Source organism: Pseudoxanthomonas sp. SGT-18 (genome assembly GCF_003931645.1).
Classification (GTDB): Bacteria; Pseudomonadota; Gammaproteobacteria; order Xanthomonadales; family Xanthomonadaceae; genus Pseudoxanthomonas.
On sequence record NZ_RRYJ01000001.1, the window covers coordinates 277130 to 334638 of the forward strand.

General features: G+C 71.9%; 43 protein-coding genes, 1 pseudogene and 1 riboswitch (2 of these 45 running past the window's edge). Of the genes and pseudogenes, 21 read left to right on the top strand and 23 right to left on the bottom strand.

What is annotated here, in order from left to right; translation table 11 throughout:
- A protein-coding gene (locus EIM47_RS01330) for an O-antigen ligase family protein (protein WP_125075854.1) crosses the window boundary here: on the top strand, positions 1 to 1113 show its 3' portion. It extends 213 nt beyond the left edge of the window; 1113 of the gene's 1326 nt are visible here — the last part of the coding sequence; its start codon lies beyond the left edge, outside the window; the stop codon is at positions 1111 to 1113.
- A 14-nt stretch (positions 1114 to 1127) separates the two neighbouring features.
- On the opposite strand, the gene EIM47_RS01335 is transcribed toward EIM47_RS01330, so the two are convergent.
- Positions 1128 to 2081: an LpxL/LpxP family Kdo(2)-lipid IV(A) lauroyl/palmitoleoyl acyltransferase gene (locus EIM47_RS01335; RefSeq protein ID WP_125075855.1), complete on the bottom strand. Its 954-nt coding sequence runs from the start codon at positions 2079 to 2081 to the stop codon at positions 1128 to 1130.
- Positions 2082 to 2140: 59 nt separating this feature from the next.
- Between EIM47_RS01335 and waaA the strand changes: the two genes are divergently transcribed.
- Positions 2141 to 3466 carry a lipid IV(A) 3-deoxy-D-manno-octulosonic acid transferase gene (gene waaA, locus EIM47_RS01340; protein ID WP_028914553.1) on the top strand — a complete coding sequence of 442 codons (1326 nt, stop codon included), beginning with the start codon at positions 2141 to 2143 and terminating at the stop codon, positions 3464 to 3466.
- Positions 3467 to 3534: 68 nt separating this feature from the next.
- Here waaA and EIM47_RS01345 read toward each other — a convergent pair whose 3' ends face one another.
- The 3 genes from EIM47_RS01345 to EIM47_RS01355 form a co-directional block, all read right to left on the bottom strand.
- Complete coding sequence (locus EIM47_RS01345; protein ID WP_026010734.1) at positions 3535 to 4902, bottom strand: TolC family outer membrane protein; 1368 nt, start codon at positions 4900 to 4902, stop codon at positions 3535 to 3537.
- A 94-nt stretch (positions 4903 to 4996) separates the two neighbouring features.
- Positions 4997 to 5659: a protein-L-isoaspartate O-methyltransferase gene (locus EIM47_RS01350; protein WP_019399653.1), complete on the bottom strand. Its 663-nt coding sequence runs from the start codon at positions 5657 to 5659 to the stop codon at positions 4997 to 4999.
- Between the two features lie 138 nt (positions 5660 to 5797).
- Positions 5798 to 6454 carry a TetR/AcrR family transcriptional regulator gene (locus EIM47_RS01355; protein ID WP_019399654.1) on the bottom strand — a complete coding sequence of 219 codons (657 nt, stop codon included), beginning with the start codon at positions 6452 to 6454 and terminating at the stop codon, positions 5798 to 5800.
- A gap of 85 nt (positions 6455 to 6539) precedes the next feature.
- Here EIM47_RS01355 and EIM47_RS01360 point away from each other — a divergent pair, with 85 nt between their 5' ends.
- Positions 6540 to 7658, top strand: a complete 1119-nt coding sequence (locus tag EIM47_RS01360; RefSeq protein ID WP_125076097.1) for an efflux RND transporter periplasmic adaptor subunit — start codon at positions 6540 to 6542, stop codon at positions 7656 to 7658.
- A 3-nt stretch (positions 7659 to 7661) separates the two neighbouring features.
- The gene (locus tag EIM47_RS01365) at positions 7662 to 10826 is read left to right on the top strand and encodes an efflux RND transporter permease subunit (protein ID WP_125075856.1); all 3165 of its coding nucleotides are present in this window, start codon (positions 7662 to 7664) and stop codon (positions 10824 to 10826) included.
- Between the two features lie 182 nt (positions 10827 to 11008).
- On the opposite strand, the gene EIM47_RS01370 is transcribed toward EIM47_RS01365, so the two are convergent.
- On the bottom strand, positions 11009 to 11875 hold the full coding sequence (locus EIM47_RS01370) for a LysR family transcriptional regulator (RefSeq protein ID WP_019399657.1): 867 nt from the start codon (positions 11873 to 11875) through the stop codon (positions 11009 to 11011).
- 133 nt (positions 11876 to 12008) lie between these two features.
- On the opposite strand from EIM47_RS01370, the gene leuC reads away from it, so the two are divergent.
- Positions 12009 to 13436 (top strand): 3-isopropylmalate dehydratase large subunit, encoded by a 1428-nt coding sequence (leuC, locus tag EIM47_RS01375; protein ID WP_019399658.1) that lies wholly within the window; start codon positions 12009 to 12011, stop codon positions 13434 to 13436.
- A gap of 11 nt (positions 13437 to 13447) precedes the next feature.
- Positions 13448 to 14092, top strand: a complete 645-nt coding sequence (gene leuD, locus EIM47_RS01380; protein WP_125075857.1) for a 3-isopropylmalate dehydratase small subunit — start codon at positions 13448 to 13450, stop codon at positions 14090 to 14092.
- Positions 14093 to 14143: 51 nt separating this feature from the next.
- Here leuD and EIM47_RS01385 read toward each other — a convergent pair whose 3' ends face one another.
- The 9 genes from EIM47_RS01385 to ilvC all read right to left on the bottom strand — a co-directional run bounded on the left by EIM47_RS01385 (position 14144) and on the right by ilvC (position 24047).
- The gene (locus EIM47_RS01385) at positions 14144 to 15229 is read right to left on the bottom strand and encodes a serine hydrolase (RefSeq protein ID WP_125075858.1); all 1086 of its coding nucleotides are present in this window, start codon (positions 15227 to 15229) and stop codon (positions 14144 to 14146) included.
- Between the two features lie 208 nt (positions 15230 to 15437).
- Positions 15438 to 16778: an NADP-specific glutamate dehydrogenase gene (gene gdhA, locus EIM47_RS01390; protein ID WP_028914560.1), complete on the bottom strand. Its 1341-nt coding sequence runs from the start codon at positions 16776 to 16778 to the stop codon at positions 15438 to 15440.
- A 29-nt stretch (positions 16779 to 16807) separates the two neighbouring features.
- Positions 16808 to 17866, bottom strand: a complete 1059-nt coding sequence (leuB, locus tag EIM47_RS01395) for a 3-isopropylmalate dehydrogenase (RefSeq protein WP_125075859.1) — start codon at positions 17864 to 17866, stop codon at positions 16808 to 16810.
- Positions 17867 to 17915: 49 nt separating this feature from the next.
- On the bottom strand, positions 17916 to 18128 hold the full coding sequence (locus EIM47_RS01400; RefSeq protein ID WP_125075860.1) for a hypothetical protein: 213 nt from the start codon (positions 18126 to 18128) through the stop codon (positions 17916 to 17918).
- A 103-nt stretch (positions 18129 to 18231) separates the two neighbouring features.
- Positions 18232 to 19806, bottom strand: a complete 1575-nt coding sequence (locus EIM47_RS01405) for a 2-isopropylmalate synthase (protein ID WP_125075861.1) — start codon at positions 19804 to 19806, stop codon at positions 18232 to 18234.
- Entirely contained in the window at positions 19803 to 20954 is a 1152-nt protein-coding gene (locus EIM47_RS01410) for a threonine dehydratase (protein ID WP_028914562.1), read from the bottom strand. Before EIM47_RS01410 ends, EIM47_RS01405 begins: the two co-directional genes overlap by 4 nt.
- 90 nt (positions 20955 to 21044) lie before the next feature.
- Positions 21045 to 21329: an ACT domain-containing protein gene (locus EIM47_RS01415; protein WP_028914563.1), complete on the bottom strand. Its 285-nt coding sequence runs from the start codon at positions 21327 to 21329 to the stop codon at positions 21045 to 21047.
- Entirely contained in the window at positions 21313 to 23043 is a 1731-nt protein-coding gene (ilvG, locus tag EIM47_RS01420) for an acetolactate synthase 2 catalytic subunit (RefSeq protein ID WP_125075862.1), read from the bottom strand. The genes EIM47_RS01415 and ilvG overlap by 17 nt, the downstream gene beginning before the upstream one ends.
- Positions 23040 to 24047 carry a ketol-acid reductoisomerase gene (ilvC, locus tag EIM47_RS01425; RefSeq protein WP_125075863.1) on the bottom strand — a complete coding sequence of 336 codons (1008 nt, stop codon included), beginning with the start codon at positions 24045 to 24047 and terminating at the stop codon, positions 23040 to 23042. The genes ilvG and ilvC overlap by 4 nt, the downstream gene beginning before the upstream one ends.
- A gap of 463 nt (positions 24048 to 24510) precedes the next feature.
- On the opposite strand from ilvC, the gene ilvD reads away from it, so the two are divergent.
- From ilvD to EIM47_RS01440, 3 genes are all read left to right on the top strand, one after another.
- The gene (ilvD, locus tag EIM47_RS01430; RefSeq protein ID WP_125075864.1) at positions 24511 to 26349 is read left to right on the top strand and encodes a dihydroxy-acid dehydratase; all 1839 of its coding nucleotides are present in this window, start codon (positions 24511 to 24513) and stop codon (positions 26347 to 26349) included.
- Positions 26350 to 26464: 115 nt separating this feature from the next.
- Positions 26465 to 27802, top strand: a complete 1338-nt coding sequence (locus EIM47_RS01435) for a cellulase family glycosylhydrolase (RefSeq protein ID WP_028914567.1) — start codon at positions 26465 to 26467, stop codon at positions 27800 to 27802.
- A gap of 92 nt (positions 27803 to 27894) precedes the next feature.
- Positions 27895 to 29727, top strand: a complete 1833-nt coding sequence (locus tag EIM47_RS01440; protein WP_125075865.1) for a methyl-accepting chemotaxis protein — start codon at positions 27895 to 27897, stop codon at positions 29725 to 29727.
- On the opposite strand, the gene EIM47_RS01445 is transcribed toward EIM47_RS01440, so the two are convergent.
- Positions 29712 to 31274: a BCCT family transporter gene (locus tag EIM47_RS01445; RefSeq protein WP_125075866.1), complete on the bottom strand. Its 1563-nt coding sequence runs from the start codon at positions 31272 to 31274 to the stop codon at positions 29712 to 29714. The two genes, EIM47_RS01440 and EIM47_RS01445, sit on opposite strands and share 16 nt — an antisense overlap.
- 100 nt (positions 31275 to 31374) lie before the next feature.
- A riboswitch (TPP riboswitch) is annotated at positions 31375 to 31482 on the top strand.
- 109 nt (positions 31483 to 31591) lie between these two features.
- Here EIM47_RS01445 and thiC point away from each other — a divergent pair.
- The 5 genes from thiC (at position 31592) to EIM47_RS01470 (ending at position 40567) form a co-directional block, all read left to right on the top strand.
- Positions 31592 to 33469, top strand: a complete 1878-nt coding sequence (gene thiC / locus EIM47_RS01450; protein WP_019398180.1) for a phosphomethylpyrimidine synthase ThiC — start codon at positions 31592 to 31594, stop codon at positions 33467 to 33469.
- A gap of 384 nt (positions 33470 to 33853) precedes the next feature.
- The gene (locus tag EIM47_RS01455) at positions 33854 to 36142 is read left to right on the top strand and encodes a winged helix-turn-helix domain-containing protein (protein ID WP_051403621.1); all 2289 of its coding nucleotides are present in this window, start codon (positions 33854 to 33856) and stop codon (positions 36140 to 36142) included.
- 118 nt (positions 36143 to 36260) lie between these two features.
- Positions 36261 to 37163 carry an AraC family transcriptional regulator gene (locus EIM47_RS01460; protein ID WP_164514521.1) on the top strand — a complete coding sequence of 301 codons (903 nt, stop codon included), beginning with the start codon at positions 36261 to 36263 and terminating at the stop codon, positions 37161 to 37163.
- A gap of 62 nt (positions 37164 to 37225) precedes the next feature.
- Positions 37226 to 39841, top strand: a complete 2616-nt coding sequence (locus EIM47_RS01465; RefSeq protein WP_164514522.1) for a TonB-dependent receptor — start codon at positions 37226 to 37228, stop codon at positions 39839 to 39841.
- Between the two features lie 135 nt (positions 39842 to 39976).
- Positions 39977 to 40567 (top strand): DUF4136 domain-containing protein, encoded by a 591-nt coding sequence (locus EIM47_RS01470; RefSeq protein ID WP_037034283.1) that lies wholly within the window; start codon positions 39977 to 39979, stop codon positions 40565 to 40567.
- 55 nt (positions 40568 to 40622) lie between these two features.
- On the opposite strand, the gene EIM47_RS01475 is transcribed toward EIM47_RS01470, so the two are convergent.
- On the bottom strand, positions 40623 to 41732 hold the full coding sequence (locus EIM47_RS01475) for an HDOD domain-containing protein (protein WP_026010381.1): 1110 nt from the start codon (positions 41730 to 41732) through the stop codon (positions 40623 to 40625).
- Between the two features lie 199 nt (positions 41733 to 41931).
- A complete protein-coding gene (gene ppa, locus EIM47_RS01480) occupies positions 41932 to 42471 on the bottom strand; it encodes an inorganic diphosphatase (protein WP_125075870.1) in 540 nt (179 codons plus the stop codon).
- A gap of 311 nt (positions 42472 to 42782) precedes the next feature.
- Here ppa and EIM47_RS01485 point away from each other — a divergent pair, with 311 nt between their 5' ends.
- Complete coding sequence (locus tag EIM47_RS01485; protein WP_026010380.1) at positions 42783 to 44294, top strand: acetyl-CoA hydrolase/transferase family protein; 1512 nt, start codon at positions 42783 to 42785, stop codon at positions 44292 to 44294.
- A 72-nt stretch (positions 44295 to 44366) separates the two neighbouring features.
- Here the strand turns inward: EIM47_RS01485 and cysK are convergent, their stop codons facing one another.
- Positions 44367 to 45326 (bottom strand): cysteine synthase A, encoded by a 960-nt coding sequence (gene cysK, locus EIM47_RS01490; RefSeq protein ID WP_019397955.1) that lies wholly within the window; start codon positions 45324 to 45326, stop codon positions 44367 to 44369.
- A gap of 31 nt (positions 45327 to 45357) precedes the next feature.
- Positions 45358 to 46140: pseudogene (gene cobA, locus EIM47_RS01495) on the bottom strand (uroporphyrinogen-III C-methyltransferase); the annotation flags it as partial.
- Positions 46141 to 46346: 206 nt separating this feature from the next.
- Here cobA and EIM47_RS01500 point away from each other — a divergent pair.
- On the top strand, positions 46347 to 47330 hold the full coding sequence (locus EIM47_RS01500; RefSeq protein ID WP_019397953.1) for a LysR family transcriptional regulator: 984 nt from the start codon (positions 46347 to 46349) through the stop codon (positions 47328 to 47330).
- Between the two features lie 59 nt (positions 47331 to 47389).
- Here the strand turns inward: EIM47_RS01500 and EIM47_RS01505 are convergent, their stop codons facing one another.
- On the bottom strand, positions 47390 to 47611 hold the full coding sequence (locus EIM47_RS01505) for a hypothetical protein (protein ID WP_125075871.1): 222 nt from the start codon (positions 47609 to 47611) through the stop codon (positions 47390 to 47392).
- A 162-nt stretch (positions 47612 to 47773) separates the two neighbouring features.
- Here EIM47_RS01505 and EIM47_RS01510 point away from each other — a divergent pair, with 162 nt between their 5' ends.
- The gene (locus EIM47_RS01510) at positions 47774 to 48157 is read left to right on the top strand and encodes a DUF6165 family protein (RefSeq protein WP_019397951.1); all 384 of its coding nucleotides are present in this window, start codon (positions 47774 to 47776) and stop codon (positions 48155 to 48157) included.
- A 25-nt stretch (positions 48158 to 48182) separates the two neighbouring features.
- Here the strand turns inward: EIM47_RS01510 and EIM47_RS01515 are convergent, their stop codons facing one another.
- From EIM47_RS01515 to EIM47_RS01525, 3 genes are all read right to left on the bottom strand, one after another.
- Positions 48183 to 48923, bottom strand: a complete 741-nt coding sequence (locus EIM47_RS01515; protein ID WP_125075872.1) for a phosphoadenylyl-sulfate reductase — start codon at positions 48921 to 48923, stop codon at positions 48183 to 48185.
- A gap of 34 nt (positions 48924 to 48957) precedes the next feature.
- Positions 48958 to 50679: an assimilatory sulfite reductase (NADPH) hemoprotein subunit gene (cysI, locus tag EIM47_RS01520; RefSeq protein WP_125075873.1), complete on the bottom strand. Its 1722-nt coding sequence runs from the start codon at positions 50677 to 50679 to the stop codon at positions 48958 to 48960.
- 63 nt (positions 50680 to 50742) lie between these two features.
- Positions 50743 to 52599, bottom strand: a complete 1857-nt coding sequence (locus EIM47_RS01525) for an assimilatory sulfite reductase (NADPH) flavoprotein subunit (RefSeq protein WP_125075874.1) — start codon at positions 52597 to 52599, stop codon at positions 50743 to 50745.
- Positions 52600 to 52829: 230 nt separating this feature from the next.
- On the opposite strand from EIM47_RS01525, the gene cysD reads away from it, so the two are divergent.
- The 4 genes from cysD to EIM47_RS01545 form a co-directional block, all read left to right on the top strand.
- A complete protein-coding gene (gene cysD / locus EIM47_RS01530; RefSeq protein WP_028914575.1) occupies positions 52830 to 53741 on the top strand; it encodes a sulfate adenylyltransferase subunit CysD in 912 nt (303 codons plus the stop codon).
- Positions 53741 to 55711, top strand: a complete 1971-nt coding sequence (gene cysN / locus EIM47_RS01535; RefSeq protein ID WP_050992141.1) for a sulfate adenylyltransferase subunit CysN — start codon at positions 53741 to 53743, stop codon at positions 55709 to 55711. The genes cysD and cysN overlap by 1 nt, the downstream gene beginning before the upstream one ends.
- A 100-nt stretch (positions 55712 to 55811) precedes the next feature.
- On the top strand, positions 55812 to 56912 hold the full coding sequence (locus EIM47_RS01540) for an efflux RND transporter periplasmic adaptor subunit (RefSeq protein ID WP_125075875.1): 1101 nt from the start codon (positions 55812 to 55814) through the stop codon (positions 56910 to 56912).
- Positions 56913 to 56916: 4 nt separating this feature from the next.
- Positions 56917 to 57509, top strand: the 5' portion of a protein-coding gene (locus tag EIM47_RS01545; protein WP_125075876.1) for an efflux RND transporter permease subunit. 2542 nt of this gene lie beyond the right edge of the window; the window shows 593 of its 3135 coding nt (coding positions 1-593); its start codon is at positions 56917 to 56919; its stop codon lies off the right edge, out of view.

Consider the following 57509-nt stretch of genomic DNA (forward strand, 5'->3'; position numbering starts at 1 on the left):
GGCCTGCTGTTCGGCGCCTACTGGCTGCCGGAGCTGCTGTCGGCCGCGGACGCGCTGGACCGGGCCCGGGCCTGGAAGGAAACCCTGGCCGACCTGCGCTACCTGCCGCTGCTGTGGGGCGTCGCCATTGCCGTGCGCGAACCGCGCGAGCGCGGGGTGGTGCTGGGTGGGCTGGCGCTGCTGGCGCTGGCCTGGAGCGTCGATGCGCTGCTGCAGGCGCTGGCCGGGGCCAGTCCGCTGTTCCTCGCCCTGGACGCGCTGAAGGCGCTGGCCGGCGGCGGGCCGCTGTGTCCGGTTGCCGAGGTGCAGGCCTGGGACCGGGTCAACGGCGTGTTTGGTGACTGCAATCCCAAGCTGGGCCTGGTGCTGGCCAGCCTGGCGCCATTCGTCCTCGCCCCGGCGGCGGCGCGCGGGCGGGCGTGGGGCTGGTGCCTGGCCGCGGCGGTGCTGGGCCTGGCCGTCGTCCTCGGCGGCGCGCGTGCGGCCTGGCTGACGTTGGCGCTGGTATTGCTGGCCACGGGCTGGCGGGTGCTGGGGCCGGCGCGGCTGGCCGGCTTCGGAGCTGCCGCGCTGCTGGCGCTGGTGGCGCTGTACCTGGCCTCGCCGCCGCTGCAGCAGCGGGTGGCGCGCACCGCGCTGGCGCTGCAGGCCGATGCCGGCGGGATCGACGGCGCCTTGTCCGGACGTGGGCGGATCTGGCGGGGCGCGCTATGCATGGCACGCGAGCATCCGCTGAACGGCGTGGGCGTGCGCGGCTTCCGCCGGGCCTGGGCAGGCTGCGATCCGGCGCCGGCGCAGGAGACCCTGTGGGGCGGCGGCGAGGCGCTGCACGCGCACCAGCTGGTGCTGGAACTGCTGAGCGAGACCGGCGTGCTGGGCCTGCTGGCCTGGCTGGGCGGGGCCTGGGCGGCGTGGCGCGGCTGGCGCCGCGCCGGGCCCGCGGCGCGCCGGCGCGCGGCCCCGGCATTGCTGGCGCTGGCGGCGACCGTGTTCCCGCTCAACACCCACCTGGCGTTCTATTCCACCTTCTGGGGCGGGGTGCTGATGCTGCTGGCCGGGCTCTACGCCGGGCTGCTGCATGCCCGCGGCGACGCGCCGGCGGCGCGCGCCTGAGCTCCGGGCCGGCCTCAGGCGGCCGGTGGCGGCGCGGGCAGGCCGCGGCCGCGCTCGTAGTAGTTGCTGCGGCCCTGCGGCTGGCGCTTGAAGCGGCGGTGGATCCACAGGTACTGCGCCGGCGCCTCGCGCACCATGGCCTCGATCGCGGCGTTGACCCGGGCGGTGTCGGCGACCGCGTCCTCGCTGGGGAAGTCCGCCAGCGGCGGGGCCACGCGCAGGATGTAGCGGCCGCCCTCGCGGCGGTGGAAGAACGGCGCCACCGCGCAGCCGGTGACCCGCGCCAGCTGGTGGGTGGCGGTGATGGTCGAGGCCGGCATGCCGAAGAACGGCGCGAACACCGAGTCCTTGCCGCGCATGTCCTGGTCCGGCGCGTACCACAGCATCCCGCCGCGCTTGAGGTGGCGCACCGCGCCGCGCAGGTCGCTGTTGGCGAACATCGCCACCGCATAGCGCAGGCGGCCGCGCTTGACCGCCCACTCCATCACCGGGTTGCGGTGGCGGCGGTACATGCCGGCCAGCGGCACCTGCCCGCACAGCAGCCGCCCGCACATCTCCAGGGTCATGAAGTGGCCGGAAACCAGCAGCACGCCGCGGCCCTGGGCCTGCAGTTCGCGCAGGTGCTCCAGACCCTCGATCCGGACGTCGCGCTCGATCGGCGCCAGCGAACCCCACCAGGCGCGCGCGAACTCGAACAGGCCAACGCCCAGCGCGTCGAAGCTGTCGCGCGCCAGGCGCGCGCGCCATTGCGGCGTCTGCTGCGGGAAGCACAGGGCGAGGTTGACCTCGGCGGCGCGGCGGCGCTCGCGGGCCAGGTGCCAGGCCAGCCAGCCCACCCCGCGGCCGATCGCGCGCTGCCACAGCCAGGGCAGGCGCGCGGCGGCGACCATGATCCCCAGGGCCAGCCACATCGGCCAGTTGCGCGGGGCGAAGGAAGGGCGGGGAGGGGGCGTGTCTGCGGCGCTCATGCGCAGATTCTAAGCCTTGGCCGGCAACCGGCCGTCGCCGGCTCGGCTATCCTGCGCCGATGCCGACTCCGTTTCCGCCCAAGGAACCGGGCGAACGCCTGGTGCGCTGGCTCTACTCGCTGGCGCTGTACCTGCTGTCGCCCTTCACCCTGTACCACCTGATCTCGCGCGGCTTCCGCGTGCGCGAGTACTTCCGCCGCTGGGACGAGCGCTACGGCGCCTACAGCACCGAGCAGGGCCGCCCGTGCGTGTGGCTGCACGCGGTGTCGGTGGGCGAGGTCAACGCCGCCGCGCCGCTGGTCAACGCCCTGCTGCGCCAGGGCAAGGGCACCCGCTGGGTGGTCACCACGATCACGCCCACCGGCTCGCAGCGGGTGCGCGCGCTGTGGGGCGGGCGGGTGGACCACGTGTACCTGCCCTACGACCTGCCCGGCAGCGTGGACCGCTTCCTGCAGCACTTCCGCCCGACCCTGGCACTGATCATGGAAACCGAGCTGTGGCCGAACATGCTGTTCGGCTGCCGCGACCACGGCATCCCGGTGTACGTGCTCAACGCGCGCCTGTCGGCCCGTTCCCTGCGCGGCTACCGCCTGCTGCGGCCGCTGCTGGGCCGCGCCCTGCGCACGGTGCGCTGCGTGGCCGCGCAGTCCGACGCCGATGCGCGCCGCTTCCAGGTGCTGGGCGCGCGTCCCGACCAGGTGCGGGTGCTGGGCAACCTCAAGTACGACGTGGAGGTGCCCGACGGCCTGGAGGCGTTGCGCGCGGCGTTCGAGGACGCGCTCGGCCGCAAGCGCCCGGTGTGGATCGCGGCCAGCACCCACGAGGGCGAGGAGGAGGACGTGCTGGCCCTGCACCGGCGCCTGCGCGCGCGCTGGCCGGACCTGCTGCTGCTGTGGGCGCCGCGCCACCCGGAGCGCTTCGGGCGGGTACGCGCCGCGGCCGAGGCGGCGGGCTGGCAGGTGGGCACGCGCAGCGCCGGCGGCTGGCCGGCGGCCGGGGACGACGTGTTCGTGGTCGATACCCTGGGCGAGCTGATGGCGTTCTACGCCTGCGCCGACGTGGCCTTCGTCGGCGGCAGCCTGCAGCCGGTCGGCGGGCACAACCTGCTGGAGCCGGCGGCGGTGGGCACGGCGGTGGTCACCGGCCCGCACCTGCACAATTTCGCCGAGATCTCGCGGCGCCTGGACGAGGCCGGGGCGCTGCGCGTGGGCCGCGACCTGCAGGAGGTCGGCGACGCGCTGGAGGCGCTGCTGGGCGACGCCCCGCTGCGCCAGGCCATGGTCGAGGCCGGCCGCGCCCTGGTCGACCAGGGCCGCGGGGCGCTGCGCAACACCCTGGAGCTGATCGCGCCGGACCTGCCGGCGCCGGATCCGGTCGAGGACTGAGCGGAAGCCGGAAACGAAGAAGGCCGCCCCGTGGGCGGCCTTCTCCATTCCGGTGCCGGTGCCGCGGCTTACTGGCGCAGGACCGACGGATCCTGCAGCTGGGCCTCGGCGTCGACGGTCAGCAGGGCATTGACCTGGCGCAGCGCGTCCACGTCCAGCTCGCCGGTGGCCTGCGACAGCAGCAGGCGGTTGAGCAGGAAGTTGTACTTGGCGCGGGCGTACTCGACCTGGGCCTGGAACAGGGTGCGCTGGTTCTGGACCACGTCCAGCACGGTGCGGGTGCCGACTTCCAGGCCGACCTGCGAGGCCTCGTAGGCACTCTGCGCCGAGACCACGGCCAGGCGGCGGGCCTCGACCTCGCTCACGCCGGCGACCAGGGCCTGGTACAGGTTGCGGGTGTTGCGGTCCAGGGCGCGGCGCTGCTGCTCGTACTGGTCCTGGGCGATGTCGCGCTGGGCGATCGCCTGGCGCACGCGCGACTGGGTCGCGCCGCCGGAGAAGATCGGCACGGTCAGGGTGATGCCGATGCTGCTGCCGGTGCTTTCGCCGTTGCCAGCGCCGGTGAGGTTGTCGATGTCGCCCCAGGCCGCGTCCTTGCCCCAGTCGGCGTTGAGCGCCAGGGTGGGGTAGTGGCCGGCACGGGCGGTTTCCACGCTCTGGTCCGCGGCCTGGGCACGCAGCTCGGCCGAGCGCAGGCTGGGATTGCGCTCGATTGCGGCGGCCACCCAGGCGTCGGCGTCGCTGCGCAGGCTCGGCAGCTCCGGACGGAAGTCGGCCGGCAGGGCGCGCAGGTCGCGCACCGGCTGCCCGGTCAGCTCGGCCAGCGCCTGGTAGGCGTCCTGCAGGGCGTTGCGGGCGAGGATGGTGTTGGCGCGGGCCTCGTCGTACTGGGCGCGGGCCTCGTGCACGTCGGTGATCGGGGCCAGGCCCACTTCCAGGCGCTTGTCGGCGTAGTCGAACTGGCGCTTGGCGGCGGCCTCGTTGGTCTCGGCCGCGGCCAGCGACTCGATCGCCACCAGCACGTCGAAGTAGGCGGCGGCGGTGCGCACCATCAGGTCGTCGCCGGCGGCGGCCAGGTCCTGGTCGGCGGCGGCGCTGAGCGTGCGCTCGGCGCGCAGGGTGGAGAAGTCGCCCCAGTTGAACAGCGTCTGCGACGCGCGCAGGCCGTAGCTGCGGGAGGTCCTTTCGATGGTGCCGGGACGGCCATCGCGCTCGGTACGCGAGCGGGTGAGGCTGGCGGAGCCGTTGACCTGCGGCAGCAGCGCCGCGCGCGCCTGGACCCGGCCTTCCTTGGTGATGAGGGTGTTCGATTCGGCGATCGCCAGCGTCGGGTCGCCGTTGCGGGCCATTTCGTAGGTCTGCAGCAGGTCGGCGGCGCTGGCGGTGACGGGGGCCAGTGCGGCCGCCAGGGCCAGGGCGAGGGAACGGCGGATCATCAGCGGCTTCCTTATCTTCATGTTGGGCCCGGGTCCATGCCCGGGCCGTCGTGGGGATATCGGGATCCGACCGCTGCCCCGCGGGGCATTGCGGTCAGAAACTGAACTGCGGGGCCGGCTCGGCGCCGCGCAGGTACTCGAGCTCGGTCTCGAACAACGATTCAACGGCCGGCGCGTTGACATCGCCGGTGTGGCGCAGCAGCACGGCTTCCATCACCGGCGCGCGGCCACGGACCACGAACAGGCGGCCGCCCGGGCGCAGCCACTCCAGGAACCGGGTCGGGACCGTGTCCACCGCGGCGGTCACGCAGACCGCGTCGAACTGGCGGGTCGGCGCGTACTGCAGGGCGTCGGCGGTCTCGATGCGGACGTTGGTGCCCAGGCGGGCAGCGTCCAGGTGCCTGCGCGCGGCGGCGGCCAGTTCCGGCTGGATCTCGATGCTCACCACCTCGCGCGCCAGCTCGCCCAGGCAGGCGGTGACGTAGCCGCTGCCGGTGCCCACTTCCAGCACGCTGTCGCCCGGCTGCAGGGCCAGGGCCTGGAGCATGCGGCCCTCGACCACCGGCTTCATCATGCGCACGCCGTGGCCCAGCGGCAGCTCGATGTCGGCGTAGGCCAGCGCGCGCTGCGCCTCCGGCACGAACGCCTCGCGCGGCAGGCGGCCGATCACCTCGAGCACGGCGGCGTCCAGGACCTCCCAGGGGCGGACCTGCTGTTCCACCATCAGTTCGCGGGCAAGGGCGTAATCGATCGTCATGGCTGCTATCACAAGGCGCGGGAGGCCGGGCATTCTACTACCGCGGCGGCCCGTGCCGGCGCTGGAAGGATCGCCGCGCCCGGGCGGCGGCGTTCAGTGCCGGAAGTCACCGCGACCACCGGCCCTGCGGGACGCGGTTCAGGCCGCATAGGCGCGCAGGAAGAAATCCACCGTGGCCCGCAGGTGCCGCTGCAGGTCGGCCGGCGCGGGCGTGCCGCACAGGCCGCAGGCCATCTTCGAGTACAGCTCGCCCTTGAGCAGGCAGAAGAACTGCGAGGCGGCCAGGGGCACGTCCCCGATCCGCAGCAGGCCCTCGTCCACCCGGGCCTGCAGGAACTGGGCGAAGGCATCCTGCACCCGCCGCGGGCCGGCGTTCCAGAACAGGTGGCGCAGGGCGTCCTCGCCGGCTCCGGCGGTCATCATGCGGTGGATGCGGAGCGCCTCCTCACTGCTGATCAGGGCGAAGAAGGCGTGGCCGATGGCCAGCAGCTGCTCGCGCAGCGGGCCCTCGGGCGGGTTCACGAACAGCTCGTCCGGCAGCACCTCGCGGCACTTGGCGGCGATCGCCTCGGAGAACAGGGTCTCCTTGTCGCCGAAGTGGCTGTAGACGGTCAGCTTGGACACGCCGGCGGCGGCGGCGATCTGGTCCATGCTCACGCCCTGGTAGCCCTGTTCGAGGAACATGCGCTTGGCCGCTTCCAGGATCGCGGCGCGCTTGGCCAGGTCCTTGGGGCGGCCGGGGCCCGGATTGCGGGCGGGCGCGGCGGCGCTGGCGGGCGTGGTCGGGCGGGTCATGCAGGCAATACTAGACTAGTTGGTTTTCTATTTATACCATACCGGCCGGTTCACTATTTTCCACCTACAGGACGGAGTCGTGGCGATGCAGGGACGGGTCAGGCGTGGCGTAGCGGCAGCCCTCGTGGTGGTCGCCCTCGCGGGGTGCGGCAATGGCGCGGAGGCGCCGGAGAAGGCGCGCCCGGTCTGGGTGGTGCAGCCACAGGCGGCCGGCGAAGCCGCGGGGCTGGCCTTCCCCGGCGAGGTGCGGGCGCGCGAGGAAAGCCCGCTGGCGTTCCGCATCGGTGGCGAGCTGGTGGCGCGGCGGGTGGACGCCGGTGCGCGGGTGGCCGAAGGCCAGGTGCTGGCCGAGCTGGATCCGGGCGACCAGGCGCTGCAGGCGCAGGCCGCGCGGGCGCAGCTGGCGGCGGCCGAGGCCGAGCTGGCGCGGGCGAAGGGCGACCTGGACCGCTACGCGAAGCTGGTCGAGCAGCAGCTGGTGAGCCGCTCGGCGTACGAGGCCCAGGAGGCGGCGTACAAGGCCGCGGCCGGGCAGGTCGATGCCGCCCGCGCGCAGTGGGAGGTGACCCGCAACCAGGCCGCCTATGCCACCCTGCGCGCGCCGCACGCCGGGGTGATCGCCAGCCGCCAGGCCGAGGTCGGCCAGGTGGTGGCGGCCGGGCAGACCGTGTTCACCCTGGCCGCCGACGGTGGCCGCGAGGTGGCGATCGACCTGCCGGAGGACCGCATGGGCCAGTTCAAGGTCGGCGATCCGGCCGAGGTCGAGCTGTGGAGCCGCCCCGGCCAGCGCCTGCCGGCGCGGATCCGCGAACTGGCCCCGGCGGCCGATCCGCTGACCCGCAGTTACGCCGTGCGCGTGGCCCTGGACGATGCGGTGGCCGGCGACGTGGTGCTGGGCCAGAGCGCGCGCGTGTTCCTCGGCCACGGCGCGGCCGGCGCCGGCCTGCGGGTGCCGCCGGCGGCGCTGCAGCAGGGCGCCGACGGCAAGCCGGCGGTGTGGGTGGTGCGCGAGGGCAAGGTCGCCAGCGTGCCGGTCGAGCACGGGCCGCTGGGCACCGAGACGGTGGAGGTCCGCGGCGAGCTGCGCGCCGACGACTGGGTGGTCGCCGCCGGCGGCCACCTGCTGCGCGAGGGCGAGGCGGTGCTCGCGGTGGACCGCGGCAACCGGCCGGTGGCCGCCGCCGTGCGGCCGAAGGCGGACTGAGCCATGCGCCGCTTCAACCTTTCCGAGTGGGCGCTGCACAACCGCGGCCTGGTGCTGTACGCGATGATCGCCCTGGCGGTGATCGGCACCTGGTCCTACCTGCGCCTGGGCCAGAGCGAGGACCCACCGTTCACCTTCAAGGCCATGGTGGTGCGCACGCTGTGGCCGGGCGCCACCGCCGAGGAGGTCTCGCTGCAGGTCACCGAGCGGATCGAGAAGGCGGTGATGAACACCGGCAAGTACGAGTTCGTGCGCTCGTACTCGCGCCCGGGCGAGTCGCAGGTGATCTTCATGGCCCGCGACTCGATGCGCTCGAAGGACATCCCCGAGCTGTTCTACCAGGTACGCAAGAAGGTCGGCGACATCCGCGCCACGCTCCCGGACGGGGTGGTCGGGCCGTTCTTCAACGACGAGTTCGGCGACACCTTCGGCAACATCTACGCCCTCACCGGCGAGGGCTTCGACTACGCCATCCTCAAGGACTACGCCGACCGCATCCAGCTGGAACTGCAGCGGGTGGCGGACGTGGGCAAGGTCGAGCTGATCGGCCTGCAGGACGAGAAGGTCTGGATCGAGATCGACAACGCGCGCCTGGCCACCCTGGGCATCCCGCTGCAGGCGGTGCAGCAGGCGCTGGAAGGACAGAACGCGGTGGTGCCGGCCGGGTTCTACGAGACCGCCTCCGAGCGCGTGCAGCTGCGGGTGGACGGCCCGTTCCGCACCCTGGAGGAGATCCGCGCGTTCCCGATCCGCGCCAACGGCCGCACCATCCGCCTGCAGGACGTGGCCACGGTGACCCGCGGTTTCGCCGATCCGGCCGCGCCGCGCATGCGCTTCATGGGCCAGGACGCGATCGGCATCGCCGTGGCCATGCGCGACGGCGGCCACATCCTGCGCCTGGGCGAGGCGCTGGAGGCCGAGTTCGCGCGGCTGCAGGAGCAGCTGCCGGCGGGCATGCAGCTGCGCAAGGTCTCCGACCAGCCGGAGGCGGTGCGCGACTCGGTGGGCGAGTTCGTGCGCGTGCTGGCCGAGGCGGTGACCATCGTGCTGCTGGTCAGCTTCTTCTCGCTGGGATTCCGCACCGGCCTGGTGGTGGCGGTCTCGATCCCGCTGGTGCTGGCGATGACCTTCGCGGTGATGAACTACTTCGGCATCGGCCTGCACAAGATCTCGCTGGGCGCGCTGGTGCTGGCGCTGGGCCTGCTGGTGGACGACGCGATCATCGCGGTGGAGATGATGGCCATCAAGATGGAGCAGGGCTTCGACCGCCTGCGCGCGGCCAGCTTCGCCTGGGAATCGACCGCGTTCCCGATGCTCACCGGCACCCTGATCACCGCGGCCGGCTTCCTGCCGATCGCCACCGCCGCCTCCAGCACCGGCGAGTACACCCGCTCGCTGTTCCAGGTGGTGACCATCGCCCTGCTGGTGTCGTGGATCGCCGCGGTGCTGTTCATCCCCTACCTGGGCGACAAGATGCTGCCGGACCTGGCGCATCCCCGGCCGCCGAAGCCGGGCAGCCTGGCCGCGCGCCGGCGTGCCTTCCGCGAGCGGCTGGCCGACCGCTGGCCGCAGTACGCCGCGCTGCTGGCCCCGGCGCCGCTCGACGGCCACCACCACGACCCGTACCAGCGCCCGTTCTACCAGCGCTTCCGCCGCCTGCTCGATGCCTGCCTGCGCCGGCGCTGGTGGGTGATCGGCGCCACCGTCGGCCTGTTCGTGCTGTCGCTGGCGATGTTCCGCTTCGTGCCGCAGCAGTTCTTCCCGGATTCGACCCGGCCGGAGCTGATGGTGGACCTGGAACTGGCCGAGGGCGCGTCGCTGCGCGCCACCGAGGCGCAGGCGAAGAAACTGGAGGCGCTGCTGCAGCAGCGCGAGGACGTGCGCAACTATGTGGCCTACGTCGGCACCGGCTCGCCGCGCTTCTACCTGCCGCTGGATCAGCAGCTGCCGGCGACCAACTTCAGCCAGTTCGTGGTCCTGGCACGCGACATCCAGGCGCGCGAGGAACTGCGCAACTGGCTGCTGCGCGAGGTGGCGCCGCAGTTCCCGGAGCTGCAGATGCGCGTGACCCGGCTGGAGAACGGCCCGCCGGTGGGCTACCCGGTGCAGTTCCGCGTTTCCGGCGAGCACATCGACCAGGTGCGCGCGATCGCGCGCAAGGTCGCGGAGAAGGTGCGCGCCAACCCGCACACCACCAACGTCAACCTGGACTGGGACGAGCCGAGCAAGGTGGTGCGCCTGGAAATCGAACAGGACCGCGCCCGCGCGCTGGGCGTCAACAGCGCCCAGCTGGCGCAGTTCCTCAGCGCGCAGCTGTCCGGCTACACCGCCAGCACCTTCCGCGAGGGCAACGAGCTGGTCGGGATCATGCTGCGCGGCGGCGCCGGCGACCGCGAGCAGCTGGAACTGCTGGGCAGCCTGGCCATCCCCACCGGCGACGGCGGCAGCGTGGCGCTGTCGCAGGTGGCGCGCATCCGGCAGACCTTCGAGGAAGGGATCATCTGGCACCGCGACCGGCTGCCGACCATCACCGTGCGCGCCGACATCGGCGACGAACTGCTGCCGGCGGCGGTCACCGCGCAGATCGACCCGACCCTGGACGGGATCCGCGAGGCGATGCCGCCGGGCTACCTGCTGCAGGTCGGCGGCTCGGTGGAGGATTCGGCGCGCGGGCAGAACTCGATCAAGGCCGGCATGCCGCTGTTCCTGTTCGTGGTCACGACCCTGCTGATGGTCCAGCTGCGCAGCTTCTCCCGCACATTGATGGTGCTGGTGACCGCGCCGCTGGGCCTGATCGGCGCGAGCTGGTTCCTGCTGGTCTTCCGCATGCCGTTCGGCTTCGTGGCACTGCTGGGCACGATCGCGCTGGCCGGCATGGTGATGCGCAACTCGGTGATCCTGGTCGACCAGATCGAGCAGGACATCGCCGCCGGCCACGACCGCTGGCACGCCATCGTCGACGCCACCGTGCGCCGCTTCCGCCCGATCGTGCTGACCGCGCTGACCGCGGTGCTGGCGATGATCCCGCTGTCGCGCAGCGCGTTCTACGGCTCGATGGCGGTGGCGATCATGGGCGGCCTGATCGTGGCCACCGCCCTGACCCTGCTGTTCCTGCCGGCGCTGTACGCGGCCTGGTTCCGGGTCAGGCCGGAAGAGGCAACAGCCTGACGGCGGGACGGTGTAGCCGGAGCAATGCCGCTGCTTCGGCTACGCCCCGGGCACACCCGCACGAAGCCCCACTCCCCTCGGAAGAGGGGAACCCGGGTGCGCTTCGCTTACCCCTCGGCCAGCGCCATCGTCCCGGCCAATCACCAATCACCAATCACCAATCACGAATCACGAATCACGAATCACGAATCCCCACGCAGCAGCGCGATGAACGCCTGCGCCGCCCGCGACAGCGTGCGGCCGCCATGCACGACATACCCGAGTTGCCGCGACAGCTGCACGCCCTGGACCGGCAGCACCTGCACCTGGGCGTCGAGCATGGTCAGCGGCAGCGCGCCCCAGGCCAGGCCCACCGAGACCAGCATCTTGATGGTCTCCATGTAATTGGTGGTCAGGCGCAGCTGCAGCGACAGGCCGCGGCGGGCAAAGGCCTGGGCGACGATGCGGTGGGTGAAGGTGCCCGGATCCGGCAGGACCGCCGGATGCGCGGCGATGTCGGCCAGGCCCACCTTCGCCATCCGCGCCAGCGGATGGTCCGGCGCCACCACGAAGCGCAGCGGATCGTCCCATACCGGCGTGGCCAGCAGCGGTGCCTCGGTCGGCCCCAGCGTGGTCACCGCCAGCTCCACGTCGCCGCCCAGCACCTGGGCATAGGCCTGCTCCGAATCCATGAAGCGGATGTCCAGCGCCACCCGCGGGTGCAGCGCGGTAAAGCGGCGCAGCAGGGCCGGCAGCCGGTGCAGGCCGACGTGGTGGCTGGTGGCCAGGCTCAGGCGGCCGCCGATGTCCTGCCCCAGGTCCTGCAACGCGCGCCGCGCCGCATCGGCCTCGGCCAGCATCTGCCGCGCCCGCGGCAGCAGCAGGCGCCCGGCCTCGGTCAGCACCACCTGGCGGCCGAGGCGGTCGAACAGGCGCACCTCCAGGTCCTGCTCCAGCTGGGCGATGCGCTTGCTCACCGCCGGCTGGGTCAGGTGCAGCTGCTCGGCGGCGGCGGAAAAGCCGCCGCGCTCGGCGACGGCGACGAATGCCGACAGGCTGCCCCAGTCCATCGCGGCTCCGAATTGATTCCTGGCAGGAATCTACCGGATGAAAAATATGCATTTGAGTTATCGATGGCAAGGCGGCAGGATTTCCCCAAGCCCGGCGGGCCGCGCGCCCGCCACCGCCAGAGGAACAGAGGGAATGGCCGGCAAGACCCTTTACGACAAGCTGTGGGAAATGCACGAGGTAAGCCGCCGCGACGACGGCTCCTCGCTGATCTACATCGACCGCCACATCCTGCACGAGGTGACCTCGCCGCAGGCGTTCGAGGGGCTCCGCCTCGCCGGCCGCAAGCCGTGGCGGGTGGACGCCAACATCGCCACGCCCGACCACAACGTGCCCACCACCCGCGCCGAGCGCGCCGGCGGCCTGCAGGCCATCGCCGACCCGGTGTCGCGGCTGCAGGTGCAGACCCTGGACGAGAACTGCGCCGATTTCGGCATCCTCGAGTTCCGCATGGACGATGCCCGCCAGGGCATCGTCCACGTGGTCGGCCCGGAGCAGGGCGCGACCCTGCCGGGCATGACCGTGGTCTGCGGCGACTCGCACACCTCCACGCATGGTGCTTTTGGAGCGCTGGCGCACGGCATCGGCACCTCCGAGGTCGAGCACGTGCTGGCCACCCAGTGCCTGGTGGCCAAGAAGATGAAGAACATGCAGGTCCGGGTCGAAGGCAAGCTGGGCCCGGGCGTGACCGCCAAGGACATCGTGCTGGCGGTGATCGGCCGGATCGGCACCGCCGGCGGCAACGGCCACGCCCTGGAGTTCGCCGGCAGCGCGATCCGCGAACTGTCGATGGAAGGCCGCATGACCATCTGCAACATGGCCATCGAGGCTGGCGCGCGGGTGGGCATGGTCGCGGTGGACGAGAAGACCATCGAATACGTGAAGGGCCGCCCGTTCGCGCCCAGGGGCGGGCAGTGGGACGCGGCGGTGGCGTTGTGGCGTACCCTGGTCTCCGATCCGGACGCGCACTTCGACACCGTGGTCGAGCTGCGCGCCGAGGACATCAAGCCGCAGGTCAGCTGGGGCACCTCGCCGGAGATGGTGGTGCCGGTGGACGCGACGGTGCCGGATCCGGAACGCGAACCCGATCCGGTGAAGCGCGATTCGATCGTGCGCGCCCTGAAGTACATGGGCCTGCAACCCAACCAGCCGATCACCTCGATCCGGCTGGACCGCGTGTTCATCGGTTCGTGCACCAACTCGCGGATCGAGGACCTGCGCGCGGCCGCCGCGGTGGCGCGCGGGCGCAAGGTGGCGCCGACGATCAAGCAGGCGCTGGTGGTGCCGGGCTCGGGCCTGGTCAAGGCCCAGGCCGAGGCCGAGGGCCTGGACAAGGTGTTCATCGAGGCCGGCTTCGAGTGGCGCGAGCCGGGCTGCTCGATGTGCCTGGCGATGAATCCCGACAGGCTGGGCGCCGGCGAGCACTGCGCCTCCACCTCCAACCGCAACTTCGAGGGCCGCCAGGGCGCCGGTGGCCGCACCCACCTGGTGAGCCCGGCGATGGCCGCCGCCGCCGCGGTGGCCGGCCACTTCGTCGATGTGCGCGAACTGGTCCAGGCCTGAGGAAACCGCCAATGAAAGCCTTCACCACCCACACCGGCCTGGTCGCCCCGCTGGACCGCGCCAACGTCGACACCGACCAGATCATCCCCAAGCAGTTCCTCAAGTCGATCAAGCGCACCGGCTTCGGCCCGAACCTGTTCGACGAGTGGCGCTACCTGGACGTGGGCCAGCCGGGGCAGGACTGCAGCACGCGGCCGATCAACCCGGACTTCGTGCTCAACTTCCCGCGCTACCAGGGCGCCAGCGTGCTGCTGGCGCGCGAGAACTTCGGCTGCGGCTCCTCGCGCGAGCACGCGCCGTGGGCGCTGGACGAGTATGGCTTCCGCGCGATCATCGCGCCCAGCTTCGCCGACATCTTCTACAACAACAGCTTCAAGAACGGCCTGCTGCCGATCGTGCTGTCCGACGCCGAGGTCGACGAGCTGTTCCGCCAGTGCGAAGCCAGCGAGGGCTACACCCTGACCGTGGACCTGGCGGCGCAGACGGTCACCCGCCCCGATGGCGTGCAGCACCGCTTCGAGGTGGACGCCTTCCGCAAGCACTGCCTGCTCAACGGCCTGGACGACATCGGCCTGACCCTGCAGGAGAAGGACGCGATCGCCGCCTTCGAGGCCCGCCACCGCGCCGCCCAGCCCTGGCTGTTCGGCGCCGCCTGATCCAGGATGCGGCGCGGCTTGCCCGCGCCGCGCTCCCGCGGCCGTGGGCGGTCACCTGACCGCCGGCAGCAGCTTGCCGGTCAGCAGGCGGAAGGTCAGTCGCGGCGCGTCGGGCTTGCCGTAGTTGGTCGTGGTGACGACCACGACCAGGCGCTGCGCGGGGAACACCCGCACCGTGTTGCCGCCGGTGCCGTTCATCGCGAACGAATCGAACGTGCGGCCCTCGCTGGTGTCGTGGTGCAGCCACCACAGGTAGCCGTAGTCGATGCCGTCCTCGATGCGCGCATGCGGCCGGGTGGATTCGGCCACCCATGCCGCCGGCACCAGCTGGCGGCCGTTCCATTCGCCGCCGCGGCGGTACAGCTCGCCCAGCGCGAGCAGGTCGCGGCTGCGCAGGGCAAGGCCGCCGCCGGCCTGGGCCAGGCCCAGCGGCGAGAACTGCCAGGCCGGCGCCTCGATGCCCAGCGGGTCGAACAGCCTGGCGCGGGCATAGTCCTGCAGGGGGCGGCCGACGGCGGCCTGGATCGCGGCGCCGAGCGTGGTCACGCCGGCGGTGCAGTAGCGGAAGCTGCGTCCGTATGGCGAGTCTTCCGGCCGCTCCATCCACGCCGGGAAGCCCTGGATCGGCAGGTCCAGGTAGAACCCGACCCAGTCCTCGACCAGGTACATGCGTTCCTCGTTGCCGCGCGACCACTGGTTCCAGTCGTCGCACTCCAGCAGCGAGGACATGGTCATCAGGTCGACCGCGGTGATCGCGTCCTTGCGTGGATCCGGATTGGCCGGAGGCGGGCGCCGCAGCAGCGGCAGCACCGGCGCGTCGGCCCGCATCCGGCCCTCGGCCTGGGCGATGCCGGCCAACATGCCGGCGACGGTCTTGGTCGCCGAGCGCGTGTCGCGGCGCGCCTCCGCGCCACCCTCGTCGAAATAGCGCTCGTAGACCAGCACGCCGTCGCGGGCGACCAGCACGCTGGTGACCTGGCCGAACTCGCCGGCCGCGATGGCACGTTCCATCCCGGCCAGCGCGGCCGGATCGATGCCGTGGTCCGCGGCGGGTTCCAGCCGCCAGGCCGGCGGCTTCGCCGGCACGGTGGCGGGAAGCAGGAGGAGCAGGAGCGTGACGAGCAAGGGCAGGCGCATGGCAGGTCTCCGGCGGCAAGGGTGCCGGGAGCCTGGCACGCGCCCCGCGCGCGCAGCAGGGGCGATGCGACGAAGCGGCGGAAACGCCGACGGAAGCCGGCAAGGGCGGCGCCAGGCATGGGCCCTGGTGGCCGCCACGCCGCGCCGCGCTGGCGCGATGCGGCGTGCAGACCTTCCGCGGCGGGGCGGCGCCCGCGCCGCGGGCGCCTCAGTACACGCCCTGCGCCAGCATCGCGTCGGCCACCTTCACGAAGCCGCTGATGTTGGCGCCGTCCACGTAGTTGACCGTGCCGTCCTTGCGCTTGCCGTGGCGCACGCAGTTGCCGTGGATGTCCTTCATGATCGCGTGCAGGCGCTCGTCCACCTCGGCGTGGTGCCAGGACAGGCGCAGCGCGTTCTGGCTCATCTCCAGGCCCGAGGTGGCCACGCCGCCGGCGTTTGAGGCCTTGCCCGGCGCGTACAGGGTGCCGGACTCCAGGAACACGTCCACCGCCTCCAGGGTCGAGGGCATGTTCGCGCCCTCGGCCACGCAGATGACGCCGTTCTTCACCAGGGTGCGCGCGTCCTCGCCGTCCAGCTCGTTCTGGGTGGCGCAGGGCAGGGCGATCTCGGCCGGGATGTGCCAGGGGCGCTTGCCGGGCAGGTATTCGAAGCGCCGGTCCCCGTCCAGTTCCGCCAGGCGGCCACGGCGCACGTTCTTCAGTTCCATCACCGCCTCGATCGCCTCCATGTCGAAGCCGTCGCGCGCGTAGAGCGTGCCGCCGGAATCGCTGAAGGTCAGCACCTTGCCGCCCAGGTCGGTGGCCTTCACCGCCGCGTACTGGGCGACGTTGCCCGAGCCGGAGACCAGCACCCGCGCGCCCTGGGTCTCGCGGTGGGCGTGGTGCAGCATCTGCTCGACGAAGTAGACGGTGCCGTAGCCGGTGGCCTCCGGGCGCATCAGGCTGCCGCCGTAGGCCAGGCCCTTGCCGGTGAACACGCAGCCGGCCTGGTTGGACAGCTTCTTCATCATGCCGGCCATGTAGCCGACCTCGCGCGCGCCAACGCCGATGTCGCCGGCCGGCACGTCGGTGTCCGGGCCCAGGTGCCGGTAGAGCTCCAGCATCAGCGCCTGGCAGAAGCGCATCACCTCGCCGTCGCTCTTGCCCTTGGGGTCGAAGTCCGAGCCGCCCTTGCCGCCGCCCATGGGCAGGGTGGTGAGCGCGTTCTTGAAGGTCTGCTCGAAGGCCAGGAACTTCAGGATCGACAGGTTCACCGTGGGATGGAAGCGCATGCCGCCCTTGTACGGGCCGATCGCCGAACTGTGCTGCACGCGCCAGGCACGGTTGACCTGCACCTGGCCCCGGTCGTCGACCCAGGACACGCGGAACTGGATCACCCGCTCCGGCTCGACCAGCCGTTCCAGCAGGCCGTCGCGCGCGTACTGCGGGTTGCGCTCGAGGAACGGCCACAGGCTGGCGGTGACTTCCTTGACCGCCTGCAGGAATTCCGGCTGGCCCGGATCGCGGCGCTGTACCCGCTCGAGGAACTCTTCCCTGGAACCTGGCATGGCTTGTCTCCTTTGCCTGGGGCGGCTGCTCAGCGCAGGCGCTCGATCACGGCCTGCGCGGCCCGGGTGGTGTCGACGGCCTGGCCCGCCGGCGCGAGGTCCGCGGTGAACACGCGGTCGTCCAGCGCGGACGACACCGCCGCCTCCACCGCGGCGGCCTCGGCCTCCAGGCCCAGCGAGTGGCGCAGCAGCATGGCCGCGCTGAGGATGGTGGCGTAGGGATTGGCGATGCCCTTGCCCGCGATGTCCGGCGCCGAGCCGTGGATCGGTTCATAGATCCCGGCCTTCCCGTCGCCCAGCGACGCCGAAGCCAGCAGGCCCAGCGAGCCGGCCAGCATCGAGGCCTCGTCGGTGAGGATGTCGCCGAACATGTTCTCGGTGACGATCACGTCGTAGGCGCGCGGCCGCGACAGCAGGTGCATGGCCATGGAGTCGACCAGCTGGTGCTCCAGGGTCACGTCCGGGAACTCCTCCCGCACCACGCGCGCGGCCACGTCGCGCCACAGGCGCGAGGTCTCCAGCACGTTGGCCTTGTCCACCGAGGTGAGGTGGCCGCGGCGGCTGCGCGCCAGCGCCGCTGCGCTGCGCACCACGCGCTCGATCTCGGCCACGGTGTAGCGGCACAGGTCGCTGGCGTCGGTGGCGCTGCGGGTCTTGTCGCCGAAGTAGATGCCGCCGGTCAGCTCGCGCACCACCACGATGTCCACGCCTTCCAGCAGTTCGGACTTGATCGGCGAGGCGCCCAGCGCCGCCGCGTGCGGGCGCACCGGGCGCAGGTTGGCGAACAGGCCCAGGCCCTTGCGGATCGCCAGCAGGCCCTGCTCCGGCCGCACCTTGGCGTTGGGATCGGACCACTTCGGGCCGCCGACCGCGCCGAGCAGGACCGCGTCGGCGTTCTTCGCCGCCTCCAGGGTGGATGCCGGCAGCGGTTCGCCGTGGCGGTCGATGGCGATGCCGCCGATGTCGTGCTCCTGGAAGGAGAAGCTGTGGCCATGGCGGGCGGCGACCGCCTCCAGCACCGGCAGGGTGGCGGAGACGATCTCCGGGCCGATGCCGTCGCCGGGCAGTACGACGATGTTCGCGTGCATGGGGGTGCCTCGTAACGGGGAAGGTGGGATGCGCGTGGCCGGGCGCGGCTCAGCCGGCGGCTTCGGTTTCGGCTTCGGCCGGCGCGGGCGCCGGATCGCGGGCGGGCCCGGCCGCGGCTGCCTGCGGGCGCACCGGGCCGTCCCACTCGGACGCGTCGGGGCGCGGCGGCAGCGGGATGTCGGCGCGGCGGCGCGCCAGGGCACGGTTCACGGCAGCGTCGAAGCTCAGCGCGGCGGCCGGGTTGCTTTCGGGGATGGGCATGGAACGTTCCTCGGCGACCGGCACGGGGAGCGCCGGTCGGCGGTCTGTGGAATGGAGGCCGGCCGCCGGCTCCCCACCGGCGGCCGGCCGGGTCTGCATCGGATCAGGCGGTGGCCAGCTGCTCGCTGTTCCCCGCGGCACGGCGCTGGCGCAGCAGGCGGTTGGCCACGTCCAGCCAGGCCAGCGCGCTGGCCTCGATGATGTCGCGGCTGGTGCCGGTGCCTTCGTATTCGTCCTCGCCGTGGCGCACGCTGAGGCTGGCTTCGCCGCGGGCATCGGTGCCCAGGCCGACGCTGTGCACCTGGTAGCTCTCCAGGCTCAGCTGCACGCCGGTGGCGGCCGACAGCGCGGCGAACAGCGCGTCCACCGGGCCGTCGCCCTCGGCGGTCTCGGCCACGCGGCGGCCATCCGGGTCGGACAGCTCGACGGTGGCGCTGGCGCGCTGGCCGGCGTCGCTGACCGTCATCGAGGCCAGGCGGTAGCCCTCGCCGTCGCCGGTGTCCTGCATCAGCGCCTGCAGGTCGGCGTCGGTGACCACGCGCTGCTGCTCGCACAGCGCCTTGAAGTCGGCGAACACCAGGTCCAGCTCCGTCTCCTCCAGGTAGTAGCCCAGCGCGCGCAGGCGCTGCTCGACCGCGGCGCGGCCGCTGTGGCGGCCCAGCACCATCTGGGTGTCCGGCCAGCCCACGTCCTGCGGGCGCATGATCTCGTAGGTGCCGCGGTGGCGCAGCATGCCGTGCTGGTGGATGCCCGACTCGTGGGCGAAGGCATTGCTGCCGACCACCGCCTTGTTGCGCTGGACCGGCATGCCGATCAGGCGCTGCAGCAGCTGCGAGGTCGGCACCAGGCGGCGGGTGTCGATGCCGGTGTCGGCCTCGAAGAACGCGTTGCGCACCTTCAGCGCCATCACGATCTCCTCCAGCGCGCAATTGCCGGCGCGCTCGCCGATGCCATTGACGGTGCACTCGACCTGGCGCGCGCCGCCCTCGATCGCGGCCAGGGTGTTGGCCACGGCCAGGCCCAGGTCGTTGTGGCAGTGCGCGCTGAAGATGACCTTGTCAGCGCCCGGCACCTGCGCGATCAGGCGCTGGAAGATGCCGCGGATCTCCTCCGGGGTGGTGAAGCCGACCGTGTCGGGGATGTTGATGGTGGTGGCGCCGGCCTCGATCGCCGCGGCCACGACCTCGTGCAGGAAGTCCTCCTCGGTGCGGGTGCCGTCCTCGGTGGAGAACTCGATGTCGTCGATGTGGCCCTTGGCGTAGCGGATGCTCTCGACCACCCGGTCCAGCACCTGCTGGCGGCTCATGCGCAGCTTGTGCTCGCGGTGCAGCGGGCTGGTGGACAGGAACACGTGCAGGCGCGGGCGCGCGGCGGCCTCCAGCGCGCGCAGGGAGGTGTCGATGTCCGCCTGCAGGCAGCGCGAGAGCACGGCCAGCACCGGCTCGCGGATCTCGCGGCCGATCAGGGCCATGGCCTCGCGGTCGGACTGCGAGCTGGCCGGGAAGCCGGTCTCGATCACGTCCGCACCCAGTTCGGCCAGTGCGCGGGCCATGACCAGCTTCTGCGGCGGGGTCATGCTGCAGCCGGGGGACTGCTCGCCGTCGCGCAGGGTGGTATCGAACACCCGGATGCGGGCCTGGGAGACCTGGGTTTGGGCTTGGGACTGTTGCGCGTTCACCAGGTGAACTCCTCTTCGACGGGCTGCGGCGCGATGGGCGCCATTGGGACGGAAACGGTGGTGGTGGGGGACAGGTTAGCGGCTGGGCGGCGCTTTGCCACGGGGATCGGTTTGCGCGCCGCACCATCCCCCGCGGCGGCGGCCGGTTCCGGGCCGCGGCTGCGCCGGCGCGGCTTGCGCGGCGGCCGCGGGCGGACCTCGGACAGCAGCTGGGCGAGGGTGGCCGCGTCGATGTTGCCGCCGGAGACCACGGCGCACTTGCGACGCCCGGCCACGCGGCGGCCGGCGGCCAGGGCCAGGGCACCGGCGCCCTCGGCGATCAGGTTCTCTTCCAGCGCCAGCCGGACCAGGGTCTCGCGCAGTTCGGCCTCGCGCACGATCACCACGTCGTCCAGCAGCCGCGCGCACAGGCGCCGGGTCAGGAACCCGGGCACCTTCACCCGGACGCCGTCGGCCAGCGACCTGGCGGGGTCGATCTCGCGCAGGTCGCCGCGGATCGCGCGGGCCATGGAATCCACGCCCTCGACCTGGGCGCCGACCACGCGCACGCCCTGCGACTTCAGCGCCAGGGCCACGCCGGAGGCCAGCCCGCCGCCGCCGATCGGCACGATCACCACGTCCGGGGCGTGCGGCGCGATCTCGATCCCGATCGTGCCCTGGCCGGCGATCACGTCCGGGTCGTCGAACGCGGACAGGAAGCGGTAGCCGTACTGCTCGGCCAGCTGCCGGGCGAAGGCGTAGGCCTCGTCGTAGCTGTCGCCGTGCTGGCGCACGGTGGCACCCCAGTGGGTGACGCCGGCGATCTTGGTCTGCGGCGCGCCGTGCGGCATCACCGTGATCGCCTGCACGCCAAGGCGGTAGGCGGCCCAGGCCACGCCCTGGGCGTGGTTGCCGGCGGAGGCGCAGATCACCGGGCGGTCGTCGCCGCGCTCGCGCGCGGCCAGCATCGCGTTGAGCGCGCCGCGCACCTTGTAGGAGCCGGTGCGCTGCAGGTTCTCCAGCTTGAGCATCACCCCGAAGCGCTCGGCGTGGTGCATCGGCGTCACCGGCAGGAACCGGCGCAGGCGCGACTGCGCGGCCAGTACGTCGGCCACGCCGACGTCGCCGACGTCCGCTTCTCCTGCGCTGGTGCGGCCGGTATCAGGCATCGCCGCGGCGCTCCGTGCGATTTCCGAGAAGGCACCTCCGCACCGTCGCCTCCACGGGGGCGACGGCGGAACGGGCGGCTGCGCGCGCGTTCATGGCGCGCCTCCGTGGCCGGCGCCGGCTTCGCCGGGCAGCGGGCCGTCGACCGGCGAGATCTGCACCGATTCGCAGTCGTACACCTTCTGCAGCTGGCGGCGCAGGGTCTCGGCCGTGCGCCCGCCGCTGTTGACCACCATCTGCAGGCGCCAGCGCCCGTCGGCGGCGTCGGGGAAGCCCTGGATCGCGCGCGGCGCGAAGCCGCGGCGCTCGGTCATGCCGATCACGCGCACCAGCGCGCCCTCCACGGGCTTCAGCACCAGGTCAAGCCGGTAGTGCATGAGCGGACTCTGCCTTCTGTTCGTTGGGGTTGGCGTCCAGCATGTGGCTGTTGGCCGTGTTCGGCGGCACCAGCGGCCAGACGTTGGCCTTGGCGTCGATCTTCACGTGCAGCAGGCCCGGGCCGGGCGCCGACAGCAGCGCCGCCAGTGCGTCCTCGATCTGCGAGCGCTGCTCGATGCGCGAGGCCGGGATGCCGCACACCTGGGCCAGGGCGGCGAAGTCCGGGTTGTCGGACAGGTCGATCTCGCTGTAGCGCTTGTCGAAGAACAGTTCCTGCCACTGCCGGACCATGCCCAGGGCGCTGTTGTCCAGCAGGATGATCTTCACCGGCAGCTTGCAGCGGGCGATGGTGACCAGCTCCTGCACGTTCATCATGAAGCCGCCGTCGCCGTTGACCAGGACCACCGGGCGGTCGGGGAAGGCGAACTGCGCGCCCATCGCCGCCGGCAGGCCGAAGCCCATGGTGCCCAGCGCGCCGGAGGTCAGGTGGTTGCGCGGATGGCTGAAGCGGCAGTGCTGCGCCACCCACATCTGGTGCTGGCCCACGTCGGCGGTGATGATCGCGTCCGGGCACAGTTCGCTGACCCGCTTCAGCAGCGCCGGGGCGTAGATGTCGGTGCCGGGTGCGTCGTAGCGCGGGGCATGTTTCTCGCGCAGGGCGGTGCAGCGCTGGCGCCATTCGCCGGCGGTGCTGCGCGCCGCGGCCAGGGCGCGCAGGCCCGCGGCCAGGTCGCCGGGCAGGGCGATGTCGGCGGTGCGCAGCTTGGAGATCTCGTAGGCATCCGCGTCCAGGTGGACCACCCGCGCGAACGGCGCGAACTCGGACAGCTTGCCGGTGGCGCGGTCGTCGAAGCGGGCGCCAACCACCACCAGCAGGTCGCACTCCTGCACCGCGATGTTGGCGGCGCGGGTGCCGTGCATGCCCAGCATGCCCAGGAACTGCGGGTGGTTGCCGGGCAGGGCGCCCAGGCCGCGCAGGGTCAGCACGGTCGGGATGCCGGTGGCCTCGACGAACTGGCGGAACTCGTCCACCGCATCGCAGATGCCGATGCCGCCGCCGCCGTAGATCACCGGCTTTTCGGCTGCGGCGATCGCAGCGATGGCCTCGGCCAGGGTCGCATCCGGCGGCGGGGGCGGCGCCTGCACCGGGGCCGGCACGTGCGCCGGCAGGTGGGTGGCGGCGCCGACCTGGACGTCCTTGGGCAGGTCGACCAGGACCGGGCCCGGGCGGCCTTCGCGGGCGATGCGGAAGGCCTCGGCCATCACGTGCGGCAGCTCGTCCACGCTGCGCACCAGGAAGCTGTGCTTGACGATCGGCATGGTCATGCCGAACACGTCCAGCTCCTGGAACGCGTCGGTCCCCAGCAGCGACGTCGGCACCTGGCCGGTCAGGCACACCATCGGCACCGAATCCAGCATCGCGTCGGCGATGCCGGTGACCAGGTTCGAGGCGCCGGGCCCGGAGGTGGCCACGCATACGCCGACCTTGCCGGAGGCGCGGGCGTAACCGTTGGCCGCCAGGGCCGCTCCCTGCTCGTGGCGGACCAGGATGTGGCGCAGCCCCGAATCCACCAGGGCGTCGTAGAACGGCATGATGGCGCCGCCCGGATAGCCGAAGATGGTGTCGACCCCCTCGGCCTCCAGCGCGTGCGCGACCCAGGCTGCGCCATTGCGCAGCCCGGCCGCCGTCGCTGTGGGGGTGTTGGCGTTCATGCGGCGGCGGTCTTCTTGGCGGTTTGTTCTTCGGCGGGCTGGGCGCTGCCCTGCAGCCACACCATCTTGGTGCGCAGTTCACGGCCGACCTTCTCGATCGGATGGTCCTTGTCGGCCTGCTGGAACTTCCTGTAGTTCGGCAGGCCGGCGTCGTACTCGGCCTGCCAGTTGCGCACGAAGGTGCCGTCCTGGATGTCCTTCAGCACTTCCTTCATGCGCGCCTTGACCGAGGCGTCGATCACCCGCGGGCCGGAGACGAAGTCGCCGTACTGGGCGGTCTCGGAGATGAACTCGAGCATGCGGGTGATGCCGCCTTCGTAGAACAGGTCGACGATCAGCTTCAGCTCGTGCAGGACTTCGTAGTAGGCGATCTCCGGCTGGTAGCCGGCCTCGACCAGGGTCTCGAAGCCGGCCTGCACCAGGGACGAGGCGCCGCCGCACAGCACGGCCTGCTCGCCGAACAGGTCGGTCTCGGTCTCTTCCTTGAAGGTGGTCTTGATCAGGTTGGCGCGGGCGCCGCCCAGGCCGCCGGCGTAGGCCAGGGCGTATTCCTCGGCCTTGCCCGACTTGTCCTGGTACACCGCATAGATGCACGGCACGCCGCGGCCGATCTCGTACTCGCGGCGGACCAGGGCGCCCGGGCCCTTGGGCGCGACCAGGACCACGTCCAGGTCCTCGCGCGGGGTGATCATGCCGAAGTGCACGTTCAGGCCGTGGGCGAACAGCAGCACCGCGCCCTGCTTGAGGTTGTCGCGCAGGACTTCCTCGTAGAGCTTCTTCTGGACCATGTCCGGGACCAGCACGGCGACCAGGTCGGCGTCCTTCACCGCCTCGGCCGGGCTCTTGACCACGAAACCGTCCGCCTGGGCCTTGGCCTCGGTCGGACCGCCCGGGCGCAGGCCCACGGTCACGTCGAAGCCGGAATCGCGCAGGTTCAGCGCGTGCGCGCGGCCCTGGCTGCCGTAGCCGACGATCGCGATCTTGGTGGAGGTGCTGCTGGTCATGGCGTGGTCCTGTGCGGTTGCGTGGATGGGAAGGCGAAGCCTGGGAATTTGCCGGAACGAGATCGTTTCTGCTGAGAACTTTCCGGACGGAACCTTGTGCAAGGTGGAAACAAAAAACCCCGCGCCTTCCGGTGCGGGGTTTTGAGGGTCTGGCGTCTTTCTGTTGCCTACACGCCGGCTCGTCCCGCACCTGTTGGCGAGCTAATAAGGACGAGGACGAGGACCGACACCGCGGCGTTCGCGGCTGCGTGCAGGTCGGCGTCGGTGGTCGTGTGGCGATGCAGCATGGGTCGCAGGAAAGCACGCCGATTCCAGGCTTGTCAAGCGCCTTCCGTGGCCGTTTTACTGTTGCAGATGCAACCGTGGAAACGCATCACAATCGGTTGCACCTCCCGCGCGCTCCGTCCGCATCCGGCAACCCCGCCGCGCATGCGCGCCCGCCTTCGCCAGCACTCGTACAGCCATGCCCGAATACCGCTCCCGCACCTCCACCCACGGCCGCAACATGGCCGGTGCCCGCGCCCTGTGGCGCGCCACCGGGATGAAGGATGGCGACTTCCACAAGCCGATCGTCGCCATCGCCAACTCGTTCACCCAGTTCGTGCCCGGCCACGTCCACCTCAAGGACCTCGGCCAGCTGGTGGCGCGCGAGATCGAGCGCGTGGGTGGCGTGGCCAAGGAGTTCAACACGATCGCCGTCGACGACGGCATCGCCATGGGCCACGACGGCATGCTCTATTCGCTGCCCAGCCGCGAACTGATCGCCGACGCGGTGGAGTACATGGTCAACGCGCACTGCGCCGACGCGCTGGTGTGCATCTCCAACTGCGACAAGATCACCCCGGGCATGCTGATGGCCGCGCTGCGGCTCAACATCCCCACCGTGTTCGTGTCCGGCGGGCCGATGGAGGCGGGCAAGACCCGCCTGGCCGACCACAAGCTGGACCTGATCGACGCGATGGTGATGGCCGCCGATCCCAACGCCACCGACGAACAGGTGGCGGCGGTGGAGCGCAGCGCCTGCCCGACCTGCGGTTCGTGCTCGGGCATGTTCACCGCCAACTCGATGAACTGCCTGACCGAGGCGCTGGGCCTGTCGTTGCCGGGCAACGGCACCGTGGTCGCCACCCATGCCGATCGCGAGGCCCTGTTCAAGCGCGCCGGCGTGACCGCGGTGGAGCTGTGCCACCGCTGGTATGGCGGCGGCGACGGGCGCGCGCTGCCGCGCGGCATCGCCACCTTCGAGGCGTTCGAGAACGCGATGGCGCTGGACATCGCCATGGGCGGTTCGACCAACACCATCCTGCACCTGCTGGCCGCGGCGCAGGAGGCCGGGGTGCCGTTCACCCTGCGCGACATCGACCGCCTCTCGCGCAAGGTGCCGCAGCTGTGCAAGGTCGCGCCGAACACGCAGAAGTACCACATCGAGGACGTGCACCGCGCCGGCGGCATCATGGCCATCCTCGGCGAGCTGGCGCGCGGCGGACTGGTGCATACCGACGTGCCGACCGTGCATGCGCCCAGCCTGGGCGAGGCGATCGAGCGCTGGGACGTGGCCCGCACCAGCGATGAGGCCGTGCACACCTTCTACCGCGCCGGCCCGGCCGGGATCCCCACCCAGGTCGCCTTCAGCCAGGACACCCGCTGGCCGTCGCTGGACCTGGACCGCAGCGAAGGCTGCATCCGCGACCTGCAGCACGCCTACTCCAGCGAGGGCGGACTGGCGGTGCTTTACGGCAACCTCGCCGCCGACGGCTGCGTGGTGAAGACCGCGGGCGTGGACGAGTCCATCCTGGTGTTCGAGGGCCCGGCGCGGGTGTACGAGAGCCAGGACGCGGCGGTGAAGGGCATCCTCGGTGACGAGGTGCAGGCGGGCGAGGTGGTGGTGATCCGCTACGAAGGGCCCAAGGGCGGCCCGGGCATGCAGGAGATGCTCTATCCGACCAGCTACCTGAAGTCCAAGGGCCTGGGCAAGAAGTGCGCGCTGCTGACCGACGGCCGTTTCTCCGGCGGCACCTCGGGCCTGTCGATCGGCCATGCCTCGCCGGAGGCCGCGGCCGGCGGCACCATCGGCCTGGTGCGCGACGGCGACCGCATCCGCATCGACATTCCCGCGCGCAGCATCCAGCTGCTGGTGGACGAGGCCGAACTGGCGCGCCGCCGGGCCGAGCAGGACGCGCAGGGCTGGCGCCCGGCGCAGCCGCGCGCGCGCAAGGTCAGCACCGCACTGAAGGCCTATGCCCTGCTGGCCACCAGCGCCGACAAGGGCGCGGTGCGCAACCGCGAGCTGCTGGAGGGGTGAGCCTTCGGACGCGCCCGCCCGGCGGTGCCGGCGCGGGCGCGCCTTGTGCGGCCGCAGCATGCCTGCCGCGACCGTTCCGGGTCTAATGCGCCTTCTCAAGCCAGGAGGGCAGTGCATGCGTGGGATATCGTTACCTCGGCCAGGCCGCCGCTTCGCGTTCGCCGCCGCGGTGCTTTTGGCGGTACTGCAGTGCCTGCCGGCGCCGGCCGCAGCGTCCGGTTTCGTGCGCGTCGACGGGACCGGCTTCGTGCTCGACGGCAAGCCCTACCGCTTTGCCGGTGCCAACTTCTGGTACGGCGCCTACCTCGGCGCCCCCGATGGGGTGGGCGACCGCGAGCGGCTGCGCGCCGAGCTGGACCAGCTCAAGGCCGCCGGCATCGACAACCTGCGCGTGCTGGCGATGAGCGAGGCCAGCGGCTTCAGGCGCGGCGTGCGCCCGGCCTTCATGGTCGCACCCGGCGAGTACGACCAGCGCCTGCTGGAGGGCCTGGACGTGCTGCTGGACGAGATGCGCAAGCGCGACATGAAGGCGGTGCTGTACCTCAACAACTTCTGGCAGTGGTCCGGCGGCATGTCGCAATACGTGTCCTGGTTCAGCGGCGAACCGGTGTTCGATCCGGACGAGACCGGCGACTGGAACGGCTTCATGCAGAATTCGGCGCGCTTCTACGCCATGCCCGATGCGCAGGCCGCCTACCGCGACGCGATCCGCACCGTCGTCACCCGCCGCAACAGCGTCAACGGCATCGCCTACGCCGAGGATCCAACGGTGATGTCCTGGCAGCTGGCCAACGAGCCGCGCCCGGGCAGCGACGCCGCCGGCGCGGCCAATTTCCAGGCCTACCGCGCCTGGTTGGACGATACCGCCGCCTTCATCCGCCAGCTGGCGCCCAGGCAACTGGTGAGCACCGGCAGCGAGGGCCGCATGGGTTCGCTGGGCGAGGACGACTACTACCTGATCGCGCATGCCTCGCCGCACATCGACTACCTGACGTTCCACCTGTGGCCGTCGAACTGGGGCTGGATCGACCACCACGACCCGGCGGCGCGGCTGGAAGCCGGGCTGCAGGCGTCGCTGGAGTACATCGACCGCCACGTGGAAATGGCGGCCAGGCTGGGCAAGCCGATCGTGCTGTCGGAGTTCGGCCTCAACCGCGACAAGGGTTCCTACGACCCGGCCGCGCCGGTGGCCGCACGCGACCGCTTCTACCAGGCGGTGTACGCGCGCCTGCTGCAGCATGCGCGCGCCGGGGCGCCGATTGCCGGTTCCAACTTCTGGGCCTGGGGCGGCCGCGGCCGCACCTCCAACCCGGACTGGATGTGGAAGGAAGGCGATCCGTTCACCGGCGACCCGCCGCAGGAAGCGCAGGGCCTGTTCTCCCTGTTCGACAGCGACCGTTCGACCCTGGAAATCGTCTCCGCCCACGCACGCCAGTTGCGCGCGCTCCCCTGAACTGGTTCAGGCCGGGCCGGCGGCGCCGTGCTTTCCGCCTTCAGGCCTTGCGCTCGGCGGCCGATATCCGGGACAGGGAGAGGAGGGGAATCATGTCGACGATCGAGTCGCCGACGCAGCAGGACACGCAGGCCAGCGCGCCTGCGCTGCCCGATGCGCCGGTTGCATTGCTGCGCCTGGACGACGGGTTCCGCATCGTGGCCGCCAACCGCACCGCCCGGGACCTGCTGGGGCTGGAGGACACCGCCCTGCCGGTGCCGGCCGCAGGCCCGCTATGGGGCCTGCAGCGCGGCGACCTGGCCGATGGCGCCGGGGTGTGGGCCGCGCCCGGCGACGATCCTGCGCGGCGCCTGCGCTACCAGGCCGATGGCGAGGGCTGGATCGCCTCGCTGCCGCACGCCGAAACCGCCACGCTGCTGCGCGAGGCCGCCGGCATGGCCGCCGGCGGCGGGGCGGTCACCCATCCGTTGCTGGCCCCGCTGGCGCAGCGGCTGGCCGGGGCCGAACAGCCGCGCGAGCTGCTGGCGGCGGTCAACGAGGCCCTGGCCCGCTGCGACCTGGCCCTGCAGCTGCCGCCTGCGCAGGCCGCGAGCGAGGCCGGGCGGCGCCTGGCCGCCGGCTTCGGCAACCTCGCCGAGGCGGTGCGCCAGGCGGTGGCGCTGTCGGTGCAGCTGGCCGCGGACGTGCCCAAGGTGGTCGGCGAGAACGACGAGCTGGCGGCGCAGACCCGCGCCCAGGCCGAGGCCCTGGAACAGGTGCTGGCGGCCACCAGCCGGCTGCGCCAGGACCTGGACGACGTGCGCGGCGAACTGGAGCAGGTGCGCGCCGCGGCGGTGCGCGCCGACGAGGACGCGCGGCGCGGCGGCGAGGCCGCGCGCGCCCTGGCCGCGGCGATGCGCCAGGTGGAGGAACGCGCGGCGCGCGCCGGCGAGGTGATCGAGGTGATCGACTCGGTCGCGTTCCAGACCAACATCCTGTCGATCAACGCCGGGATCGAGGCCGCGCATGCCGGCGAGGCCGGGCGCGGCTTCGCCGTGGTCGCCAGCGAGATCCGGCGCCTGGCCGAGCGCGCCGCCAGTGCCGCGCGCGACGTGCGCGCCATCGTCGGCGGCACGGTCGAGGCGCTGGGCGAGAGCGCCGAGTCGGCGCGCCATACCGGGGAGATGCTGGCCGGCATCGGCCAGTCCCTGCAGGGCGCCGGCGCGGCGATGGAATCGGTGGCGCGGCGCATCGCCTCGCAGGGCGAGGAGGTGCTGGCGATCGACCGCGCGGTGGAGCAGGTGGTGGAACTGGGCCACAGCAACCTGCAACACGCCGCGCACGTGGCCGAGCTGAGCGAGGCGCTGGGCCAGGGCGTGGCCACCCTGCACGACTGCGTCGGCCTGTTCCGGCTGCCGCCGGACCCGATGCAGGTGCCGAGGCATGCGCGCGTGCGCGAACTGGCCGAGGCCGGCGCGCGCCGCATCGGCATGGCCCTGGCCGCGGCGGTGGCCGAGGGCCGGATCGGTGCCGAGGCGCTGTTCTCGCGCGAGTACAAGCAGATCCCCGGGATCGACCCGCCCAAGTACCGCACCCCGTTCGACGCGCTGTGCGACCGCATCCTGCCGCCGCTGCAGGAGCCGGTGGCCAACGCCGAGCCGTGGATCGTGTTCGCGATCAGCGCCAACCCCGACGGCTACGTGCCCACCCACAACCAGCGCTATTGCCAGCCGCTGACCGGCGACCGCGAGAAGGACCTGGTCGGCAACCGCACCAAGCGCATCTTCGGCGACCGCGTCGGCCGCAGCGTGGGCGCGCACACCGACCCGTACCGGCTGCAGGTCTACCGCCGCGACACCGGCCAGATCATGTTCGACCTGTCGGTGCCGGTGTACGTGGACGGGCGCCACTGGGGCGGGTTCCGCATCGGCTACTCGCTGGAGTAGGGCGGGGGCGCCGGGCCGCGGCCTTGGCGCGGCCCGTAGACCCAGTGCTCCAGCGCGTGGCGCAGCATCTGCGCGCGGCGCCGGCGCACCGCCCGCGCATGCGCGAGCGTGCGCTGCAGGGCCAGCATCACCAGCACCAGCAACAGCGCGAACGGCAGCGCCGAGATCGTCACCAGGCCCTGCAGCGCGTCCAGGCCGCCGGCCAGCAGCAGGGCCGCGGCCACCACCGCGATCGCCACGCCCCAGGCGATCCGCCGCAGCGGCGGCGGGTCGCCGGACTGGTCGCTGGACATGCTGGCCAGCACCAGCACCGCCGAGTCGGCCGAGGTGACGAAGAACACCGCCAGCAGCGCCACTGCCACCGCGCTCAGGGCGGTGCTGCCGGGCAGGTGCCCGAACAGGGCGAACAGCACGTTCTCGTAGCCGCTTTCCAGCACCGGCTGCAGGTCGGCCACGAACAGTTGCTGCCACAGCGCCAGGCCGCCGAACACCGCGAACCAGGCGAAGCCCAGCAGGCTCGGCGCCAGCACCGTGCCGACCACGAACTCGCGGATGGTGCGGCCGTAGGACACGCGGGCGATGAAGCTGCCCACGAACGGCGCCCACGAGATCCACCAGGCCCAGTAGAAGATCGTCCACTCGCTGACCCAGGCGCTGCCGGAGAACGGCGACATGCGCAGGCTCATGCCGACGAGCCGGTCCAGGTAGCCGCCCAGCGCGTTGGTGAACACGTCGAACAGGAACGCGGTCGGGCCCAGCGCCAGCACCGCCAGCAGCAGCGCGCCGGCCAGCGCGAGGTTGGCGCTGGACAGCCATTTGATGCCGCGCTCCACGCCGCTGAGGCTGGAGGCCATGTACAGCACGAAGGCCACGCCGATCACCGCCAGCTGCATCCCGGTACCGGTGGGCGTGCCGAACACCGTGCGCAGGCCGGCGACGATCTGCAGCGCGCCGAAGCCCAGGGTGGTGGCCACGCCGATCGCAGTGGCCACCACCGCGGCGATGTCCACGCAGCGTCCGGCCCAGCCTCGGTGGTGGCGGCCCAGCAGCGGCTGCAGCAGGTCGCTGAGCTGGCCGCGGCCGCGGCGGTTGTACTGGAACCAGGCCATGGCCAGCCCGACCAGGGCGTAGATCGCCCACGGGTGCAGGCCCCAGTGGAAGAACGCGTAGCGCATCGCCGCGCGCGCGGCCGGCATGCTCGCCGGTTCCAGCCCCTCGGGCGGATTGAAGTAGTGCGACAGCGGCTCGGCCGCGCCCCAGAACACCAGGCCGATGCCCATGCCGGCCGCGAACAGCATCGCCAGCCAGCTGCCCACCGCGAACTGCGGTTCGGCGTCCTCGCCGCCAATGCGCAGCTCGCCCAGGCTGCCGAAGGCCAGGTACAGCATGAACAGCAGGGTGGCGAACACGACCAGCAGGTAGAGCCAGCCGGTGTTGGCGAGCATGCCCCCGAGCAGCGCGTCCACCATCGCGGCGAAGCGCGACGGCGCCAGGCCTGCTGCCGCCGCAAGCAGCGCGATCAGCAGGAAGGAGATGCGGAAGACCATGCCGGCTCCGGTGGCGTGGAGGCGCACAGTCTAGCAACGGCCCCGTTGCCGGCCCGTCGCGGCGGCCTGCGGCAAGCGCGCGCGGTCTGTGGTGTAATCGGCGCCGAAGCGGGGGTACCGCGGGCGCCGGTTGGGGCGCGCGGTTGAGACAGTCCCTTGGAACCTGATCCGGCTCATACCGGCGTAGGGAAGCTTCGCAGGACGGGCTCCGTCCGTCCTGTGTCCGCCCGCTTCGGGCGGCGGTGCCGCGCATGCGTGGTCCGTCGTCCCGTCCCGCACCCCGGTGCGGTTATCCCCTGAACGGACGGACACAACGCATGAACGCCATCCCCGCCTCCCTGCTCCAGCAGACCGCCCAGCTTTCCGGCTCCGTCACCCGGCCGATCCCCGGCTCGCGCAAGATCCACGTCGAAGGTTCGCGCCCGGACATCCGCGTGCCGATGCGCGAGATCGCGCTGACCCGCACCCCCACCGTGTTCGGCGGCGAGGACAACCCGCCGGTGACGGTGTACGACACCTCCGGCCCGTACACCGACCCGGAGGCGCGGATCGACCTGGCCGCGGGCCTGCCGCCGCTGCGCGCGCAGTGGATCGCCGAACGCGGCGACACCGAGGAGCTGCCGGCGCTGACCTCCGAGTTCGGCCGCGCGCGCGAGCACGACCCGAAGCTGGACGCAGTGCGCTTCCCCGGGCGCCGCCTGCCGCGCCGGGCGAAGGCCGGCGCCAACGTCACCCAGATGCATTACGCGCGGCGCGGGATCATCACCCCGGAGATGGAGTTCGTCGCCATCCGCGAGAACCAGCGCCTGGAGGCGGTGCGCGACGCGGCGCTGCGTGCCCAGCATCCGGGCCAGGGTTTCGGCGCCAGCATCCCCGAGGTGATCACCCCGGAGTTCGTGCGCGACGAGATCGCCCGCGGCCGCGCCATCCTCCCGTGCAACATCAACCACCCCGAGAGCGAGCCGATGATCATCGGCCGCAACTTCCTGACCAAGATCAACGCCAACATCGGCAACTCCGCCGTGTCCTCGGGCATCGCCGAGGAGGTGGAGAAGATGGTGTGGGCGATCCGCTGGGGCGGGGACACGGTGATGGACCTGTCCACCGGCAAGCACATCCACGAGACCCGCGAGTGGATCATCCGCAACTCGCCGGTGCCGATCGGCACGGTGCCGATCTACCAGGCACTGGAAAAGGTCGACGGCCGCGCCGAGGAGCTGACCTGGGAGATCTTCCGCGACACGCTCATCGAGCAGGCCGAGCAGGGCGTGGACTACTTCACCATCCACGCCGGCGTTCTGTTGCGCTACGTGCCGCTCACGGCCAGGCGCGTGACCGGCATCGTTTCCCGCGGCGGCTCGATCATGGCCAAGTGGTGCCTGGCGCACCACAGGGAGAATTTCCTCTACACCCACTTCGAGGAAATCTGCGAAATCATGAAGGCCTACGACGTGGCCTTCTCCCTGGGCGACGGCCTGCGCCCGGGCTGCATCGCCGACGCCAACGACGCGGCCCAGTTCGGCGAGCTGGAGACCCTGGGCGAGCTGACGAAGATCGCCTGGAAGCACGACGTGCAGACCATGATCGAGGGCCCCGGCCACGTGCCGATGCAGCTGATCAAGGAGAACATGGACAAGCAGCTGCGCGAGTGCGGCGAGGCGCCGTTCTACACGCTCGGGCCGCTGACCACCGACATCGCCCCGGGCTACGACCACATCACCTCGGCGATCGGCGCGGCGATGATCGGCTGGTACGGCACGGCCATGCTCTGCTACGTCACGCCGAAGGAGCACCTGGGCCTGCCCAACCGCCAGGACGTGCGCGACGGCATCATGGCCTACAAGATCGCCGCGCACGCGGCCGACCTGGCCAAGGGCCATCCCGGCGCGCAGGTACGCGACAACGCCCTGTCCAAGGCACGCTTCGAGTTCCGCTGGGAGGACCAGTTCCACCTCGGCCTGGATCCGGAGAAGGCGCGCGAGTTCCACGACGAGACCCTGCCCAAGGAGGCGCACAAGCTGGCGCACTTCTGCTCCATGTGCGGGCCCCACTTCTGCTCGATGAAGATCACCCAGGACGTGCGCGACTACGCGGCCGAGCACGGGCTGGACGAGCGGGCGGCGCTGGAGGCGGGCATGGCCGGCAAGGCGGCCGAGTTCCGCGAGCAGGGCGCGGAGGTCTACCGCGCCGGATAGCGCGCAAAAGGGCCTGGTCGCGGCCCCTCCCCCTGGTACCGCGACCAGGCAAGGCGCTGCTGGCGCCATGCCGCGGAACGACGTCGACCGCGGCGTGCGCCAGTGTCCCCATCGCCGTCCCGGGGGTGTTAGCCGGCGATGGCCGGGCGGCTTTGCCGCGCTTGCCGCGATGGCGCGCCGCGCCTGCCCGTTTCCCGACCGGCAGCTGACCGGACTTCGGTCACCCGTACCAAAGACACATGGCGCTGCCCGGGGCCGTGGCTAGTGTGCCTGCATTGCCGGATCGCCCGCCTGCATGGGGCAGGCGCCAGGCCGGTTGCGCCGGCCGGCGGTCGTGGCACGGCGGGGCGAAGCGCCCCGGGGCACTGGATACATGGGAGTCGCATGGGTGCGGCGGAGAGCGAGGCGCGCAAACGGGCCGCGGAAGCGGCCGGCAGGCTGTTGCGCGTGGGGGAGTGCGAGGTCGACGTCGACCGCAGGGTGGTGTCGCGGCCGGGCGCGGAGGAACCGCGGCGGCTGACGCTCAAGGCCTTGCAGGTCCTGCTGGCGCTGGTCGAGGCCGGCGGCCGCGTGGTCAGCCGCGAACAGCTGCTGGAGCGGGTCTGGCCTGACACCCTGCCCACCGACGACGTGCTCACCCAGGCGGTGGCGCAGCTGCGGCGTGCGTTCGGCGGCCGCGGCGAGGCGCCGCCGTACATCGAGACCATTGCCAAGGCCGGCTACCGCCTGGTGGTGCCGTGCTGCTGGATCGAACCGGCCGCCACGCCGGAACCGGCCGCAGTGCCGGCGGCACCGGCGCCCGCGGTGCCGGCGCCGATCCAGCCGCGGCCGGCGCCACAGGAGCAGGCGCCTGCAGCGGCCGCCGGCACGGGCGCGCCCGCACGCGCGCCGCGCCGGCGCATCGCGTCCTGGTGGCCGGCCTTGTCCCTGTTGCTGGTGCTGGCCTTCGGCGCCGGCGCGTGGCAACTGCTGAATCCGCGCACGCGTGCCAACGATGCCGCCGACGTGGCGGCCGGCGCACCGCCGCTGCAGTACCAGGCCATCGCCGCGACCGCGCTGCCCGAGCAGGGGCCGGCGCTGTCGCCGGACGGGAGCGAGGTCGCCTACGCGCGCCCGGTCCGCGCCGGCGGCCCGCGCACGCTGTACCTGCAGCCGGCCGGCGACGGCAGTCCGCGCCAGCTGACCTTCCCCGGCCACGGCGAGGCCGATGACCTGCCGGCATGGTCGCGCGACGGGCGCCGCATCGCCTTCGTGCGCACCGGCGGCGACGGCTGCCGGCTGATGGTGGTCGCGGCCGCCGGCGGCGGCGAGCGCGAAGTCGGCCGCTGCGAGGGCGAGGATTACGCCGCCTTCGACTGGAGCCCGGACGGCCGTGCCCTGGTGATGGGCGGGCGCCGCCGCAGCAGCGGGCAGTCGGCGCCGCTGCGGCGCCTGGACCTGGGCAGCGGGCGCTGGGAGGCGCTGGCCTATCCGGCCGACGGCCTGGATACCCTGCCGCGGTTCTCGCCCGACGGCGCCTGGCTGGGTTTCCGCCGCGGCACCTCGTTGGGCGACCTGTGGCTGATGCCCGCGGCCGGCGGTCCGCCGCGGCAGCTGACCCGCCTGCGCGGCGACATCCGCGGCTGGGACTGGCTGCCCGACGGCAGCGGCCTGGTCTTCAGCCTGGTCAAGGAGGAGGCGCGCCTGTACCGGCTGGCGCTGGCGGACGGTTCGATCACCGAACTGCCGTCGCCCCCGCGCGGCAACCCGGTGTTCCCGGAAGTGGCCGCCGATGCGTGGACGATGGTGTTCGGCATCTACCGCTTCCGCAGCGGCCTGTACGCCTTCGACCTGGAGGCGGCCGGCGACGGCACGCAGCCGGGCGAACCGGTGTTCGCCTCCAGCGGCGTGGACCTGATGCCTGCGGTATCGCCCGACGGCTCGACCCTGGCCTTCGTGTCCGACCGCAGCCTGGCCGCGCAGCTGTGGATCGGCGAGCTGGAGCACCCGCAGACCCTGCGCGCGGTGCCGGGCATCGTGCCGGTGCCGCGCAACCCGCCGGTGTGGGCGCCGGATGGCAGCCGCCTGCTGGTGATCGGTGCCACCGGCAGCGGCGGCGACCGCCTGTACCAGGTCGAGGTCGGCTTCGACACCGTGCGCGTGCTGCCGGTGCCGGGCGTGCCCGCCTTCGCCGCCTGGACCGGCAGGCCGGACCAGCTGCTGGTCGGCGTCGACGGCAGCGGCGGCAGTACCCGGCTGGTCCTGTACCAGCTGCCGGAGTGGCGCGAACTGGCCAGCCTCGACGACGTCGCCCTGGCCCGCTACGACCACCGGCAGGACCGCGTCTGCTTCAGCCGCACCACGCGCAGCGGGCTGTGGTGCGCCGACCCGGCATTGCAGCGGGTGGTGCAGGTCGGCATGGATGCGCCGGTGCCTGAGCAGTACCGCGAATGGCTGGTTGCCGGCGGGCGGATCTTCTCCACCGCGCCGGCGCCGGGCTGCGCCACCGGCTGGAGCGAGATCGGCGCCGGAGCGGCGCGTCCGCGCTGCCTGTCGCACACCCACGCGGTGGCCTCCGGTTCGGCCAGTGTCGACGAGGCCGGGCGCCGTGCCTTCCTGGCGCTGCCGCTGGAGGACGACATGGACGTGGGCCTGGCCTCGCTGGCCTCGCTGCGGCGCGGCGCAAGCCGCTGATCCGAAAGGGCGAGGCCGGCCGAAAGACAAATATCAGGAAGATTTCAGCGGCGTTTCCTGCAACGCGCGCGGCGCTCCGGCAAACAGGTGGCCAGTTCCCCCGCAAGGAGACACGGCCATGAGGATCAGGACACTGTCGGGCGACCGCGGACAGCTGCAGGAGCTGCACTGGCCGCCCGGCGCGCACGAGCGGCCCACGCTGGCGACCCTGGCGCGCGGCGCGGGCCTCGCGCTGCAGGCCGGCGCGGCCAGCATCTGGCTGGTCGTGCGCGGCAGCGCCGAGCTGGAAAGCCAGGAGGGCCGCTTCGCCCTGGGCGCCGGGCACTGGATCTACCTGGACCGCGAGTCGATGCCGGTGGTGCGCAGCGGCAGCGGCGCGCTGGTGCTGGGCCTGGTGCTTTCCGCCGGCCTGCAGGCGCGGCTGCAGCAGTCGGCCTATGCGCCGATGTATCCCGGGCGCGGCGAGGCGCCGCCGCGCGCGCGCCGCGGCGTGCTGTCGCTGTGGCGCCGGCTGCTGCGTCCCGGGCTGCACCCGGCTGACGCCTCGGTCCTGCTCGGCCGCCTGCTGCGCGCGCTGGCCGACCTGCAGGACGACTGCAGCGCGCTGGTGGAGCGCTGCCCCGGCCGCACCCTGCACCGCCGCCGCCAGGTGTTCGCGCGCATGCAGCGGGTGATGCTTTACCTGGAGGGGCACCCCGAGCGCGCCCTGACCACGCTGCAGATGGCCGATCGCGCCAGCATGTCGGTCTGGTACTTCATCCGCGCGTTCCGCGCGGTGTACGGGGAGACCCCGCAGGCGGCCTCGGCGCGCCTGCGCCTGCAGCGCGCCGCGCGCCTGCTGCTGGAGGGGCGGATGGCGGTGGGCGAGGTCGGCGCCGCGTGCGGCTTCGAGAACAACTGCAGCTTCTCGCGCGCGTTCCGCGCGCAGTTCGGCGTGCCGCCGTCGATCTACCGTCTCCATGGGGGGAGCGTGGCGGCAGCCCTGGCAAACCCGGTCGACATGCACGGCCAAGCGGGATGAGCGCGTGGCTCCGTAACGTCTTGCTGCGTTTTCGCAAACCCCTAACGGACCGGAGAACACCCATGAAACACCATCCACGCGCCGCATCGCGGCTGGCGGCGCTGCCGCTGGGCATCGCCTGCGCCCTGGCCGCCAGCGGCGTCGCCGCACAGGAAGGCCCCGCCGGCGAGGCGCAGACCCTGGACCGGGTCACCGTCACCGGCTCGCGCCTCAAGCGCGCCGACATCGAGGGCGCGGTCCCGGTCACCGTGATCGACCGCGCCACGATCGACGCCAGCGGCGACATCTCGGTGGCCGAGCTGCTGCGCGACAGCTCCTTCGCCGCGTTCGGCAGCTTCCGCCCGCGCTCGGGCAGCAGCGCCCAGGCGGTGTCGGAGGTGGACATGCGCGGCATCGGCGCCGACCGCACCCTGGTGCTGGTCGACGGCCGCCGCGCGCCGTACGCGCCGAGCACCGGCACCGCGGCCGACCTCAACACCATCCCGCTGGCGGCGGTGGAACGGATCGAGATCCTGTCCGACGGCGCCTCGGCGCTGTACGGCTCCGACGCCATCGGCGGCGTGGTCAACATCATCCTGCGCAAGGACTTCGAGGGTGGCGAGGTGCGCTACGGCCGCGGCAACCCGGCGGTGCGCGGCGGCGACACCGAGGAGGCCTCGCTGCTGTTCGGCACCAGCTCCGAGCGCGGCAGCCTGCTGATGGGCGCCTCGTACAACGCGCGCGGCATCGTCTTCAGCCGCGACCAGATCGGCGGCGACGTCCGCGGCGGCTCCGGCTACGGCAACAACTACTACATCGAGGACCCGGACGCGCCGGGCGAGGAAGGCGAGTACGGCGGCGCGCTGCCGGGCTTCGCCTGCAACAGCGACGGCTTCTGGATGAACGGCGACACCTGCGCCTACGACTACAACGCCGTGGCCGCCAGCGACGCCTCGGTCCGCAACAAGGCCCTCTTCGCCCGCGGCCAGTACGACGTCAGCCCCAGCTTCAGCGTCAATGCCGCGCTGAGCTACAGCAAGGCCAGCAGCTTCGGCCGCTTCGCCCCGACCCCGGGCGTGCTGTACGTGGAGGAGGGCAGCCCCAACGACCCGGTCAAGGGCGACGGTCTGGGCGCGTTCATCTACCACCGCTACGCCGCGGCCGGCAACCGCGACAACTTCATCGACAACGACACCGTCGACGTGCAGCTGGGCGCCAGCTGGATGGCCAGCGAGCGCCTGACCCTGGACTTCGGCCTGCGCACCAGCCGCGCCAGCTCCTCCGACATCGGCCGCGGCTACATCGTCACCCCGCTGGCGGAGAAGGCCGCCGCCGACGGCAGCTACAACGTCGCCGATCCGTTCGCCGACCCGGACGTGGTCAAGGGCTTCACCGTCACCACCAACCGCCAGGGCAAGTTCAACGTCGACGAGATGTTCGCCAGCGCGGCGCTGGACCTGTTCCAGATGGCAGGCGGCACCTCGGCGGTGGCGTTCGGCGTGGAGCACCGCCGGGAGGACTACGCCGACGTCTACGACGCGCTGTCGGAGTCCGGCGCGGTGGCCGGCTCGGCCGGCAACACCGCCGGCGGCCGGCGCAAGGTCAGCGCGGCCTACGCCGAGTGGTACCTGCCGGTGGCGCAGGACTTCGACTTCACCCTGGCCGCGCGCTACGACCGCTACGACGACTACGGCAGCGACGTCTCGCCGAAGCTGTCGCTGCGCTGGCAGCCGCTGGACAACCTGACCCTGCGCGCCTCGGTGGGCGAGGGCTTCCGCGCCCCGGCGCTGCCCTACGTGCACAGCCAGCGCGCGTTCAGCGCCGAGCCGATCTCCGACTACCGCACCTGCGTGGCCACCGGCTTCTCGCCGGTGCTGTGCGGCGGCGACGCCAACGGCGACAACATCGCCGACGGCCCGGAGAACGAGGAGGAGGTCGCCTACCAGGTCGATTCCTACCAGACCGGCAACCCGGACCTGCTGTCGGAGCACTCGCGGCAGTTCAGCGTCGGCCTGGCCTGGGATCCGCTGGACTGGTTCAACCTGACCCTGGACTACTACCGGATCCAGATCGACGACCGCATCCGCCTGATCTCCTTCCGCGAGCTGGTCGGCCTGGACAACGCCGGCCAGCCGTTGCCGGAGCACACCTGGGTCAAGCGCCGCAGCAACGGTTCCATCAGCGAGATCCAGACCGCCTTCGTCAACGAGGGCAAGCTGGATACCCGCGGCCTGGACCTGAACCTGCGTGCCTCCGGCAACCTCGCCTGGGGCCGCGTGGACAGCTGGCTGCAGGTGGCGCGGGTGCTGGAGTACACCGTGGTCGACGGTGACACCCGCAAGGATCCGCTGGGCTGGGTCACGCAGCCGAAGCTGCGCGCCACCTGGCGCAACGCCTGGAGCCGCGGCGACTTCAACCTCGCCTGGAACATCAACTACATCGGCAGCCAGCAGAACCCGGCCGAGGTCCCGCCCTACGGCTTCATCACCAGCGGTCCGGGCGTGCGCGTGGGCAGCTACACCACCCACGACCTCAACCTGACCTGGAACGCGCCGTGGAACGGCAGCCTGAGCCTGGGCGTGAACAACGCCGGCGACCGTTACCCGGAGCTGGTCGGCTACGACAACCAGCCCTGGAACTTCCACCTCTACGACGCCTACGGGCGCACCGTGTACTTCCGCGTCTCGCAGAAGTTCTGAGGCCTGCAGGGGGAGGGACGGGGAGGCCGCAAGGCCTCCCCGTCTTTTTTTCGGCGCGCGCTGGCGCCGCGTTCACGGGCCGGCGCGGATCATCCGGCGCCAGGTCCTCCCTCCCGGGGGACGCAGGAGCACGCCATGGTCCGCTTCCTCCGTATCCCCCGCGCCGCCGCCGTGCTGGCGGCCGCGGCCATGCTGCTGCTGGCGGCCTGTGCCAGCGGCCCGCGGATCAGCAGCGAGGCCGATCCTTCGGCCGACTTCGGCCGCTACCGCAGCTTCGCCTTCTATTCGCCGCTGGCGATCGAGTCGCGCGGCTATTCCACCCCCACCAGCAACCGCATCCGCCAGGCCGCACGCGCGCAGCTGGAGGCGCGCGGCTACGTCTACGACGAGCGCGACCCGGACCTGTGGGTGAACCTCAACGCCTACCTGCAGGAACGCACCGACGTCAGCACCATCCCCGAGGTGGACTACGACTACTACTACAGCTACCGCGCCCGCAGCTACGTGGCGGTGCCGTACTGGCGCGAGCGCACCAGCGTGCGCCGCTACACCGAAGGCACGCTCAACGTGGACCTGGTGGACGCGCGCCAGAACCGGCTGGTGTGGACCGGGGTGGCGGTAGGCCAGGCCAGCAGCCGCAGCACGCCGGCCGAGCGCGACGCGCGGATCGACTCGGCCGTGGCCCAGATCTTCGCCCGCTACCCGTACCGGGCCGCGCCGCGCTGACGCGGCGGCGCGGGCGGATGTGCCCGCGCCGGTTGCATGCCGCGGCCGCCGCGCCTCAGGCGCCGACCGCGGCCGAGTCCAGCAGCAGGTCCGCCTGTGCGCGCCACTCCTCCAGGCGCGGCAGCACGTTGCAGCGCTGCAGGTACTCCAGGTCCGGCTCCTCGCCGGAGGCCAGGGCCATGGCCACGTGGGTGGCGCCGGTGACCCAGAAGCTGCGGCTGGACGAGCGCGACGGCGTGCGGTGGAACGCCACCGCCTCGATGATCGGCATCGGCAGGCCCCACAGGCCCAGCAGGTAGGCGCCGGCCTCGGTATGGCCGGGGCGCGCGTCGCCGGCGGCGGCCGGCTCGCGCTCGTCGCGCACGCCGGGCAGCAGCAGGCCGATGTCGGCCAGCAGGGCGGCGGTGGCGCCCAGCTCGGCGCTGGATTCGGGGAGCATGCGCTTGGCCAGGCGCGAGGCCACCAGCGCGCGCTGCTGCAGCGCCGCGCGGTCCACCCCGGCCGGGGCCGGCAGGGCGAACACCTCGCTGGCCAGGACCAGGTCGCGCAGGGTGGCGATGCCCAGCCGGGTCACCGCGGCGCGCAGGTCGGTCACGGTGCGCCCGGAGGAGAAGAACGCCGAGTTGCACAGCTGCAGCACCTTGGCCGCGATCGCCGGGTCGGCCGCGACCAGGGCGGCGATGTCGGCGGCGCTGGTGTCCTCGTCGTTCTCCAGCGCGTGCATCAGGCGCAGGTACAGCTGCGGCGGCGAGGGCAGCTGCTCGACCCGGCCGATGCCGTCGCGCAGCTGCGGGTTGTCGACCAGCTCGCGCAGCTCCTCCAGGCTGCCGATGGATTCCAGCAGCAACTCGGGGGCCACGGGGGCGGGCAGGAAGCGGTGGGCCAGGCCGATGATGCGCGCCGGCGGGGTGGCCGAGTTCTCGATCACCGCCATGCGCGAGGTGGAGGGCCTCAGGGTACGGACCTGGCCGAGCAGGGTGGCCGGCGGCATGTCCGGCAGCGCCGGCGGCACCAGGACCACGTCGACCTCGACCGCGGCCACGTGGGCCATGGCCGAGCCGCCATCCGGGCAACGGTGGACATCCCAGTCCTCTCCCATGTCACCGACCAGTTCCACGAGGTCGGCAGGAAACACGACGTCGTCACCGACGAACAGGATGCGCACTCATTCCTCCACGAAGATCGTCCAGCCAGGGCGTGCCGGGGCCCGCCCCTGCACGGTAGCGGATAACCGCGCAGGAATCTTCAGGACTGCCGGCACCCCGGGCACGGCACTGCCGGGAAGTGTGCCGCATTTGGCGGTCCGGCGGCGCCGGCGGACCGCCGGCGCGCGATGGGTGCGGCCGTGCCGCACCCGGTGGCGATCAGGCCTCGCCCTTGGCCTTGGCGCGTTCCATCGACTCGACCAGGATGCGGCGGGCCTCCTCGGCGTCGCCCCAACCCTCGACCTTGACCCACTTGCCCTTCTCCAGGTCCTTGTAGTGCTCGAAGAAGTGGCCGATGCGCTCCAGCCAGTGGCTGGAGACCTGGTTGATGTTCTCCACGTGGGCGTAGCCGGCGAACACCTTGGGCACCGGCACGGCCAGGATCTTCTCGTCGCCGCCGGCCTCGTCGCTCATCTTCAGCACGCCCACCGGGCGGCAGCGCACCACCGAGCCCGGGACCAGCGGCAGCGGCAGCACCACCAGCACGTCGGCCGGGTCGCCGTCGCCGCACAGGGTGTTGGGCACGTAGCCGTAGTTGCACGGGTAGCGCATTGGGGTGGAGAGGATGCGGTCGACGAAGATCGCGCCGCTTTCCTTGTCCACCTCGTACTTGACCGGCTCGGAGTCCTTCGGGATCTCGATGACGACGTTGATTTCCTCGGGCGGGTTGCGTCCGGAATTGACCTGGTCGAGGCCCATCAGTGACTCCATTCCATCGGTTGGGTGAATCCGGCCATTTTACGCGCTGCGGTATTGCATTGCACAACGCACGATGGCAGGGCCCTCCGGGGCGGGCGCGGCCCGGAGGCGGGGCGCCGCGGCGGGCTCCCGCGCGGCCAGGCACGGCCCGGGGCGTGCCGCGCATCACGCAAATCCCCGGTGCGCACAGCCGGGGCCGCGGTGCAATTAGCCGAAAAGCGCATGGGCGCGCCGCGGCCGCGGCGGCAGGCCGGGGGCCCGGGACCGGTAGAATCGGGCGATTCTCCCCCCGACGTTGGACCCCCTGCATCATGAACGAGCGTATTGCCCACGCCGGCCTGGCTTCCAGGCTCATGTCGGCGGAGCAGGCCGCTGCCCTGATCCAGCCCGGCATGGCCGTGGGCATGAGTGGCTTCACCGGCGCCGGCTATCCCAAGGCCGTGCCCCAGGCGCTGGCCGCGCGCATCGAGGCGGCGCACGAGCGCGGCGAATCCTTCGCCATCCGCATCCTCACCGGCGCGTCGACAGCGCCGGAACTGGACGGCGTGCTGGCGCGCGCCGGCGGCATCGAGTTCCGCCTGCCGTACCAGTCCGATCCGGAACTGCGTGGCCGCATCAACGGCGGCCAGATCGAGTACATGGACGTGCACCTGGGCCACGTCGCCCAGCATGCGCTGTTCGGTTTCCTCGGCCGCATCGACCTGGCCATCGTCGAGGTCACCGCGATCCTGCCCGACGGCCGCCTGGTGCCCTCGACCTCGGTGGGCAACAACAAGACCTGGCTGGACCTGGCCGACAAGGTGATCATCGAGGTCAACCACCGCCAGCCGCGCGGCATGGAGGGAATGCACGACATCTACTACGGCACCGCCAAGCCGCCGCAGCGCAAGCCGATCCCGCTGACCCACCCGGGCGACCGCATCGGCGAGCCCTACCTCAAGGTCGACCTGGACAAGGTCGTGGCGGTGGTGGAGAGCGACGCGCCGGACCGCATCGGCCGCTTCGCCCCGATCGACGACGTCTCCCGCGCCATCGCCGGCCACCTGGTGGAGTTCTTCCGCCACGAGATCCGTGCCGGGCGCCTGGGCGAGCACCTGCTGCCACTGCAGTCGGGCGTGGGCAACATCGCCAACGCGGTGCTGGCCGGCCTGCACGACGGCGGATTCCGTGGCCTGACCGCGTTCACCGAGGTGATCCAGGACGGCATGCTCGACCTGATCGGCAACGGCACGATCGACATGGCCTCGGCCACCTCGTTCTCGCTCAGCCCCGAGGGCGTGGAGGAGTTCGCGCGCAACATCGACCTGTACCGCGAGAAGATCGTGCTGCGCCCGCAGGAGATCTCCAACCACGCCGAGCTGGTGCGCCGCCTGGGCGTGATCGGCATGAACGGCATGGTCGAGGCCGACCTCTACGGCAACGTGAACTCCACCCACGTCTGCGGCACCAGCATCATCAACGGCATCGGCGGCTCCGGCGACTTCGCCCGCAACGGCTTCATGTCCTGCTTCCTGAGCCCGAGCACGGCCAAGAACGGCGCGATCTCGGCCTTCGTGCCGATGGTCAGCCACGTCGACCACACCGAGCACGACGTGGCGGTGCTGGTCAGCGAGCAGGGCCTGGCCGATCTGCGCGGGCTGTCGCCCAAGCAGCGCGCGCGGGCGATCATCGACAACTGCGCGCACCCGGACTACCGGCCGATGCTGCAGGACTACTACGACCGCGCCCTGCGCGACAGCAAGGGCCGGCATACCCCGCACCTGCTGGCCGAGGCACTGTCCTGGCACCAGCGCTACCTGGAGACGGGGACGATGAAGGCCTGACGGCCTTCGCGGTGGCAGACGAAGAAGGGCGGCCAGTGGCCGCCCTTCTTCGTCCCTGCCGGTGCGGCCGGATCAGCCCAGCGACTCCAGCCACTCGTCGTCCGAGCCTTCGTTGACACCCTCGAACAGCGGGGTGGAGAAGTAGCGTTCGCCGGTATCCGGCAGCATGGCCAGCAGCACCGAGCCGGCCGGGGCCTCGGCCGCCACCTTCAGCGCGGCGGCCACGGTGGCGCCGGCGGAGATGCCGACGAAGATGCCTTCCTCGGCGGCCAGGCGGCGCGCGGTGGCGATGGCCTCGTCGTCGGTCACGCCGAGGATGCGGTCGGCCACGTCGCGGTTGAGCACCGAGGGGACGAAGTCAGGGGTCCAGCCCTGCACCTTGTGCGGCTTCCACTCGCCGCCGGCCAGCAGCGAGGCGTTGGCCGGCTCGGCGGCGGTGATCTTCACCTCCGGGCGGGCCACGCGCAGCACCTCGCCGACGCCGGTCAGGGTGCCGCCGGTGCCCCAGCCGCTGACGAAGTGGTCGAGGCGGCGGCCGGCGAAGTCGCGCAGGATCTCGGCGGCGGTGGTCTGGCGGTGGTAGGCCGGGTTGGCCGGGTTCTCGAACTGGCGCGCCAGGAACCAGCCGTGCTTCTTCGCCAGCTCCTCGGCCTTGCGCACCATGCCGCTGCCGCGCTCGGCCGCCGGGGTCAGGATCACCTTGCCGCCGTAGGCGCGGATCAGCTTGCGGCGCTCGACCGAGAAGGTCTCCACCATCGTGGCCACGAACTTGTAGCCGCGCGCCGCGGCCACCGCCGCCAGCGCCACGCCGGTGTTGCCGGAGGTCGCCTCGACGATGGTGTCGCCCGGCTTGAGCAGTCCCTTGGCCTCGGCGTCGAGCACGATGGCCAGGGCCAGGCGGTCCTTGACCGAGCCGGCCGGGTTGAAGGCCTCGACCTTGGCGTACAGCTCGATGCCCTCCGGGGCGATGCGGTTGAGGCGGACGACCGGAGTGCGGCCGATGGTGTCGAGGATGCTGTCGTAGATGGCCATGTGAAGTTCCGTTGTCGTGACGGGATGGAAATCAGGCGGCGCGCGCCAGCGCCGCGGGCGCGCCCAGCGGCGGGGCGCCGAACCAGTGCAGGCGGGCGGCCAGCGCGGCCACCTCGCCGAGGATCAGCAGGGCCGGTGAAGACACCGCATGCGCGCGCGCGGTCTGCGCCAGGTCGGCCAGGGTGCCGGCGACCACCCGTTGCTCCGGGCGCGAACCGTTTTCCACCAGGGCGAACGGCGTGGCCGGGTCGCGCCCGGCGGCGAGCAGGCGCTGCTGCAACTGCTCCAGCGCGGCCACGCCCATGTACACGGCCAGGGTCTGGCGCTCCTGGGCCAGCGCCTCCCAGTCCAGGGTGTCGGCCGAGTCGCGGCAGTGCGCGGTGACCAGGCGCAGGGACTGGGCGTGGTCGCGGTGGGTCAGGGGAATGCCGGCATAGGCCGCGCAGGCGACCGCCGCGGTGATGCCCGGCACCACCTGGTAGGGGATGCCGTGCGCACGCAGGAATTCCAGCTCCTCGCCGCCGCGCCCGAACACGAAGGGGTCGCCGCCCTTGAGCCGGACCACGCGGCGGCCGGCGCGGGCGTGGTGCAGCATCAGGGCGTGGATCTCCTCCTGCGGCATGCTGTGGTTGCCGGCGGACTTGCCGACCTCCACCCGCAGCGCCTGCGGATTGGCCAGGGCCAGCACCCCGGCGCCGACCAGGCGGTCGTGCAGCAGCACCTCGGCGGCTTCCAGCGCGCGCAGGGCGTGCAGGGTCAGCAGTCCCGGATCGCCGGGCCCGGCACCGACCAGGGCGACGCTGCCCGGGGCCAGTTCCAGGGGGGAGCCGGAAGACGGTGCGGCGGTGGGCGACAGGCTCACGGCTGTACGGTCGCAGGAAGGGAAGCCGACCGTACGCCCGCCTCATGACCGGCGGAAATAACTTGCCGGGCAAAGCTCATGCGTTCGGGTTATAAGGCTGGGGCGCGGATTGCCCTACAGTCCGCAACACCCCGCCATGCCATCGCCGGTACCGCGCCATGACGCTCACCCAGCTGCGCTATCTGGTCGCCATTGCCGACGCCGGGCTGAACATCACCCTGGCCGCGGCGCGCGTGCATGCCACCCAGCCGGGCCTGTCCAAACAGCTCAAGCAGCTGGAGGACGAGCTGGGCTTCCTGCTGTTCGTGCGCAAGGGCCGCAGCCTGGAATCGATCACCCCGGCCGGCGCCGAGGTGCTGGAGCGGGCGCGGGTGATCCTGGCCGAGACCGCCAACATCCGCGCCTACGCCGCCAACCAGCGCCGCGACAACCAGGGCCAGCTGACCATCATCACCACGCACACCCAGTCGCGCTTCGTGCTGCCGCCGGCGATCGCGCGGATCAAGCGCGACTTCCCGCAGGTGAGCGTGCACCTGCAGCAGTCGGCCGAAGGCGTGGCCCTGGACCTGCTGTCGCAGGGCGATGCCGACATGGCCGTGGTCAGCACCGCCGGCAGCGAGCCGCAGGGCGGGGTGGCGGTGCCGCTGTACCGCTGGCGCCGGCTGGCGCTGGTGCCGCGCGGGCATCCGCTGGACCGCGCCGGGCGCGCGCCCGACATCCACGAGCTGTCGAAGTACCCGCTGATCAGCTATGAATCCTCGGTGCGCCCGGAATCCTCGCTGCAGCGCGCCTTCCACTCGGTGGGCCTGGAGCCGAACCTCGCGCTGACCGCGCTGGACGCGGACCTGATCAAGACCTACGTGCGCGCCGGGCTGGGCGTGGGCCTGCTGGCGGAAATGGCGGTGAGCACCGGCGATACCGACCTGCGCGGCTGGCCGGCGCCGCCGGAGGTCAGCGAGTGCATCGCCTGGGCGGTGCTGCCGCGCGAGCGGGTGTTGCGCGACTACGCGCTGGAGCTGGTGCACGTACTGGCGCCGCAGATCGACAAGCGCGACCTGCGCCGGGTGCTGGACGGCAACCAGGAGCCCGACTGGCCGCCGCCGCCGACCTGGGAATCCCTGACCCAGACGATCACCAGCTGAGCCGCGCCCTCAGGGCAATGGCGTCTGGTGATGCAGGGCCGGCAGCCACAGGCCGGCGATCAGGACCTCCCGTCGTCGCGGTTCCTGCTGGTTCCGGCTTCGTCCCCGGGTCTGGTGCGCTTGCCCGAAGTGGCCAGCGACAGGGCGATGCCGATGGCGATGCCCGGCCCGATGCCCAGCGCCACGTTGTCCATCGCCACGCCGATCGCCGCGCCGATGGCGATGCCCAGGGCGATGCCGGTCGTGAAGGAAATGCCTTTCCCGCTGTGCTCGCGTGCCATGTCGCCTCCGCGGGTATCCAGGTCGCCGGCAGTCTGCGCCGGCGCCGGTGGATGCCGTGTCGTGCCCGGGCGGCAGTGTCCGCAGGTTTTTCCGGGGCGCCTGCCACGCGGCCCGCTGCGGCCCTCCGGTAAACTGGCCACCCCACCGCCAGCAGAAGCCGCATGAACACCATCATGGTCCCCGTTTCGGTCGGGGAGCTCGTCGACAAGATCACGATCCTGGAGATCAAGGCCGAGCGCATCGCCGACCCGGACAAGCGCGCCAACGTGGTGCGCGAGCTGGAGGGCCTGCGGCCGCTGTGGCAGCCGCTGGAAGGCGGCTCGGCCGAGCTGGCCGCGCTCAAGGCCAGGCTGCGCGACGTCAACGAGCGCATGTGGGACGTGCAGGACGCGCTGCGCGCCAAGGAAGCGGCCCAGGACTTTGGCGCCGAATTCATCGAACTGGCGCGCGCGGTGGCCGCGCGCAATGGCGAGCGCGTCGGCTACAAAAATGAGATCAACCGCCTGGCCGGTTCGCAGTTCGTCGAGGAAAAGCAGTACCGCTGAGGTTTTCCGGCCCGCTCGCCAACCCTCAGATGTCCTCGTGGATCCCGCACTCGCGCTTGAGGCCGAAGAAGCGGGTGTCCTCGTCCTTCATGCCCGGCTCCCAGCGGCGGGTGGTGTGGAAGTCGCCGATGGAAACGTAGCCCTCGTGCCACAGCGGGTGGTAGGGCAGGTCGTGCTTCTTCAGGTACTGCCACACGTCGCGGTCGCTCCAGTCGGCGATCGGGCTGACCTTCAGGCGGTTGCCGCGCCACTGCAGGATCGGCGTGTTGGCGCGGCTGGCCGACTGGCTGCGGCGCAGGCCGGTGAACCAGGTGCCGGCCTGTAGCTCGTCCAGGGCGCGGCGCATGGGCTCGACCTTGCGCAGCTGGTTGTAGTTGTCCAGGCCTTCCACGCCCTGCTCCCACAGGCGGCCGTGGCGCGCTTCCATCCAGGCGCGGCTGATCAGCGGACGGTACACCTTGAGGTTGAGCTTCAGCCGTTCGGCCAGCTCGTCGGCGAAGCGGTAGGTCTCCGGGAACAGGTAGCCGGTGTCGACCAGGATCACCGGGATGTCCGGCTTCTGCGCGGTGAGCATGTGCAGGGCGACCGCGGCCTGGGCGCCGAAGCTGGAGGACAGCACGTGGTTGGCCGGGCCCTGTTCGAGCGCCCAGGCCACGCGGGCCTCGGCGTCCATCGCTTCCAGCCTGGGGTTCAGCGCGTCGAGGTCCAGCACCGGGCTGGCATCGGCGCTGTTGGCGGCTTGGTCGGGAACGGCATTGGTGCTCATGGGGGGGGGCGCTCCGGTGCGGATGCGGCATGGCTCAGGCGGGGACGGGCACGGCCGCTTCGGCGGGCCCGACCTGGACGTGGGTGGGATAGGACGGCAGGGCGACCAGCCCGGCGCGGTGCAGGAAGTCGCCGAAGCGCTCCTCCGGCTGGCGCTCGGCGGCATAGCGCGCCAGCAGCGGTTCCAGCGCCTCGAGGATCTGCGCCTCGGTGATGTTCTCGCGGTAGAGGGTGTTGAGCCGCTGGCCGCGGTGGTCGGCGCCGAGCATCAGGTTGTAGCGGCCCGGGGCCTTGCCGACCAGGGCGATCTCGCCCAGGTAGGGGCGCGAGCAGCCGTTGGGGCAGCCGGAGATGCGCAGCAGGATCGGCGCGTCGGCCAGGCCGTGCTTCTCCAGCACCGGCTGCAGCCTGGCGGCGAAGTCGGGCAGGTAGCGTTCGGCCTCGGCCATGGCCAGGGCGCAAGTGGGCAGGGCGACGCAGGCCATGGCCGTGCGCTGCAGTGCGGTCGGGGCGCGGTTCTCCAGGTCCAGGCCGTGGTCGCGCACCAGGGCGTCGATCCGCTTGCGCTCGCTGGCCGGCACGTTGGCGATGATCAGGTTCTGGTTGGCGGTCAGGCGGAACTGGCCGCGGTGCACGTTGGCGATCTCGCGCAGGCCGGTCAGGTGCGGCGCGCCGGGGCGGTCGGCGATGCGCCCCGACGGGACCGACAGGGTCAGGTGCCAACGCCCGTCCTCGCCCTCGATCCAGCCGAAGCGGTCGCCGTTGTGCTCGAAGCGGAACCGCCGCGCCGGCTGCAGGCGGAACCCGGCAAGTTCCTGCATGCGCGCGACGATCGCGTCCAGGCCGTGGTCGTCGATGGTGTACTTGAAGCGCGCGTGCTTGCGCTCCACGCGGTCGCCCAGGTCGCGCTGCACCACCAGCGCGGCGCGGGCGATGTCGATCGCCTGCTCCGGGACGACGAAGCCGATCACGTTGCCCAGGCGCGGATAGGTCTTCGGATCGCCGTGGCTGGCGCCCATGCCGCCACCGATGGTGACGTTGAAGCCGGCCAGGCCGCCGGCGCCGTCGTCGATGGCGATCAGGCCGAAGTCGTTGGCGAACACGTCCACGTCGTTCACCGGCGGCACCGCCACGGCCATCTTGAACTTGCGCGGCAGGAAGGCCTTGCCGTACAGGGGCTCTTCCTCCTGCCCGCTGTCGGCCAGCTTCTCCTGGTCCAGCCAGATCTCGTAGTAGGCGCGGGTCTTCGGCAGGAACTCCAGCGACAGCTTCTGCGCCCACTCGTGCACCTGCGCGTGCAGGCCGGACAGCAGCGGGTTGCTGCAGCCGAGCACGTTGCGGTTGACGTCGCCGCAGGCGGAGATGGTGTCCAGCGCGGCGGCGTTGATGGCCTGCATGGTCGCCTTCAGCTCGCGCTTGACCACGCCGTGGAACTGGAAGGTCTGGCGGGTGGTGATGCGCAGCGAGTGGTTGGCGAAGCGGGTGGCGATGGCGTCGAGCTTGAGCCACTGCTCCGGGGTGAAGACCCCGCCCGGGGCGCGGATCCGGATCATGAACTGGTGCGCCGGTTCCAGCTTCTGGCGGCGGCGCTCGTCGCGGATGTCGCGGTCGTCCTGCTGGTAGGTGCCGTGGAACTTGACCAGGCGCTGGTCCTCGAACGACAGCGAGCCGCTGACCGGGTCGGCCAGTCCCTCCAGCAGCGTGCCCCGCAGGCCGCGGCTGTTGATCTTGATGTCTTCGACGGAGGGGTGGCTCATGGAAAGTGATTGGTGATTGGTGATTCGGGATTGGGGGACGTGTTTCCGTTGAACCGGATCGGGTCAGTAGACGTCGCGGGCGTAGCGCCCTTCGGCTTGCAGCGTGGTGAGGTATTCGGCCGCCGCTTCGCGGTCGCCGCCGTTGTGCGCGGCAACCACGTCTAGCAGCGCCGCATGCACGTCCTTGCCCATGGCGATCGCGCCGCAAACGTACAGGTGCGCGCCGTCCTGCAGCCAGGCGTACAGCTCGGCGCCGCGCTCGCGGAGCCGGTCCTGCACGTAGACCTTGGCGGGCTGGTCGCGGGAGAAGGCCAGGTCGAGGCGATGCAGTTCCTTGCGCTGCAGGGCTTCCTGCCACTCGACCTGGTAAAGGAAACCGGTGTTGAAGTGCTGGGCGCCGAAGAACAGCCAGTTGCGGCCGCTGGCGCCGGTCTCGGCGCGCTCCTGGACGAAGCCGCGGAACGGGGCCACGCCGGTGCCCGGGCCGATCATGATGATGTCGCGGCTGGCATCGGCCGGGACCCGGAAGCGCTCGTTCGGCTCCACGTACACCGGTACCTGCGCGCCTTCCTCCAGCGCAGCCAGGAAGGCGCTGGCGGCGCCGAGGTGGTCGTGGCCGTGGGCGTGGTAGCGCAGCGCGTCCACGGTCAGGTGCGCTTCCTCGCCGACGCGCCTGCGGCTGGAGGCGATGGAGTACAGGCGTTGGGCCTGTGGCCGCAGCGCGGCCACCAGGGCCTGGTGGTCCCAATCCGCCGGCCAGCGACGCAGCACGTCCACCAGCTGGTGGTCCGCGAGCAGCGCCGCCAGGCCGGCAGGCTGGGTCGGGTCGAGTAGCTGTCGCAGCGACGCGGAGCCGGAGCGCTCGGCATGCGCGGCCAGGAACGGTCGCGACAGCCGGGTCAGCTCGCGCCGGGTGGCCAGCCACTCGTGCAGGGGCAGAGTCTCCCCTTCGATGGTGACGGCAGCGTTACCGTCCAGGCGGGCGGCCTCCAGCACGGAGGCCACCAGGGGTTCGGGATTGCGGTGGCGGATGCCCAGCGCATCGCCGGGTTCGTAGGCCAGGCCGGAGCCTTCCAGCGACAGCTCGATGTGGCGGACGTCCTTCTCCACCGGCCCGTACTTGCGGAAACCGACCGCGCGGAACTCGCGCCCGGTGATGCGCTGGTTGGCCAGCACCTCGGCCGGGAACGGGCGCTCGTGCGACCAGCCGGCCGCGGCCGGCCGCAGCGGGGTGACCGTAGCCAGGTGCGCGCCGGACGCAGGCGCGGCGGCCCGCAGCAGTTCGCCGGCCTTGGCCAGGGCCGCTTCACGCCAGGGCGCGGCGACGCTGTCGATGTCCAGGTCGGCCTGGCCCAGGTCGTGGATGCGCTGCGCGCCCAGTTCGGCCAGGCGCGCGTCCAGCTTGCGCGCGATGCCGCAGAAATCGGCGTAGCTGGTATCGCCCAGGCCCAGCACCGCGTACTTCAGCTCCGGCAGCTTCGGCGCGCGCTTGCCGGAAAGGAACTCGGTGAAACCAATCGCGTCGTCCGGCGGATCGCCCTCGCCCTGGGTGCTGATGACGATGTACAGCAGGCGCTCGCTGGCCAGCTCGCGGGTGGGGTAGGCGTCGGCGCGCACCAGGCGCACCGCCAGGCCGGCCGCTTCCGCGGCGGTGGCCAGCTTCTCCGCCTCGCGCCGGGCATTGCCGGTCTGGCTGCCGTAGAGCACGGTCAGGCGCTGGCCGGACTGCGGGGCCGCGGCCGCGCCGCCGCCGGGCAGCACCGCCAGTTGCGGCGCGCCGTGGCCCTGGGCCAGGCCGGCGGTGTAGCCGGACAGCCACCACAGCGCGGGCGCATCCAGGCCTTCCACCAGCCGCGCCAGCAGGACCTTGCGGTCCTCGTCGAGCGGACCGGGCGGAAAGGCGGGGGACGCAGCGGTCATTGGCAGGGGCCTTGTGGACGCAGTCGCAACTCGACGGGAGTCCGATGGTAGGAAGCCCGGTCCCGCTACTGAAACGGCTTGTGGTTATTGGCTTATGCTCGCCGCTTATTTCATCTGCGCGGGCCCGCGTGCGGATACTGCGGCTCCATCGCACGCCCCCCGTTCCATGCGGGCCGGTACTGCGAAGCGCCCCGGCAATGCCTGCCGCGGCCCCATTCCCCAGGTCGCAGATGAGCCTTTCCCACCGCCTGTCCCACCTCGACCGCCTGGAGGCGGAGAGCATCCACATCCTGCGCGAGGTGGCGGCCGAGTTCCGCAACCCGGTGCTGCTGTACTCGGTGGGCAAGGACAGTTCGGTGCTGCTGCACCTGCTGCTGAAGGCGTTCGCCCCGGCGATCCCGCCGATCCCGCTGCTGCACGTGGACACGCGCTGGAAGTTCCGCGAGATGATCGCCTTCCGCGACCGCCGCGCGGCCGAGACCGGCGTGGAACTGCGGGTGCACGTCAATCCCGAGGGCATCGCCCAGGACATCGGCCCGGTCAGCCACGGCGCCAGCGTGCACACCGAAGTGATGAAGACCCAGGGCCTGAAGCAGGCGCTGGAGAAGTGGAAGTTCGACGCTGCCATCGGCGGAGCGCGCCGCGACGAGGAGAAGTCGCGGGCCAAGGAACGGGTGTTCTCGTTCCGCAACGAGCACCACCGCTGGGACCCCAAGCGCCAGCGCCCGGAGCTGTGGAACCTGTACAACGCGCGCGTGCGCAGCGGCGAGAGCGTGCGCGTGTTCCCGCTGTCCAACTGGACCGAGCTGGACGTGTGGCTCTACATCTACCGCGAGAAGATCCCGGTGGTGCCGCTGTACTTCGCCGCCGAGCGCCCGGTGGTCGAGCGCGACGGCGCGCTGATCATGGTCGACGACGAGCGCCTGCCGCTGCGGCCGGGCGAGGTGCCGCGGATGCGCAAGGTCCGCTTCCGCACCCTCGGCTGCTACCCGCTGACCGGTGCGATCGAATCGGAAGCCGACAGCCTGGAGGCGATCATCGCCGAGATGCTGGTGGCCACCACCTCCGAGCGCCAGGGCCGGGTGATCGACCACGACCCGTCCTCGTCGATGGAGAAGAAGAAGCTCGAGGGGTATTTTTGATGGGCAGCAGTGATTCGTCATTCGTGATTGGTGATTCGAAGGCGCAGGCCACCGCCGTTGCTTCTTCCAATCACGAATCACCAATCACCAATGACGGCGCGGATAGCGCGGTTTCACTCTATCTGCGCCAGCACGAAAGCAAGCCGCTGCTGCGCTTCATCACCTGCGGCAGCGTCGACGACGGCAAGAGCACCCTGATCGGGCGGCTGCTGTACGAGAGCAAGCGCCTGTTCGACGACCAGCTGGCGGCACTGGAGGCCGACAGCCGCCGCCACGGCACCCAGGGCGGGCGCATCGACTACGCCCTGCTGCTGGATGGCCTGGCCGCCGAGCGCGAGCAGGGCATCACCATCGACGTGGCCTACCGCTATTTCGATACCGACAAGCGCAAGTTCATCGTCGCCGACTGCCCCGGCCACGAGCAGTACACCCGCAACATGGCCACCGGCGCCTCCACCGCCGACCTGGCCGTGGTCCTGGTGGACGCGCGCAAGGGCCTGCTGGCGCAGACCCGCCGCCACAGCTACATCGTCTCGCTGCTGGGCATCCGCCACGTGGTGCTGGCGGTGAACAAGATGGACCTGGTCGGCTACGACCAGGCCGTGTTCGAGGCGATCGCCTCCGGCTATCGCGAACTTGCCGCGCAGCTGCGCATTCCCGACGTGCAGGTGATCCCGCTGTCGGCGCTGGAAGGCGACAACCTGCTGCGGCGCTCGCCCAACACCCCGTGGTACGACGGCCCGGCGCTGCTGGAGCACCTGGAGTCGGTGGAGGTCGAAGACGGCCAGGCCCGCACCGGCCTGCGCCTGCCGGTGCAGTGGGTGAACCGGCCCAACCAGGACTTCCGCGGTTTCGCCGGCACGATTGCTGCCGGCGTGGCGCGCCCGGGCGACCCGGTGGTGGTGCTGCCTTCGGCGCGGCGCTCGACCATTGCCCAGGTGCTGGGCCCGGACGGCCCGCTGCCGCGCGCCGAGGCCGGCCAGGCGGTGACCCTGACCCTGGCCGACGAGATCGACGTCAGCCGTGGCGACCTGATCGCCGCCGCCGGCGACCCGCCCGCGGTGGCCGACCAGTTCGCCGCCCACCTGCTGTGGATGAGCGACGCCCCGCTGCTGCCGGGCCGGCCGTACTGGCTGAAGATCGGCACCCGCACCGTGGCCGCCAGCATCAGCGAGATCAAGCACCGGGTGGACGTGAACACCCAGGAGCACCTGGCGGCCAAGCGCCTGCAGCTCAACGAGGTCGGCTACTGCAACCTGAGCCTGGAGGAGCCGGTCGCCTTCGCCCCTTACGCGGAGAACCGCACCCTGGGCGGCTTCATCCTGATCGACCGCCAGAACAACGACACCGTCGCCGCCGGCACCCTGGACTTCGCCCTGCGCCGCGCCGACAACGTGCACTGGCAGCACCTGGACGTGGACAAGGCCGCCCGCGCCCGGATCAAGGGCCAGGTGCCGAGGGTGCTGTGGTTCACCGGCCTGTCCGGCGCCGGCAAGTCCACCGTGGCCAACCTGGTGGACAAGCGCCTGCATGCGCTGGGCTACCACACCTTCGTCCTGGACGGCGACAACGTCCGCCACGGCCTCAACCGCGACCTCGGCTTCACCGACGAGGACCGGGTGGAGAACATCCGCCGCGTGGCCGAGGTGGCCAGGCTGATGGCCGACGCCGGCCTGATCGTGCTGGTCAGCTTCATCTCCCCGTTCCGCGCCGAGCGGCGGATGGCGCGCGAGCGCTTCGCCCCGGGGGAGTTCATCGAGGTGTTCGTGGACGTGCCGCTGGAAGTGGCCGAGGCGCGCGACGTCAAGGGCCTGTACCGCAAGGCCCGGGCCGGGCTGATCCCGAACTTCACCGGGATCGACTCGCCCTACGAGCCGCCGGAGGCACCCGAGGTGCACCTGCACGCCGACCGCGAGGACCCGCAGGCGCTGGTCGCGCGGGTGCTGGCGGCACTGGACCTGCAGCCATAGCGGAAGTTCCCGGGGGCGGGAGCCAACCAAAGCCACATAGAGCCGTTCACGCCCGCTGGCTACACTCCGCGGTTTGCGCATGAATCCAGCGAGGCGATCGATGGCGGCACGAATCCCGGCGTTGCTCCTGTGCGGGCTGCTGGCACTGGCCGGCTGCGACCGCCAGGCGCCGGCCGCCCGCGGCGGCGGGGCCGCGATCCCGGTGACCACCGCCGTGGTCCAGCCGCGGTCGTGGAGCGATACCGTCCAGGGCCTGGGCACGGTGCGTGCCCGCGAGTCGGTGACCCTGAGCGCCAAGGTCAGCGAGATCGTCGAGCAGGTGCACTTCGACAGCGGGCAGAAGGTGGCCGCCGGCCAGCCCCTGGTGACCCTGCGGGTGGACGCCCAGCGCGCCGCCCTGGTCGAGGCCGAGGCCGCCGCCGCCGAGGCCGAGCAGCAGTTCCGCCGCCTGGAGAGCCTGGCCGCGCAGCAGCTGGTCTCGCGCGCCACCCTCGATACCCAGCGCGCCACCCGCGACGCGGCCCTGGCACGGGTGCGGCAGATGCAGTCGGACATCGGCGACCGCCAGATCCGGGCGCCGTTCGCCGGCGTGCTGGGCATCCGCCAGGTCAGCCCCGGCGCGTTGCTGACCCCCAACGCGGTGATCGCCACCCTGGACGACATCTCCCGGGTCTACGTCGACTTCCAGGTCCCGGAGGCGGCGCTGTCGCGGGTGGCGCAGGGCGCCGTGGTCAGCGCCCGCGGCGCGGCCTGGCCCGGCCGCAGCTTCGAGGGCCGGGTGCAGACCGTGGACGCGCGGATCGACCCGCAGACCCGCGCGGTGACCGTGCGCGCCGAGTTCGACAACCCCGAAGGCCTGTTGCGCCCGGGCATGCTGCTGGACGTGAGCCTGTTCCAGCCGCGCGAGGCGCTGGTGGTGCCGGAGCTGGCGGTGGTGCAGGTGGGCCGCGACTCGTTCGTGTACCGGGTCGACGGCGAGGGCGTGGTGGAGCAGGTGCCGGTGCGCACCGGCCTGCGCCGCGAGGGCCTGGCCGAGATCGCCGAGGGCCTGGCCGCCGGCGACCGCATCGTGGTCGAGGGCACCGGCAAGCTGCGCCCGGGGGTGAAGGTGGTCGATGCCGCCGCGCCGGCCGCGGCCGAAGGCGGGGCTGCGGCCCCCGCCGGCCATGCCGCCGGCGCCGGCGCGGGCGGCCAGGGCTGAGCCGATGAAGCTGTCCGACCTGTCGATCCGCCGCCCCGTCTTCGCGATGGTGGTGAGCCTGCTGCTGGTGGTGCTGGGCGGCATGTCGTTCATGCGCCTGACCCTGCGCGAGCTGCCCAACATCGACCCGCCGATCGTCTCGGTTGAGGTGCGCTATCCCGGCGCCTCGGCGGCGGTGGTCGAGACCCGCGTGACCCAGATCCTCGAGGACGGCCTGGCCGGCATCGAGGGCATCCGCACCATCCAGTCGCAGAGCCGCAACGGCCGCGCCGACGTCACCATCGAGTTCAACCTCAGCCGCGACATCGAGGCGGCGGCCAACGACGTGCGCGACCGCGTCAGCCGGGTCATGGACCGCCTGCCGGACGAGGCCGACCCGCCGGAGATCGCCAAGGTCGAGGCCGACGCGGACGTCATCATCTGGCTCAACATGCGCTCCACCGTGATGGACACGATGGAGCTGACCGACTACGCCGACCGCTACGTGGTCGACCGGCTCTCGGCGCTGGACGGCGTGGCCCGGGTGCAGCTGGGCGGCGCCCAGCGCTACGCCATGCGCATCTGGCTGGACCGCGATGCCATGGCCGCGCGCGGGAT

Excerpts from the sequence above, each read along its gene's own strand:
- EIM47_RS01335 (WP_125075855.1), bottom strand. The coding sequence starts at position 2,081 with ATGAGCGCCGCAGACACGCCCCCTCCCCGCCCTTCCTTCGCCCCGCGC.
- waaA (WP_028914553.1), top strand. The coding sequence starts at position 2,141 with ATGCCGACTCCGTTTCCGCCCAAGGAACCGGGCGAACGCCTGGTGCGC.
- EIM47_RS01345 (WP_026010734.1), bottom strand. The coding sequence starts at position 4,902 with ATGATCCGCCGTTCCCTCGCCCTGGCCCTGGCGGCCGCACTGGCCCCC.
- EIM47_RS01350 (WP_019399653.1), bottom strand. The coding sequence starts at position 5,659 with ATGACGATCGATTACGCCCTTGCCCGCGAACTGATGGTGGAACAGCAG.
- EIM47_RS01355 (WP_019399654.1), bottom strand. The coding sequence starts at position 6,454 with ATGACCCGCCCGACCACGCCCGCCAGCGCCGCCGCGCCCGCCCGCAAT.
- EIM47_RS01360 (WP_125076097.1), top strand. The coding sequence starts at position 6,540 with ATGCAGGGACGGGTCAGGCGTGGCGTAGCGGCAGCCCTCGTGGTGGTC.
- EIM47_RS01365 (WP_125075856.1), top strand. The coding sequence starts at position 7,662 with ATGCGCCGCTTCAACCTTTCCGAGTGGGCGCTGCACAACCGCGGCCTG.
- EIM47_RS01370 (WP_019399657.1), bottom strand. The coding sequence starts at position 11,875 with ATGGACTGGGGCAGCCTGTCGGCATTCGTCGCCGTCGCCGAGCGCGGC.
- leuC (WP_019399658.1), top strand. The coding sequence starts at position 12,009 with ATGGCCGGCAAGACCCTTTACGACAAGCTGTGGGAAATGCACGAGGTA.
- leuD (WP_125075857.1), top strand. The coding sequence starts at position 13,448 with ATGAAAGCCTTCACCACCCACACCGGCCTGGTCGCCCCGCTGGACCGC.
- EIM47_RS01385 (WP_125075858.1), bottom strand. The coding sequence starts at position 15,229 with ATGCGCCTGCCCTTGCTCGTCACGCTCCTGCTCCTCCTGCTTCCCGCC.
- gdhA (WP_028914560.1), bottom strand. The coding sequence starts at position 16,778 with ATGCCAGGTTCCAGGGAAGAGTTCCTCGAGCGGGTACAGCGCCGCGAT.
- leuB (WP_125075859.1), bottom strand. The coding sequence starts at position 17,866 with ATGCACGCGAACATCGTCGTACTGCCCGGCGACGGCATCGGCCCGGAG.
- EIM47_RS01400 (WP_125075860.1), bottom strand. The coding sequence starts at position 18,128 with ATGCCCATCCCCGAAAGCAACCCGGCCGCCGCGCTGAGCTTCGACGCT.
- EIM47_RS01410 (WP_028914562.1), bottom strand. The coding sequence starts at position 20,954 with ATGCCTGATACCGGCCGCACCAGCGCAGGAGAAGCGGACGTCGGCGAC.
- EIM47_RS01415 (WP_028914563.1), bottom strand. The coding sequence starts at position 21,329 with ATGCACTACCGGCTTGACCTGGTGCTGAAGCCCGTGGAGGGCGCGCTG.
- ilvG (WP_125075862.1), bottom strand. The coding sequence starts at position 23,043 with ATGAACGCCAACACCCCCACAGCGACGGCGGCCGGGCTGCGCAATGGC.
- ilvC (WP_125075863.1), bottom strand. The coding sequence starts at position 24,047 with ATGACCAGCAGCACCTCCACCAAGATCGCGATCGTCGGCTACGGCAGC.
- ilvD (WP_125075864.1), top strand. The coding sequence starts at position 24,511 with ATGCCCGAATACCGCTCCCGCACCTCCACCCACGGCCGCAACATGGCC.
- EIM47_RS01435 (WP_028914567.1), top strand. The coding sequence starts at position 26,465 with ATGCGTGGGATATCGTTACCTCGGCCAGGCCGCCGCTTCGCGTTCGCC.
- EIM47_RS01440 (WP_125075865.1), top strand. The coding sequence starts at position 27,895 with ATGTCGACGATCGAGTCGCCGACGCAGCAGGACACGCAGGCCAGCGCG.
- EIM47_RS01445 (WP_125075866.1), bottom strand. The coding sequence starts at position 31,274 with ATGGTCTTCCGCATCTCCTTCCTGCTGATCGCGCTGCTTGCGGCGGCA.
- thiC (WP_019398180.1), top strand. The coding sequence starts at position 31,592 with ATGAACGCCATCCCCGCCTCCCTGCTCCAGCAGACCGCCCAGCTTTCC.
- EIM47_RS01455 (WP_051403621.1), top strand. The coding sequence starts at position 33,854 with ATGGGTGCGGCGGAGAGCGAGGCGCGCAAACGGGCCGCGGAAGCGGCC.
- EIM47_RS01460 (WP_164514521.1), top strand. The coding sequence starts at position 36,261 with ATGAGGATCAGGACACTGTCGGGCGACCGCGGACAGCTGCAGGAGCTG.
- EIM47_RS01465 (WP_164514522.1), top strand. The coding sequence starts at position 37,226 with ATGAAACACCATCCACGCGCCGCATCGCGGCTGGCGGCGCTGCCGCTG.
- EIM47_RS01470 (WP_037034283.1), top strand. The coding sequence starts at position 39,977 with ATGGTCCGCTTCCTCCGTATCCCCCGCGCCGCCGCCGTGCTGGCGGCC.
- ppa (WP_125075870.1), bottom strand. The coding sequence starts at position 42,471 with ATGGGCCTCGACCAGGTCAATTCCGGACGCAACCCGCCCGAGGAAATC.
- EIM47_RS01485 (WP_026010380.1), top strand. The coding sequence starts at position 42,783 with ATGAACGAGCGTATTGCCCACGCCGGCCTGGCTTCCAGGCTCATGTCG.
- cysK (WP_019397955.1), bottom strand. The coding sequence starts at position 45,326 with ATGGCCATCTACGACAGCATCCTCGACACCATCGGCCGCACTCCGGTC.
- EIM47_RS01500 (WP_019397953.1), top strand. The coding sequence starts at position 46,347 with ATGACGCTCACCCAGCTGCGCTATCTGGTCGCCATTGCCGACGCCGGG.
- EIM47_RS01505 (WP_125075871.1), bottom strand. The coding sequence starts at position 47,611 with ATGGCACGCGAGCACAGCGGGAAAGGCATTTCCTTCACGACCGGCATC.
- EIM47_RS01510 (WP_019397951.1), top strand. The coding sequence starts at position 47,774 with ATGAACACCATCATGGTCCCCGTTTCGGTCGGGGAGCTCGTCGACAAG.
- EIM47_RS01515 (WP_125075872.1), bottom strand. The coding sequence starts at position 48,923 with ATGAGCACCAATGCCGTTCCCGACCAAGCCGCCAACAGCGCCGATGCC.
- cysI (WP_125075873.1), bottom strand. The coding sequence starts at position 50,679 with ATGAGCCACCCCTCCGTCGAAGACATCAAGATCAACAGCCGCGGCCTG.
- EIM47_RS01525 (WP_125075874.1), bottom strand. The coding sequence starts at position 52,599 with ATGACCGCTGCGTCCCCCGCCTTTCCGCCCGGTCCGCTCGACGAGGAC.
- cysD (WP_028914575.1), top strand. The coding sequence starts at position 52,830 with ATGAGCCTTTCCCACCGCCTGTCCCACCTCGACCGCCTGGAGGCGGAG.
- cysN (WP_050992141.1), top strand. The coding sequence starts at position 53,741 with ATGGGCAGCAGTGATTCGTCATTCGTGATTGGTGATTCGAAGGCGCAG.
- EIM47_RS01540 (WP_125075875.1), top strand. The coding sequence starts at position 55,812 with ATGGCGGCACGAATCCCGGCGTTGCTCCTGTGCGGGCTGCTGGCACTG.